Origin of the sequence: Streptomyces sp. PA03-3a, from assembly GCF_033792735.1 — a bacterium.
Taxonomy (GTDB): Bacteria; Actinomycetota; Actinomycetes; order Streptomycetales; family Streptomycetaceae; genus Actinacidiphila.
In genome coordinates, this window is record NZ_JARAVM010000008.1 from 170789 (window position 1) to 226047 (window position 55259).

67 protein-coding genes, 1 tRNA gene and 1 pseudogene (2 of these 69 running past the window's edge) are annotated in these 55259 nt (G+C 69.7%); 14 read left to right on the forward strand and 55 right to left on the reverse strand.

The features are described 5' to 3' along the window. The 8 genes from PV342_RS12385 to PV342_RS12420 all read left to right on the forward strand — a co-directional run. Positions 1-108, forward strand: partial view of a hypothetical protein gene (locus tag PV342_RS12385; protein WP_500316971.1) — the final stretch only. Its footprint begins 222 nt before the window's first position; the window shows 108 of its 330 coding nt (coding positions 223-330); its start codon lies off the left edge, out of view; the stop codon is at positions 106-108. A gap of 89 nt (positions 109-197) precedes the next feature. Continuing rightward, positions 198-1481, forward strand: coding sequence for a DNA sulfur modification protein DndB (locus PV342_RS12390; protein ID WP_500316973.1), 1284 nt, complete (start codon positions 198-200; stop codon positions 1479-1481). A 156-nt stretch (positions 1482-1637) separates the two neighbouring features. Beyond that, positions 1638-2273 carry a ribonuclease H family protein gene (locus PV342_RS12395; protein ID WP_500316975.1) on the forward strand — a complete coding sequence of 212 codons (636 nt, stop codon included), beginning with the start codon at positions 1638-1640 and terminating at the stop codon, positions 2271-2273. Positions 2274-2336: 63 nt separating this feature from the next. Continuing rightward, positions 2337-2909, forward strand: coding sequence for a hypothetical protein (locus tag PV342_RS12400; protein WP_500316977.1), 573 nt, complete (start codon positions 2337-2339; stop codon positions 2907-2909). A gap of 261 nt (positions 2910-3170) precedes the next feature. Continuing rightward, positions 3171-3605, forward strand: coding sequence for a hypothetical protein (locus tag PV342_RS12405; RefSeq protein ID WP_500316978.1), 435 nt, complete (start codon positions 3171-3173; stop codon positions 3603-3605). 564 nt (positions 3606-4169) lie between these two features. Next, a complete protein-coding gene (locus PV342_RS12410; RefSeq protein WP_500316980.1) occupies positions 4170-4505 on the forward strand; it encodes a hypothetical protein in 336 nt (111 codons plus the stop codon). A 1226-nt stretch (positions 4506-5731) separates the two neighbouring features. Continuing rightward, positions 5732-7045, forward strand: a complete 1314-nt coding sequence (locus PV342_RS12415) for a hypothetical protein (protein ID WP_500316982.1) — start codon at positions 5732-5734, stop codon at positions 7043-7045. 265 nt (positions 7046-7310) lie between these two features. Continuing rightward, a complete protein-coding gene (locus tag PV342_RS12420) occupies positions 7311-7724 on the forward strand; it encodes a hypothetical protein (protein ID WP_500316984.1) in 414 nt (137 codons plus the stop codon). A gap of 166 nt (positions 7725-7890) precedes the next feature. On the opposite strand, the gene PV342_RS12425 is transcribed toward PV342_RS12420, so the two are convergent. Beyond that, a complete protein-coding gene (locus tag PV342_RS12425) occupies positions 7891-8088 on the reverse strand; it encodes a hypothetical protein (RefSeq protein WP_500316986.1) in 198 nt (65 codons plus the stop codon). A gap of 208 nt (positions 8089-8296) precedes the next feature. Between PV342_RS12425 and PV342_RS12430 the strand changes: the two genes are divergently transcribed. Further along, positions 8297-9043 carry a DUF5677 domain-containing protein gene (locus PV342_RS12430; protein WP_500316987.1) on the forward strand — a complete coding sequence of 249 codons (747 nt, stop codon included), beginning with the start codon at positions 8297-8299 and terminating at the stop codon, positions 9041-9043. A 284-nt stretch (positions 9044-9327) separates the two neighbouring features. Further along, complete coding sequence (locus PV342_RS12435) at positions 9328-11370, forward strand: ATP-binding protein (protein ID WP_500316989.1); 2043 nt, start codon at positions 9328-9330, stop codon at positions 11368-11370. 335 nt (positions 11371-11705) lie between these two features. Here PV342_RS12435 and PV342_RS12440 read toward each other — a convergent pair whose 3' ends face one another. From PV342_RS12440 to PV342_RS12685, 50 genes are all read right to left on the reverse strand, one after another. Further along, positions 11706-12419, reverse strand: coding sequence for a hypothetical protein (locus PV342_RS12440; protein WP_500316990.1), 714 nt, complete (start codon positions 12417-12419; stop codon positions 11706-11708). An 84-nt stretch (positions 12420-12503) separates the two neighbouring features. Beyond that, positions 12504-12776, reverse strand: coding sequence for a hypothetical protein (locus tag PV342_RS12445; protein WP_500316992.1), 273 nt, complete (start codon positions 12774-12776; stop codon positions 12504-12506). A gap of 87 nt (positions 12777-12863) precedes the next feature. After that, positions 12864-13052 (reverse strand): DUF4314 domain-containing protein, encoded by a 189-nt coding sequence (locus PV342_RS12450; protein WP_500316994.1) that lies wholly within the window; start codon positions 13050-13052, stop codon positions 12864-12866. A gap of 91 nt (positions 13053-13143) precedes the next feature. Beyond that, the gene (locus tag PV342_RS12455) at positions 13144-13485 is read right to left on the reverse strand and encodes a hypothetical protein (protein WP_500316995.1); all 342 of its coding nucleotides are present in this window, start codon (positions 13483-13485) and stop codon (positions 13144-13146) included. Positions 13486-13592: 107 nt separating this feature from the next. Then, positions 13593-14660: an N-6 DNA methylase gene (locus PV342_RS12460; protein ID WP_500316997.1), complete on the reverse strand. Its 1068-nt coding sequence runs from the start codon at positions 14658-14660 to the stop codon at positions 13593-13595. 203 nt (positions 14661-14863) lie between these two features. Continuing rightward, positions 14864-15106 (reverse strand): hypothetical protein, encoded by a 243-nt coding sequence (locus PV342_RS12465; protein ID WP_500316999.1) that lies wholly within the window; start codon positions 15104-15106, stop codon positions 14864-14866. After that, entirely contained in the window at positions 15103-15987 is an 885-nt protein-coding gene (locus PV342_RS12470; protein WP_500317001.1) for a hypothetical protein, read from the reverse strand. The genes PV342_RS12465 and PV342_RS12470 overlap by 4 nt, the downstream gene beginning before the upstream one ends. Positions 15988-16057: 70 nt before the next feature. Further along, on the reverse strand, positions 16058-16645 hold the full coding sequence (locus PV342_RS12475; RefSeq protein WP_500317002.1) for a hypothetical protein: 588 nt from the start codon (positions 16643-16645) through the stop codon (positions 16058-16060). Positions 16646-16732: 87 nt separating this feature from the next. Beyond that, a complete protein-coding gene (locus tag PV342_RS12480) occupies positions 16733-17812 on the reverse strand; it encodes a PP2C family protein-serine/threonine phosphatase (protein WP_500317003.1) in 1080 nt (359 codons plus the stop codon). Positions 17813-17855: 43 nt separating this feature from the next. Continuing rightward, entirely contained in the window at positions 17856-18254 is a 399-nt protein-coding gene (locus PV342_RS12485) for a hypothetical protein (protein ID WP_500317005.1), read from the reverse strand. Between the two features lie 60 nt (positions 18255-18314). Continuing rightward, a complete protein-coding gene (locus tag PV342_RS12490) occupies positions 18315-18599 on the reverse strand; it encodes a hypothetical protein (RefSeq protein ID WP_500317007.1) in 285 nt (94 codons plus the stop codon). Positions 18600-18666: 67 nt separating this feature from the next. Further along, the gene (locus PV342_RS12495) at positions 18667-19023 is read right to left on the reverse strand and encodes a hypothetical protein (protein WP_500317008.1); all 357 of its coding nucleotides are present in this window, start codon (positions 19021-19023) and stop codon (positions 18667-18669) included. A gap of 482 nt (positions 19024-19505) precedes the next feature. Next, positions 19506-19967, reverse strand: a complete 462-nt coding sequence (locus PV342_RS12500; protein ID WP_500317010.1) for a hypothetical protein — start codon at positions 19965-19967, stop codon at positions 19506-19508. Positions 19968-20054: 87 nt separating this feature from the next. After that, positions 20055-20471 (reverse strand): hypothetical protein, encoded by a 417-nt coding sequence (locus tag PV342_RS12505; RefSeq protein WP_500317011.1) that lies wholly within the window; start codon positions 20469-20471, stop codon positions 20055-20057. Positions 20472-20496: 25 nt separating this feature from the next. Beyond that, positions 20497-20676, reverse strand: a complete 180-nt coding sequence (locus PV342_RS12510; protein ID WP_500317012.1) for a hypothetical protein — start codon at positions 20674-20676, stop codon at positions 20497-20499. 134 nt (positions 20677-20810) lie between these two features. Beyond that, positions 20811-21248, reverse strand: coding sequence for a hypothetical protein (locus tag PV342_RS12515; protein ID WP_500317013.1), 438 nt, complete (start codon positions 21246-21248; stop codon positions 20811-20813). Then, complete coding sequence (locus PV342_RS12520) at positions 21245-22795, reverse strand: DNA cytosine methyltransferase (RefSeq protein WP_500317014.1); 1551 nt, start codon at positions 22793-22795, stop codon at positions 21245-21247. The genes PV342_RS12515 and PV342_RS12520 overlap by 4 nt, the downstream gene beginning before the upstream one ends. A gap of 56 nt (positions 22796-22851) precedes the next feature. Continuing rightward, positions 22852-23031, reverse strand: a complete 180-nt coding sequence (locus PV342_RS12525; protein ID WP_500317016.1) for a hypothetical protein — start codon at positions 23029-23031, stop codon at positions 22852-22854. Next, entirely contained in the window at positions 23028-23699 is a 672-nt protein-coding gene (locus PV342_RS12530) for a hypothetical protein (protein ID WP_500317018.1), read from the reverse strand. The genes PV342_RS12525 and PV342_RS12530 overlap by 4 nt, the downstream gene beginning before the upstream one ends. A gap of 96 nt (positions 23700-23795) precedes the next feature. Beyond that, the gene (locus PV342_RS12535) at positions 23796-24386 is read right to left on the reverse strand and encodes a hypothetical protein (RefSeq protein WP_500317020.1); all 591 of its coding nucleotides are present in this window, start codon (positions 24384-24386) and stop codon (positions 23796-23798) included. 87 nt (positions 24387-24473) lie between these two features. After that, positions 24474-25796: a hypothetical protein gene (locus PV342_RS12540; protein WP_500317022.1), complete on the reverse strand. Its 1323-nt coding sequence runs from the start codon at positions 25794-25796 to the stop codon at positions 24474-24476. A 63-nt stretch (positions 25797-25859) separates the two neighbouring features. Continuing rightward, on the reverse strand, positions 25860-27005 hold the full coding sequence (locus PV342_RS12545; RefSeq protein ID WP_500317024.1) for a PD-(D/E)XK nuclease family protein: 1146 nt from the start codon (positions 27003-27005) through the stop codon (positions 25860-25862). A gap of 58 nt (positions 27006-27063) precedes the next feature. Next, the gene (locus PV342_RS12550; RefSeq protein ID WP_500317026.1) at positions 27064-28233 is read right to left on the reverse strand and encodes an AAA family ATPase; all 1170 of its coding nucleotides are present in this window, start codon (positions 28231-28233) and stop codon (positions 27064-27066) included. Between the two features lie 27 nt (positions 28234-28260). Next, a complete protein-coding gene (locus PV342_RS12555) occupies positions 28261-28488 on the reverse strand; it encodes a hypothetical protein (RefSeq protein ID WP_500317028.1) in 228 nt (75 codons plus the stop codon). A gap of 356 nt (positions 28489-28844) precedes the next feature. Beyond that, complete coding sequence (locus PV342_RS12560; RefSeq protein WP_500317030.1) at positions 28845-29402, reverse strand: hypothetical protein; 558 nt, start codon at positions 29400-29402, stop codon at positions 28845-28847. A 69-nt stretch (positions 29403-29471) separates the two neighbouring features. After that, complete coding sequence (locus tag PV342_RS12565) at positions 29472-30032, reverse strand: hypothetical protein (protein WP_500317032.1); 561 nt, start codon at positions 30030-30032, stop codon at positions 29472-29474. 136 nt (positions 30033-30168) lie between these two features. Continuing rightward, positions 30169-30405, reverse strand: coding sequence for a hypothetical protein (locus PV342_RS12570; RefSeq protein ID WP_500317034.1), 237 nt, complete (start codon positions 30403-30405; stop codon positions 30169-30171). After that, positions 30402-30626: an Acb2/Tad1 domain-containing protein gene (locus PV342_RS12575; RefSeq protein WP_450396750.1), complete on the reverse strand. Its 225-nt coding sequence runs from the start codon at positions 30624-30626 to the stop codon at positions 30402-30404. Before PV342_RS12575 ends, PV342_RS12570 begins: the two co-directional genes overlap by 4 nt. Before the next feature lie 5 nt (positions 30627-30631). Next, the gene (locus PV342_RS12580) at positions 30632-31504 is read right to left on the reverse strand and encodes a glycoside hydrolase family 25 protein (protein ID WP_500317036.1); all 873 of its coding nucleotides are present in this window, start codon (positions 31502-31504) and stop codon (positions 30632-30634) included. A 59-nt stretch (positions 31505-31563) separates the two neighbouring features. Beyond that, a complete protein-coding gene (locus PV342_RS12585; RefSeq protein WP_500317038.1) occupies positions 31564-31926 on the reverse strand; it encodes a hypothetical protein in 363 nt (120 codons plus the stop codon). A 102-nt stretch (positions 31927-32028) separates the two neighbouring features. After that, positions 32029-32637 carry a hypothetical protein gene (locus tag PV342_RS12590; protein ID WP_500317040.1) on the reverse strand — a complete coding sequence of 203 codons (609 nt, stop codon included), beginning with the start codon at positions 32635-32637 and terminating at the stop codon, positions 32029-32031. An 88-nt stretch (positions 32638-32725) separates the two neighbouring features. Beyond that, positions 32726-32932: a hypothetical protein gene (locus PV342_RS12595; RefSeq protein WP_500317042.1), complete on the reverse strand. Its 207-nt coding sequence runs from the start codon at positions 32930-32932 to the stop codon at positions 32726-32728. Beyond that, the gene (locus tag PV342_RS12600; RefSeq protein ID WP_500317044.1) at positions 32929-35265 is read right to left on the reverse strand and encodes a hypothetical protein; all 2337 of its coding nucleotides are present in this window, start codon (positions 35263-35265) and stop codon (positions 32929-32931) included. Before PV342_RS12600 ends, PV342_RS12595 begins: the two co-directional genes overlap by 4 nt. A 3-nt stretch (positions 35266-35268) precedes the next feature. Beyond that, on the reverse strand, positions 35269-36357 hold the full coding sequence (locus tag PV342_RS12605; protein WP_500317045.1) for a hypothetical protein: 1089 nt from the start codon (positions 36355-36357) through the stop codon (positions 35269-35271). Between the two features lies 1 nt (position 36358). Next, complete coding sequence (locus tag PV342_RS12610) at positions 36359-37300, reverse strand: hypothetical protein (RefSeq protein WP_500317046.1); 942 nt, start codon at positions 37298-37300, stop codon at positions 36359-36361. 10 nt (positions 37301-37310) lie between these two features. Next, positions 37311-38210, reverse strand: a complete 900-nt coding sequence (locus tag PV342_RS12615; RefSeq protein ID WP_500317048.1) for a phage distal tail protein — start codon at positions 38208-38210, stop codon at positions 37311-37313. Next, on the reverse strand, positions 38210-43021 hold the full coding sequence (locus PV342_RS12620; protein WP_500317049.1) for a phage tail tape measure protein: 4812 nt from the start codon (positions 43019-43021) through the stop codon (positions 38210-38212). Before PV342_RS12620 ends, PV342_RS12615 begins: the two co-directional genes overlap by 1 nt. Beyond that, the gene (locus PV342_RS12625) at positions 43022-43327 is read right to left on the reverse strand and encodes a hypothetical protein (protein WP_500317051.1); all 306 of its coding nucleotides are present in this window, start codon (positions 43325-43327) and stop codon (positions 43022-43024) included. It lies immediately after the preceding gene. 26 nt (positions 43328-43353) lie between these two features. After that, entirely contained in the window at positions 43354-43965 is a 612-nt protein-coding gene (locus PV342_RS12630; RefSeq protein WP_500317053.1) for a hypothetical protein, read from the reverse strand. Between the two features lie 17 nt (positions 43966-43982). After that, a complete protein-coding gene (locus PV342_RS12635) occupies positions 43983-44468 on the reverse strand; it encodes a phage tail tube protein (RefSeq protein WP_500317055.1) in 486 nt (161 codons plus the stop codon). Between the two features lie 145 nt (positions 44469-44613). Further along, positions 44614-45057 carry a hypothetical protein gene (locus tag PV342_RS12640; RefSeq protein WP_500317057.1) on the reverse strand — a complete coding sequence of 148 codons (444 nt, stop codon included), beginning with the start codon at positions 45055-45057 and terminating at the stop codon, positions 44614-44616. Positions 45058-45115: 58 nt separating this feature from the next. Further along, positions 45116-45541: an HK97 gp10 family phage protein gene (locus tag PV342_RS12645; RefSeq protein ID WP_500317058.1), complete on the reverse strand. Its 426-nt coding sequence runs from the start codon at positions 45539-45541 to the stop codon at positions 45116-45118. After that, positions 45525-45926, reverse strand: a complete 402-nt coding sequence (locus PV342_RS12650) for a hypothetical protein (RefSeq protein WP_500317059.1) — start codon at positions 45924-45926, stop codon at positions 45525-45527. Before PV342_RS12650 ends, PV342_RS12645 begins: the two co-directional genes overlap by 17 nt. A 99-nt stretch (positions 45927-46025) precedes the next feature. Next, a complete protein-coding gene (locus PV342_RS12655; protein WP_500317061.1) occupies positions 46026-46445 on the reverse strand; it encodes a DUF6093 family protein in 420 nt (139 codons plus the stop codon). 6 nt (positions 46446-46451) lie between these two features. After that, the gene (locus PV342_RS12660) at positions 46452-46874 is read right to left on the reverse strand and encodes a DUF6093 family protein (protein WP_500317063.1); all 423 of its coding nucleotides are present in this window, start codon (positions 46872-46874) and stop codon (positions 46452-46454) included. Positions 46875-46977: 103 nt separating this feature from the next. Beyond that, positions 46978-47793 (reverse strand): phosphotransferase family protein, encoded by an 816-nt coding sequence (locus PV342_RS12665; protein ID WP_500317065.1) that lies wholly within the window; start codon positions 47791-47793, stop codon positions 46978-46980. A gap of 79 nt (positions 47794-47872) precedes the next feature. Continuing rightward, the gene (locus tag PV342_RS12670; protein WP_500317067.1) at positions 47873-48067 is read right to left on the reverse strand and encodes a hypothetical protein; all 195 of its coding nucleotides are present in this window, start codon (positions 48065-48067) and stop codon (positions 47873-47875) included. A gap of 5 nt (positions 48068-48072) precedes the next feature. Next, the gene (locus PV342_RS12675; protein ID WP_500317069.1) at positions 48073-49176 is read right to left on the reverse strand and encodes a radical SAM protein; all 1104 of its coding nucleotides are present in this window, start codon (positions 49174-49176) and stop codon (positions 48073-48075) included. A 158-nt stretch (positions 49177-49334) separates the two neighbouring features. Further along, on the reverse strand, positions 49335-49697 hold the full coding sequence (locus tag PV342_RS12680) for a hypothetical protein (protein ID WP_500317070.1): 363 nt from the start codon (positions 49695-49697) through the stop codon (positions 49335-49337). Between the two features lie 87 nt (positions 49698-49784). Next, on the reverse strand, positions 49785-50198 hold the full coding sequence (locus tag PV342_RS12685) for an ATP-binding protein (protein ID WP_500317072.1): 414 nt from the start codon (positions 50196-50198) through the stop codon (positions 49785-49787). A gap of 234 nt (positions 50199-50432) precedes the next feature. Between PV342_RS12685 and PV342_RS12690 the strand changes: the two genes are divergently transcribed. Continuing rightward, positions 50433-51566, forward strand: a complete 1134-nt coding sequence (locus PV342_RS12690) for a helix-turn-helix domain-containing protein (RefSeq protein ID WP_500317074.1) — start codon at positions 50433-50435, stop codon at positions 51564-51566. 27 nt (positions 51567-51593) lie between these two features. Further along, positions 51594-52175, forward strand: coding sequence for an HD domain-containing protein (locus PV342_RS12695; RefSeq protein ID WP_500317075.1), 582 nt, complete (start codon positions 51594-51596; stop codon positions 52173-52175). A gap of 3 nt (positions 52176-52178) precedes the next feature. Here the strand turns inward: PV342_RS12695 and ku are convergent, their stop codons facing one another. Then, positions 52179-52937 (reverse strand): non-homologous end joining protein Ku, encoded by a 759-nt coding sequence (gene ku, locus PV342_RS12700; RefSeq protein ID WP_500317077.1) that lies wholly within the window; start codon positions 52935-52937, stop codon positions 52179-52181. 168 nt (positions 52938-53105) lie between these two features. Between ku and PV342_RS12705 the strand changes: the two genes are divergently transcribed. After that, positions 53106-53327, forward strand: coding sequence for a hypothetical protein (locus PV342_RS12705; protein ID WP_500317079.1), 222 nt, complete (start codon positions 53106-53108; stop codon positions 53325-53327). A gap of 503 nt (positions 53328-53830) precedes the next feature. Continuing rightward, positions 53831-54031 carry a hypothetical protein gene (locus PV342_RS12710; protein WP_500317080.1) on the forward strand — a complete coding sequence of 67 codons (201 nt, stop codon included), beginning with the start codon at positions 53831-53833 and terminating at the stop codon, positions 54029-54031. Between the two features lie 762 nt (positions 54032-54793). Here the strand turns inward: PV342_RS12710 and PV342_RS12715 are convergent. From PV342_RS12715 to PV342_RS12725, 3 genes and pseudogenes are all read right to left on the reverse strand, one after another. Beyond that, a tRNA-Met gene (locus tag PV342_RS12715) sits at positions 54794-54867 on the reverse strand. Between the two features lie 52 nt (positions 54868-54919). Further along, a pseudogene (locus PV342_RS12720) lies at positions 54920-55024 on the reverse strand (cold-shock protein); the annotation flags it as partial. Positions 55025-55123: 99 nt separating this feature from the next. Next, positions 55124-55259, reverse strand: the 3' end of a protein-coding gene (locus PV342_RS12725) for a DUF2267 domain-containing protein (RefSeq protein ID WP_500317081.1). It continues 260 nt past the right edge of the window; 136 of the gene's 396 nt are visible here — the last part of the coding sequence; its start codon lies beyond the right edge, outside the window; its stop codon occupies positions 55124-55126.

The window sequence follows — 55259 nt, forward strand, 5'->3', positions numbered from 1 at the left end:
CGCGCCCGCCTCACCTCAGGCCGCATCGCGCCCGACGAGCGCGCCGACCTGGAGCTGTTCCTCACTGTCTACGGCCAGGCCCACCCGGCGACCGATGCCGGCGTCTGACCCACTCGCTCCACCCCGTGGGCTTCACGCACTGCCCGCCCTCCCTCCCGCTGCCCCCGAGGGCTGCCTGCTCGGAAAGGAAGTCATCCGTGACCATCACCGTCGACTCGTCGCGCCTCTCCCTGGTGCGTGAGGAGTCCACTTACCTGGCGATCCGCACCAGCCAGGGCGGCCGGACCGTCTACACGACGCGCATCCCGCTCTCCGACCTCTCGGTCATCCTCACCATCCCCGACCCGGCCAAGCCGGACCCGGACAACCGCAAGGTGGACATCACCCACGCCAAGGGCTTCGGCCAGTACCTTGCCGACAACCCCGGCTGGGTGGCTCCCGCCCTCCTCATCCGCGACACCGGTGGCTGCCGCTTCGAGCCGATCAGCGAAGACGGCTCGGTCGGCTACCTGACCGTTCCGTGGTCCATCGGCGGCATCGGACGCCTGATCACGATCGACGGCCAGCACCGCATCCTCGGCGTCCACCTGGAGAAGAAGCGCATCACGGACGAGGTCTCACGCATCGACCGGGAGATCCACCGCGCCAACGAGGCCAAGAAGGCGAAGCTGGAGCAAGACCGCGAGGCTCTGATCGGCCGGATGCAGCGACTCAAGGACGAGTTCGTCGGCATCGACATCTACGTGGAGCCCGACGGCGTCAAGGGCCAGCAGATGTTCGTCGATGTCGCTGACAACGCCAAGGGCATCTCCGGTGCCGTCCGGGCCCGCTTCGACACCTCCCGCATCGCCAACCGCACGCTCAGCGACATCGTCACCCACCCCCTCTTCCTGGGCAAGATCGACATCGAGCGGGACCGGATGACCCTGACCAACCGCAACCTGATGGGCGCCAAGCACGTCGCCGACATCACGCGGGCCGTCATCGCCGGTCCCGGTGGCCGCGTCAGCAAGAAGGTCGAGTCGCTGACCGACAACGAGGTCATCGAGAGCGTCCGCGGCTTCCTGGACGTCATCTCCGTCGCCTTCTCCACGCTCGCGGAGATCACCGAGGAGGACGTGGACAACTACGACCCCTCGCTCTCCGAGAAGAAGAAGAACGAGCCGCCGGCGCCCCCCACCAAGGCCATGAAGCTGCGCGAGTCCTCGCTCCTGGGCTCGGTGGGCATGCTGCGCGTCCTGGGCGGCGTCTACCGCAACCTGCGGGAGTCCGGCGCCGAGGACGGTGACATCCAGGAGTTCTTCAAGCGGCTCGACCGGCACATGACCGCCCCGGTCACCGAGGACAGCATCTGGCGTACCACGGACGCGAACGAGGACTTCGAGCCGAACGCCTCCGCCCCGATCATGCGGCAGCAGAACGTCGTGCACCTGACCAAGGTGATCACGGACTGGTACAGGAAGGCCCCGGTCTCCATCTGACTCACCGAAAACGACGGAGCCCACCGCATCTGGCGAGCTTCAGGGGTCATCGCAACCCAGTGACAGTGACTGATCCACACGACCACGCTCGGCGGACGTCACGCACGCCCGCCCTCTCTCCCACTGCTCCGTTGCGAAGACAAGGAGGCAACTGTCATGGGTCGTCGTTCTCCCCTCGCCCACGCACCCCGCCCCGCCACGTCCACTCGCCGCCAGGTGTGCGTGAACGACAAGGTCAAGGCCATCGCGGGGCCGATCGTGCTCGCCACGGACGCCTCGGTCGGCCCCGACCAGGTGGCCTCCGGCTACCTCGCCACCACCGGCCACACCGGTCTGCGCGCCCACCTCTACCCGAAGTACCTCGTGCGCCCCCGCTCCCGCGTGGTCGTCACCGAACTGCGCGCCGTGTACTGGGGACTCAAGGCGGTCCTCCACACGCACCCCGGCCGGCCCATCGAGGTCCGCGTGGACAACCTGCAGGCGTTGCAGCACCTGCACAGCTGGCAGCAGGGCGGGACGGACATGCCCGAGGGCTACGACACCCACCTGCGCTCCCAGGGCCGCAAGCCCAGCCTGCTCAAGCTGCAGTTGCTCACCGAGTACACGCCGCACCTGACGTTCGTCCACGAGAAGGCCCACGTCGGACACCCCCTCAACGAGGCCGCCGACTCCCTCGCCAAGCTCGGCCTGCGCTGTGTACGCGGCGCCGTCCCGCCCACCGAGCTCCCGCGCCTGGTCCCGATGTGGGCCACCGGAGCTCTCGCCGACTACCGGCGCTCCCAGGCCGCCTGAGCACATTCCAGCCTCACAACTCACGCGCACCCGCAAGGTGCATCTACATCCCTTGGAGGGACCATGAGCCAGCAGCAGTACCCGCAGCAGCCCCAGCCCGGTTGGGGCGGCCCGCAGCAGCAGGGCTACGGCACTCTGCCGTTCCAGCCGCAGCCGCCGAAGAAGTCGAAGGCGGGGAAGATCGTCGGCTTCGGCTGCCTCGGCGTCGTCGCCCTCTTCGTTCTGATCGGCATCGCCGCCGCGGCCGGCGGCGGAAACGGCGACTCCACCGACACCAGCTCCAAGGACAAGGCCGTCACCGCCAGCCGCACGCCGGAGTCCCACAAGGCCAAGGCGAAGCCCCCGCAGAAGACGAAGACCCAGGCCGAACAGTTCAAGGCCTGCGTCGCCAAGACCGGTACGGCCACGGAGAAGAAGGCCGTCCAGCACGTGACGAAGGTGACCGGCGCGGACAAGCGGAACGACATCCTGGACTCGGCTGAGGTCTACACCGACTTCACTGGCGGGCTCATGAGCGACAACCAGGGTGACGCGAAGCTCATCGCCTCTGCGTTCACGTCCTGCTACGAGTCCAAGAACGGGCTCGTGACCGTCTACGGCCAGGATGGCGACGTCATGGCCAACGCCAACTACTGATCTCTTCAACCAAGGCCCCGCCGACCAAAGACGGGGGGCCTTGGCCGGTTCCGCCCGGACACGCCGAGGCCCCGCTGGCAGCTGTGCACGGCGCGGACTCGTCGGCCTTGGGCTCCAGCACCGTCTGAAATCCCTACCTTCCGCTTACGGAAGTAACGGTGGCGCGAGGGCAGCTCATTCATCACCGGCAGCGGACCGACAGCCGGCTGACTGGCGGTTCAAGCAGGTCAATACGCCCCGATTTCTACCTGAAGGACAACCGTGAACCGAGCCAAGGTCATCGCCATTGCCGCCTGCGGGTTGACCGCTCTGTCCGTCACGGCGGCCACGGTGGACCACGTCCGTACCCACTCTGCGCTCGCCGCCGCCCGCCGCCAGGCGGCTACTGCCGACCACCGCGCCCATCAGGCCGAGTCTCGCCCGCCCAAGGTCGTCACCCATACGGTCACCAAGACCGTGGACAAGCCTGTCTTTGGCCGCTCAACGCTCCTTGGCGCCTACGCGTCCGGCGTCATAGCGGGAGGCGTGTACGCCGACGACGGCAACGTCACCTACACCGCGAACGACAGCACATGCTCGCAGCAGTACACCCAGATTTCGCAGCAGCCCAACGGCGGCACCATCCACCGCGAGGCCTTCATGAAGGCTTGCCTGACGAATGTCAACGACACCGCGAAGGCCGATCCCGCGCCCTGACCGGAGGCGCTTGACGCCGATCTGCCAAGCAACGGACGAGGCACGCTGTGCCCAGCCCCTCTCGACGAGTCTGCCATTCCCTCGTCAGGAAGAGCGTCCCTTGCATGGGCGCCCCGGAGTACCGACTCCTCGGCACAGGTTACGCCGCAGTGGCGAAGCCGAGCCGTTGCACGGACGGGGTGGGCTTCGACGGACTGGCCACCGTCATCACAGCCGCGGAGATGACCGAAGCAGTGCTGCGCGAAACATCGGCAAGGGCACGTCCCACCGTGTTTCCCCCGCAGACCGCCGGCGAACCCGGGTCGGGCGCGGGCCGGTCTCGCTCGCGCCCCGCCTCCCCGGGGGTGCACGGATCGAGGAAGAGATACATCGGAAACCGCACCGCGTAAACAGCGCCGGCATACGCCGCGCACCCAGAGAGGACCGCGCGTGACCACTCGTAGGCTGTTCGTCACTATGGCTCTGATAGCCGTCCCCCTCGGCAGTGCCTGCACCGCCGCTCCGCAGGTCTCTGCCCCGTCACCCTCACCGTCCGCCCCGGCGGCAACGACCTCCTCGGAGCCCGTGTCGTCCCCGACCACGGAGGCGCCTGTGTACGCCGACCCGCAGCCCTCCGACTTCACGATGAAGATCAAGATCAAGCGGAAGCACTGCTTCGGTTCGGCCGGGTGCAACGTGGACGTCGAACCGGACCTGGCTTACGAGGGCATCTTGCCCATCGACCCGGACAAGACGTACGAGATCACCTACCAGGTCAATGGTGACGAGAGCGGGCCGGTCATCGAAACGATCAGTTTGACCGACGGAACGTCGATGGAGTACTACCCCTCGTCGCTGTCCACCGCGGGTTCCGGCGTCAAGATCACTGGCAAGGTCACGGACGTGGCGGTAACGAACTGACGGCCCGGCTGCACAGTCAGCACGAGGCGTTCACTTGGACGGTAGCGCGGCGCCCCTCGACTGGCGGTGCGCGGCGCCGGCCTGCTGAGGCAGGTGATCGCGTTGCCCTACCAGCCGAGGGACCCGATACCGATCCCCTGTTGTTGCAAGGGGCTCAGTGAGATCAGCGGAAACCAAGGGGGGCTTGTGAGCGGCGGAAGGCCCTTCCGCACATGTTTGAAGTGCCGCAGCTTCATCGAGGTCGACCAGGACGGCCGCGTGGTCGCCCATGACAGGCTGATAAGCCGTCTGCCCTGCCATGCCTCCGGTCAGCTCGCCGCACACGTATCGGTCGAGTGGGGGCCCGGACCTCGACGAAGCCAGAAGATTGCAGGCAAAAGAGACCGGCGTGATCGGCGAAAGCAGCCCGTATACCTCAAGCCCCCTGAGTGGATCCCGAACTATCAGGGTGAGCACCTGCCGACGATCGGCTTGCCCGCCAATGGATGGTTCGGTGTCTGGTTCCCGGATCACACGATGTGGGAGCACGAGCGGAACCTCAGGGACTGGCTCGGAAGCGATCGATCGTTCCGGTGGAACGGTCATGAGGGGTGTTGGACGGTTGCCAGCGCGCACTTCCCCCGCATGAGCCGGGAGCTGATCCGCAGGTACCCGAGCATCCTCATCGGCCGCGAGTACAACCCGCGTGAAAGGTGCAACTCATCCTGCCAGAACGCCCAAGGCCATCTGTGTACCTGCTCCTGCCGTGCCAAGTACCACGGCGGTGGGAAATGGCGAAGCGGGTGGAGGACCCTGGGCGAGTTCAGCGGTCAGCGCGCAGGAAGGCCTTGGCACTGGATGGCCGTCGCCGTTACGGGATAAGAGCGTGCGTCACTTTTCGCGGAGGGGGCCTGCGCGGGGGTTGAGCCCCCCGCGGCCCACTCGAGCCAGCGGAGCATAGGACGGCCGCTCGCCCTTGGGACCGCATCCCGTGCGGTTGCCGTCCTGACGCAGGGCCGCACGTCCACGCGTTGTTGGGCAGGCGGACGAGGGCCTGCGCGTCGGCTTCTGGGTTTCCCTCGCTTCGCGGCGCGCTTGATTTGGACGACCCAGATCGCCTGAGGGGCCCCTTCCGTTGCCCGATCGTCAGTTCACGGGCGGACGGTGCCCGTAGTTGAATACACAAGGTTCATGCTGTTTTTGTCGAACATCAGCCGCAGGCTGACGCTGGAAACGAGGGGGAGACGATGACTGACGACCGCGAGGCGATCGTTCCGGTCTGGACGCTGGCGACCGGTGATGTCCGGGTACCCGCACTGGCCGCAGACGGGCCGATGACCGGTGAGCGTCTGGCCGAACTGCGTGGTGTGCTGGCCGCGCTGGCCGACAAGCCGATCGCCACACTTGAGGTACATCCGCTGCCCGGCAAGCTCGACCGCAGCCGAGGCATACCGCTCGACGCGGCCAGTCCCTTGGCGCAGCACCTGTCGCAGCTCATCACGCAATCAGCGAAGAGTTCCTCTGCGGCGGCTACGGCGACCGCTGCCGGCGAAGGCCTGTATCGCATGGTGGTTCCGGCGAAGGTTGCCGCACAGTTCGGTCAGGGCATCGTTTTCTCGATGCCGTCGAAGGCGGCCGCCGGTGGCATCCATAGTGCGCTTATGAACTCAACGGGGATCGCCGCCAACGCGACCTTCGTGCCTGTGGGTAAAGCGGCAGCGGCGGGCGCAGTCGGTGGAGCCGGTGCGACAGCCGGCGTCGCGGCCGCTGGCAGCGCGGCACTGACCGTGGCCGCGCCGCTGGTGCTCATGGCCGTAGCGGTGGGGGTGAGCGCGCATGCCGACCACCAGCGCCAGCAGGCCATCGCACGCATCACGGAGCTGCTGGAGCAGCTGCAAGACCAGAAGCTCGATGACGAGCGCAGCGAACTCGACGGCTGCCGGGATGCCATCGACAAGGCCACCGCGATCCTGCTCGACCAGGGCAAGCTTGGTGTCTCGCTGGGACTGGACTCGGCAGTGCATGCCATCGGCAAGGCGCTGGCCGCCGCTGACCGGCGCCTCACCAAGTGGAAGCACACACTTGACGAACTGCCCAACGACAAGGCCGTCGAGATCGACACGCTGACCAAGGCGTTCCCCGGCGTCGACGACGACGGCGGCACATTCCACACCCACCTGCAACTCGCCGCCTTGGCCATTGCGCTCAAGCGTCGGGTCATCGTTCTGCAGGCCGTCGATCACGCCCAGAGCGACCCCGGCAACCTGTTCGAGAACTTCACCCGGGCACTCAAGGCCGACCAGCAGCGCCTCGACGAACTGGAGTCGAGCATCGCCGGTATCCTGGAACGCTTGTCCACGTTGGAGTTGACGCGCACGAACAGTTTCCGACCCGTGCTCACTACCGGTGAAGTCGATCGCCTGATGCGCACGGCAAGCCGGATCCGCAAGCTGGGCGACAGCGTCCTGGTCCCCAGCCGCACGACAGACGTGGCGATTGAGATTGCCCGCGACAAGGACGGCTCGGTGGTCGTGTTCCCTGCGCTGGCCGCGGTGTCGTAGGCGCGCACTCACTCGGGTGAGCGGTGTTGGGGTTGCCCGAACACCCGGGGGTCCCTGCGCCCTTCAGCAGCCCAGACAGCCCCGCAGGTACCTCCGGACCGGCCGCCGTGCCCGGCGCGCCGGCCTGGAGGTCCTTGAGGCAGTTACTGCGGGCCTGCGTTCTGGATTCTTGGGCGCCGGTCCGCGTCCAGGCACGGCTCCTCCTGCCCCGCTGTAGCATCGCCCCGTGCCTCGCCGTCTACCCGGGGCATGGGGGAGGGGAATCGTGGTCATGCTGCCAGATGTTGAGATTCGAGGCATTGTCGATCGCAACGGTGGGTTCGCCTACATGAGCGTCCGCCAGCTTCGCGACATCTCAGGCAAGCGCCGTACGGGGCGGCTGGTTGCCGAATTGATCTCCGACGACATCTCCGGCGCCGGCCTCAGCCACCTGCCGTTTAGGATCCCCAAAGACCAGAACCGGTCCGTCCTCGTGTGGTACAACGACCCGTCCGGGCAGGCCGACGCCCCGATCTCGACGGCTGCCCCGTATCTCGACGCGATCTTCAAGCTCGCCATGGGCGGACAGGGTGATGTCGACGAGGCCACAGTGCAACGCCTCGCGGATCACACCCGGCACCTCGTTGCGGCCACAATTGGGCGTGCGGACGCCCTGGTAGCCAGTGGTGAGCGCGGTTAGTCAGGCCGCCTGAACACGTCCATCGCGTCCCGCGCGAGGGACTGCTGCAGTCCCAGGTTCATCGAGTCAACGGCTTCCTCGCGATCCTTGGCCAGCCACCGGATTTTCGCCATGTGCTCGAGCCGTGTACGGCGGTTAGCTCACGAGGGTGCATGCTTGCGCCCCGCTAAATACTGGGGACTTCGATGCAGCGGGGACAGTGTTCGCCCTTGCCGAGCCGCTCCGCGTCGGTCTGGCTCACCGGCTGGGGTGGGTGGACGTTCCAGCCCATCGTCATCGCTGTCTTCTGCGCACCGGTGATGAGTTCGCAGTCCGGTCGCGTGTGGTGCCTGTCTCCCTGCTTGGTGACGTAGACGGTCGTCATTCCGCATCCCTCCCCCTGGCCACGAGCTGTGCTCAGCCATAGTAGTTGTCGGGGGTCGGCCGCAGCGGCGAGTATACGTTTGGCCGTATTTTGACCGATAGGATTGGGATCCCGCCGACGAGGTTCCCCGCAGCTGGCGCAGAGGTGGATGTGATCGGGGGTGAAAATCCCGAGCACAGATGGTGGTCGTAGCGACACCATTGAGCCCGTGAACGATGAGATAGTCGCTGATAACCAGCGGGCTTACAAGGGCCTTCAGGACCTTGCCGAGCTCACCCGGGATGTCGCTCGCTGGGCCCCGACCGAGGACGACAGACGCCCGTTCTTCGTGGCTTGGGGCCTGCTTGCTGCAGCGCAACGCCAAGCGCACGCCATCGTCCTCTTGCACCGCAAGGGCCTGGGACATGAAGCGGCGCCTAACCGCCGTGCACTGCTCGAGCACATGGCGAAGATCAGGTGGCTTGCCGAGGATCGCGAGGAAGCCGTTGACTCGATGAACCTGGCCCTCCAGCAGTCCCAGATGAAGCTTCGCGATGCGGCGGAGCTCGCCGGCATGACCTACGACCCGAAGCTTCCCGACCTCGTTCAGGCAATGATCATCGAGCCGAATTCCGCCAACCAGTTCAACAACAGCACCCCCCTCCTCAAGCGCCTCGGGGCTCCGCTGCTGGCGGCATGGATCGGAGAGACCCAGCTTGCGCACCCGACGCTCACGGCTGCGCAGTGCTTCTTCGACGACACCGCGTCCGATGTAGTGAAGCTGTACGACGAGCCGGTATACCGCGAGGGCGCACCCAGCCCGGCCGAGCGGTCGCCGTTCGTTGCATTCGTCGTGCTCTGGAGCGCGATGGTTGCTGTCAACCAACTGCTTCCCAATCAGCCATGGAGCGAGGAGCTTCAACGGATCGCTGCCGACGGTGGCATCGACGACTCCTGGAAGGCCACCACCGAGTAAGTCGGCGTAAGTCGGCGCTGCCGCGACCAGTTCCCGGGAGGTGGCCGCGGCTGGGCGTGGACCGGCTCCGGAGCTGTAAATCGCCGCGCAGCTGGTGCACCGGGCGCAAGCGTCGATCTTGCCTTGACGGCGGGACTGGGTGCGGGAACGAGCGGCCGTCGGCGGCGGGTGCGCCAGCGTTGGGACGACGAGGAGGCCACTCCGGGAGCATCTCCGTCGCCGAGCACGCTCCCCGCACCACGCCCACCGATATGGTTGGCGGCGTCGCAGCGAGGAGGAAAACCATGGCGCTGACCACGTCGCTGGCTGGCCGGGTCCGGAACACTAGCCTACCGAAGAGTCATGCTCTCTTGCCGCTCCTTGAGGCCGTCGTTAACGGCATTCAGGCGATCGACGCACGATTCGGCGACGACGTCGAGCGTGGCTGTCTGAGCGTCAGGATCCAGCGAAGCCCGCAGGAGGAACTCGATCTCGGTCCCGCCGGCCCTGGTCGCGTGGCGTTGAAGCCCATCATCGGCTTCCTCGTCGAGGACAACGGCGTGGGCTTCACCGCGGAGAACATGACCTCGTTCGAGACGCTGGACAGTGACCACAAGGCCGCCATCGGCTGCCGTGGCGTGGGACGACTGCTCTGGCTCAAGGCGTTCGACAGGGTCTCGGTCCGCAGCACCTATGAGGACGAAGCTGGTGGCCTCCACGGACGGCAGTTCCGGTTCTCCGTCGAGGGGGAGGTCGAACCGGGCGGAGAAGCGGATGGCCTAGGCGATGTCGGCACGATCGTGAGCCTCGACGGGTTCAAGAAGCCCTTCCAGCAGAGCGCGGCGAAGTCAGTCGAGGCCATCGCTCGCGAGATGTTCGAGCACTGCATTTGGTACTTCCTCCGCCCAGGCGGCGCGCCTGACGTTACGGTGACCGACGGCGACGAGACTGCCTCGCTCAATGACCTCATGGCCGACTTTGTGTTCTCCGAGATGCCGATGACTTCGATCGACGTCAAGGGTGAGAAGTTCGACATGGTCAACCTCTGTCTCAAGTCCTCGACGCGCAATCTCGCGCCGCGGCTGTACTGGTGCGCCGCGAGCCGCGTGGTCATGGAGGAGAACCTCACGAGCAAGGTGCCAGGGCTCTACGGGCGCCTCAAGGACGAAACATCTTCCCCGTTCACGTATGTCTGCTACCTGTCCTCCGACTTCCTCGACAAGCACGTCCGCGCGGACCGCACGGCCTTCGACATCGCCGAGCGCGTGCCGGGCGCGACGCTGACCGAAGACGTGTCGTTGGGCGACATCCGCGCGGGAGTGCTGGGTGAAGTCGAAAGGATTTTGGCCGTCCCGCTCAGCGCGGCGCGCGAGGAGGGCAAGGCTCGGGTCAACGATTTCGTGAGCAACCGTGCGCCGAGGTACCGGCCCGTTCTGTCGCGGCTAGAGTCGCTCGGTGTAACCGTGGATCCGTCCATCAAGGATCAGGACCTTGAGTTGTTGCTGCACGGCAATCTACAGAAGCTCGAAGCCGCCGCGATTGCCGAGGGTCAAGCCGTCTTCGCCGAAGCCGGTTCAACACAGCCGGAGGATTATGCCGAACGGCTCACCCGGTATCTCGACACGGTGACGGACATCAACCAGTCCGACCTAGCCGCGTACGTCTCGCGGCGGCGAGTGATCCTTGATGTCCTCGACAAACTGATCAGGTCCGACGACCAGGGTAACTACAGCAGGGAGGACGCCATCCACTCACTGCTCATCCCGATGCGGACCGACTCCAACAAGATCGGCACTGACGCCTCGAATCTTTGGATCATCGATGAGCGGCTTGCGTTCCACGAATACCTCGCTTCTGATAAGACGCTCAAGAGCATGCCCATAACCGGGTCCGAGTCGACCAGGGAGCCTGACGTGCTCGCGACTCGGCACGTCGACTACCCGATGCTGGCCGCGGAGGGTGAGAGGCTACCGCTGCCCTCTATCGTCGTAGTCGAGATCAAGAGGCCGATGCGTAACGACGCGTCGGAAGACAAGGACCCGATCCAGCAATGCCTTGACTACGTGAAACGGGTGCGAGAAGGCGGGGTGAGGACCGCGTTCGGGCGTCCGATCCCCCCGTCTAAAGAGCCGCCCGCGTTCTGCTACATCGTCGCTGACCTCACGCCGACGATGGTGAGCCGTTGCGAGTACGCGAACCTGCGGGCGACTCACGACGGAATGGGCTACTTCGGCTTCAATGAACCGAATAAGGCCTACATCGAGGTCATAAACTTCAACCGCCTCGTTAACGCGGCCACCGAGCGAAACCGAGCATTTTTCGACAAGTTGGGACTTCCGTCTAGTTGATCGGTGATGTCCCTGTTGTGGTCGCTTGGATGATGACCAAGCGTTGCTGGGTGGGGCCCCAGTTGTACTCGGTATAGGAGCGGTTGGGAGGGATTCCTGGCCGGGGTCGAGATCGATGACGAAGCCGTATTCGAGGGCTCCTGCGTCGCCGGGCCACATGCCGGTCCAGCGGGTGTGGCAGGGGGTACTGCTGTGGGGGCAGAGGTGGCCCGGGCGGACTCCGCAAGGGCAATTGGTGAGCTCGGGTTCGGGTTCGGGTTCCGCTGTCATGGGTCGGCGCGGTACGGACGGGGCCGCCCACCTGGTGCGGTGGGCGGCCCGGCGTGGGTGTGTGGTCAGGAGGTGGCCGGCGTGGTGGTGGTGCGCTTACGGGCCGGGCGTGCGGGCTTGGGCTCGGCGGCGGCCTTGGCTGCGGGAGCGGGCTTGGTGGTGGTCCGCTTGCGCGCGGGCTTGGGCTTGTCGGCGGCCGCGGGGTCGGGCTTGGTGGTGGTGCGCTTGCGGGTCCGCTTGGCGGCGAGCTCGTCGACGGGGGCCTGCGGCTCGGGCGCGGGCTGGGGCTCGGCCGACGGCTCGGGCGCGGACTGGGGCTCGTCCTGGTCGCCGACGTCGACGCCGGCGGCGGCTGCGGCCTGAACGGTCGCCTCGACGTCGATCACGTCGGCCTCGACGGGGATCTCCCAGGGCCGGTGCCCGACGTAAGAGGGCTTGGCGTCGAAGACGGGCAGCAGGTTGTCGCGGATGGCGTTGTAGAGGACGACGCCGGGGTCCTGGTCCTCGGTGAGGGAGCCGATGCCGACGCCGTGGTGGTAGCGGCGGCCCTGCGGCAGCGGGACGAGGTCGCCGCCCGGGGTGTGGTCGGCGGGCTGGGCGCCGCCGGTGGCCCACAGCTGGACCGTGCTGCCGCCGTGGATGAGACCCATCCCGATGTGGCGCTCCAGTGGGCCGTGGAGGTGGACGGTGCCGTCGTAGTCAGGGTCGGCGAGCTCCCAGCCGAGGAGGCGGGCGATGTCTTCGCCGGCGGTGTGGAGGGCTGAGGGTGCGAGCTGCATGGGGTATCTCCAAGCGGTCGGTGGTGCTGGGTGGTTGGGTGGTGCGGCCTCCGCCCGCTGGTGGCGGGCGGGGGAGCTGGTGGGTCAGGTCGTGAGGCCCGCCAGGAGAGAGCTCGCGGCTGCGGCGACCCGGGGGGCGCATCCCTCCTCGCTGGCCGCGTAGTTGTGGGCGGCGCGGAGGGCGGTGCGCGCGCTGGCGGTGTCGCCGTGGGCGAGGTATTCGGCGGCGGAGTCGAACTGCACCGCGGCGACCCGGAGGGCGGCTTCCTGGTCGTCGCACGGGGAGCGATTGGCAAGGGTCCGGGTGCGCATGGCCCAGGTGCCGGCGCCGGCGGTGAACAGGTCGAGCTGGTCCATCTGTTGCTCCTTGGCGGGTGTGGGTGTGGCGGCGCCCCGCCGCCCGGGCCGTGGTTGGCCGGGCGGCGGGGCGCTGGGGGCGGGGGGTCAGGCGATGCGGCGGACCTCGTCGCCGTCGTCGAGGAGCATCGACAGGCGGGAGCCGCTGTCCCAGTCGACGTTGAGCTGCTGCAGGGCGTGGTTGCAGGATCGGACGGTGCCCTCGTCGCCGGGGCGGAGCTCGGTGTGGGAGTCGGTGGTGCGGACGAGCGCGATCCGCTGGCCGGGCTGGAACATGGACTGCCTCCTCGTACGAGCGGCAACGGTGGATTGATGTGGCACATTTGAAGGCGGACGGCGGAACTGCGTTCCGCCGTCCGCGCTCAGATCAGACCGTGCGAACGGTGACTTCGCCGGTACCGGTGGTGTTCAGCGTCGTCTCGCTCAGCTTGGCGCCGTGGGCCCAGACCTCGACGATCGCCGTATCGTCCGCGTCGCGCGACCGCAGCTCCCAGCCGCACCGGCAGTTCTCGGAGCACTCCGTCCGCCGATCGCCCCTGACGTGCGGTTGGAAGTCGGAGGTGACGGTGACCTCGCCGGCGGCGTTCAGCGTGGTCTGGCTGAGGTTGGCGCCGAAGGTCCACAGCTCGGCGATCGCCGTGCCGCCCTCGTGCCGCACCCTCAGCTCCCAGCCGTCGCGGTGGATCGAGTGCGTCTGCTGCTCGCTCATGTTCAGTTCTCCTTGCGGTGTAGGCCCGGGCTCTCCCCCGGACTCGCCCTCTTATTCTAGCGGCTCTCAGCGGGGGGTCAAGAATTTTTTTCGGGCTAATCACCAGGTCAGACTGCCTTTGAACCGATCAGCGGGTCGGCGAGGCTGATCGCCTCCCGGAAGGCCTCGGCCACCGCGAACCGGCTGAGAATCTCGTCGCGCTCCTCGTACAGGTGCACCCGCTCCCGAGCGGCCCGGTTCGCCAGGTCGCCGTCGGCGAGGGTGTCACCGCAGGCGATGACGACACGCGGGCCCAGGCCCCACACGATGGCGTTGACGGCTGCGCCAGCCGCCGCGAGCGGGTCGAGCTCGTTCAGCCACCACTCGTAGTCGGCCGGGTCGCACTGTAGGTGGCGCAGATGCTGGGAGAGGGCACGGAACATGCCGCCCGTTCCGCCGGCGGGCTCGTGGAACTTCTGGCCCTTCGGCGGCGCCACCGGGCAGTTCATCGCGGCCATCATGTCGCACAGCTCGGGCGGGGTGTGGTACTCGCCCATGCCCTGGCGGGCGCCGTGCGAGCGCAGCGAGGTGATCGTCCACGACATCACGTCGGTGTCCGAGCGGTTGTACGGGTCGGGGTCGCCGGTGAGCTGCAGGATGCCGTACTTGAGGGCCGTGTCGGTCACCCGGCGTACCGCGTGCGCCTTCTCCTCTACGCCGTCCTCGGTGAGCCAGGCCATCAGCGGGGCCATGCGCGCTCCCAGCTCGGGCCGATGGGCCCAGGCTTGCACGTAGATCTCGCGGTAGCCCTGCAGGAGCTGCCAGTCGGAGCAGTTGCTGATGATGCGAACGATGTCCTCGCTGTGGCCCTTGAGGGGGAACAGGGCGAGGCCGCCGATGATGCTGACGGGGATGTCGATGCGGTAGCCGCCCCAGTTGGAGGCGTGCCAGGTGTCGGCGACGGCCTCGCCGAGGCGCTGGCCGGCGTTGCGCGGGTTGCCGATCAGCAGCGGCGCGATGCGGCGCGGCGCGGGGATGGGAGTCTGGACGGACGGCAGTTCGGGGCGGGGGTCGGCGAACAGGCCCTCGGGCGCGTCGGCGGCCGGCGTGGCCGGGCGGGGTGCGGGCGCGGGACGGGCGGCGAAGGTCGCCGGGATCTCTTCGGCGAACAGGCTGTCGGGCTCCTCGTCGGCCACGACGACCGGGCGGGGCTCGGGCGCCGGGCGAGGCGCCGGCGCGGCGGCCGGGCGGGGGGCTGGGCGGGCGGGAGAGGTCGCCGGGTCTGGCCGGCGAACAGGTCGAGCTGGTCCATCGCTTGCTCCTTCGGAGTGTGGGCATAGGGGCGCCCCGCCACCCGGGCCGTGGTCGGCCGGGGTGGCGGGGCGCTGGGTGGGCGGTGCTACGTGGTGCGGTGGAGGCCGGGAGCGTGCAGGGGGCACTGGCACGGCGCCCAGTGCCAGGCCGACCCCAGCGGGGCCAGGTTCTGCGCACTGGTGATCTCCCGGACCGGCGTCTCGTCAAAGACACGGCCGTCGACGCCGCGGCGGTAGGTGCGCAGCGTCATCAGGACCTTCGGCGGGAGCACGGTCTCGGCCGGCTGGTCGACGGCGGGGCCGGGCGGGTCCGGCGCGGTGGTCGTCACTGGCCTTCCGCCGCGTCCGTGAGCGGGGCGGAGGCTTCCTGCGGGCGGGGCAGGCCGCAGCCCTCGCAGTGGGTGATGTGCCAGTCCATGCCGACGCCGCAGGCGCACCACCAGGAGGCGAAGTGCCAGCCCCACGCGCCGCCGCCGATGCTGTACAGGCCCTCGGCGTTGGGCTCGATGATCGAGGCGCCGGTGTTCTCCTCGTCGTGCCACTGCCAGCTGACGTGGACGACGACTGCGCGGGGCTCGCCCGCGCGGGTGCCGCCGTCGAGGACGTAGATGCAGTCGACGCTGTCGTGCCCGCGCTCGTCGGCCGCCTGCTGCGTCTGGGCGGCGACCCGGCGGGCGGTGTCGAGGGTGAAGTAGGGCTTCAGGAAACCGTTCCACCGGTTCGCGGGGTCGAGGACGGCGTCGAAGGGGCCGAGCGAGTCGTCGATGCAGACCCGGGTGGTGAATCTGCGGTCGACGGCGGGCCGCTCCTGCCGGTCGGCCCAGGTGATGCGCCGCTTGAGAACCCAGTTGGTGCCGTCGGCGTTGGGCTCGTAGATGGCGAGGAGGTCGGTGTGGAGCACGTAGGCGTACTCGTACCGCCCGTCCGCGGTGCCCTCCTCGGTGAGCAGCCCCATGTAGAGGCGGTCGCTGTGGTCGCCGCTGTGGCAGTAGCACTCGCCGGGGTTCCCTCTGCGGGGCAGGCTGACCCAGCCGTTGGGGTGCTCGTCGAGCAGGGCGCGGGCCGCGGCCTCGACGTCGCCGCGGTGGACGTCGGAGACCAGGTAGCCGAGGGTGAAGATGCGGGCGCTGGGGAAGCCGTCGCACTGGACGTGGCGGCCGGCGAAGCCGCCGTCCGCGGTGGGGCGGGCAAGGATGGACTTGGTGGCCATGGATTCCTCCGGGCGTGGAAGGGGCCGGGCGCCCGCGGTGCGGGGCCCGGCCCGGTGATCGGGGGTGGGGTCAGAGGTCGGAGCTGGCGGCGGCGAGGGAGTTGACGAGCAGCGCCACGGCTTCCTCGGTCCGGCCGGCGACCGTCAGGGCGGCGTAGCGGTAGAGGACCGTCGCGGCGGTGGTGGGGACCTGGTCGGCGTACTGCTCGAAGGTCAGCTCGCGCTGCCGCCACGGCCGGTGGCGGAACCCGGCGCGCAGCGCGGCCGTGGCGATGGCGTCGGCGCGCCGGACTGCCCGGCTGGCCATCTCCAGGTCCTGCGCGGCGTGGCGGAGGGTCTGCCCGGCGACCGCGACCAGCCGGCCGCCGTGCGGGGCGGGGCGGCGCTGGGAGGGGCAGACCTGTCGGGCGCGGATGCTGCGGATGCGGTCCACGTCGTGGAGCTGCCGGGCGGTGCGCTTGGCCTCCTGGCTGGTGGCGGCGTCTACCTCGTACGCGGACAGGCAGCTGATGAACAGTTCGACGCGCAGTTCGTCGCGGGCGCCCGGGTCCTGGGGGACGGGCTCGGCGGCGACGATGCGCATCGCGTACGGCTCGTCGTTGAAGGCGACGATCCATCGGCGGCGTGGTGGGCCGAGGTTGGTCATGCTGGTCTCCAAGAGGTCGATGGTCAGACGATCGTTGTGGCATATCCGTGCGCCGGTGGCGGGGTCGCCCGCCGTCGGCGCCCGGGTCAGGGCGCTGGGTTAGCGGAGGGTGACCACGAGGGCGGTTGCGTTGTCGCACTTCTCGCCGTGGCGCTGGCCCGCGGCCAGGGCCTCGGTCACCAGCGAGGCCGCGCTGTCCTTCGCGTCCAGCGCGAGCTCGGCGACTGCCTCCAGCAGACCCGGCTCGTGGGTCTCCAGGGGGTGGTACACCCCGTCGGAGCAGAGGATGAGCTGCCTGACCAGATCCGCGTGCACCTGCAGGTGGCCGATGGCGCCGTACTCCAGGTTGGCCGTCACCGAGTTGTGGTCCCACTTCCTGGGGGTGCGGCTGGCGTCCAGGAGTTCCTGCGCGTAGTTGTGGTCCTTCGTCAGCTGGTGAAGAACGCCCGTGCGGGAGAAGCGGTAGGCGCGGGCGTCGCCGGACCAGGCCAGCTGCAGCACGGGGTCGTCGTGGTGGTGAACGGCGTCGACCGCGACCGCGCCGGGGTCCATGTAGTGCCAGCGCCGCGACCGCTGCTGTGCTTCGATCCGGGCGCGGATGTGGGCGATCGCGTCGGCCGGGTCGCCCGAGCGGGCGGCTTCGCGGGCCAGGGCGGGCGCCCACGTGCGGACGTGGTCGCGTACGTCGTCCTCGTCGCCGATGCCGTCCAGGACGACGTACGCCCACCGTCCACTGTCGCGGTCGCGGTGCACGGCGTGCGCGTCGCACTGCAGGTCGCGGGTTCCGATGGCCTGGGCGGCGGACACCTGGGGGCTGGCGACGACAGCCATCGCGCACTGCAGGCGCGCCCAGTGCGCGACCAGCTCGGCGCTCGCCTGCGGCAGTGGCTGCAGCAGGCCGTCACGGCCCGGCGCGCCGGTGACGATGACGGGGCCGCGCAGGTCCGGGCCGGGCGCGCCGGCCAAGTCGTTCCAGGTGCTGAGGGCGACATGGTTGCGGGGGCTGCGGCGGGCGTCGGCGTTGGCGTGGACGGTCAGGTGGAGGCCGAGCCGCCAGGTGGCGACCGGGCCGTCGAGTTCGCCGGCGATCGCCTTGCTCTGGCGGTCGGCGTCGCCTGCCAGGGGGAAGTCTTCGATGTGGCCGGCGGGTTGGACGTACAGGGCCGGGTTCGTCTCCATGGAACTCTCCTCGTTGTCGGGGGCTACGGGGTCGGGCAGTGGGTCAGGCAGTGGCGGGGGCGTAGCGGGCCTTGAGGGCGGCGATGACCTGCGGCAGCACCTGATGCAGTTCCTCGGGCACGTCGGTGTGCTGGCCGGCGCCGTCCAGGGCGCCGAGCAGGACGGCCGTCCCATAGAGGCTGTACGAGAGCTGCTTGAGGCGGATCGCGTTGACCAGCGAGGCCGCGTAGGGGTTCTCCGGCTTGGTGAGGGCGCCGTTGGAGTCGAGGGCCACCGACAGGCGGCGGCTGCCGTCGGCGCGGGCGTAGTGGGCGACCTCGACCCAGCCGCCGACGTGCACGCGGAGTTCCGGCGCCAGGCCGGCGCCGAGGGGCAGATGGATGTCGGTGAGGGTGCCGTCGGCGTCGAGGCGGACGGCGCGGATGGTCCGGTCGGTGCTCATGTCTCTCCTCATGGGTGCGGGCCGGGGGCCGCCGCGGTGGCGGCCCCCGGCGGGGAAGGGTCAGTCGAACCAGACGGCCAGGAACGCTTCGAGCGGCTCCAGGTAGTTGGTGAGCTGCTGTGAGCGGGTCTGGGTGAAGCTGGCCTGGTCGATCGGGCCGTGCTGGGGATCGACGGCCACGAGCGTGATGCGCAGCTCGCTGGGCGCGGCCGGGGCGACGATGACCTTCAGGACTCGGGGGTCGTCGTCGAAGCGGACGTAGAGGTTGTCGCCGACGCGCGAGACGCCCTGCTTGAATCGCTCGCCGAGGTTGCCGGTCAGCGACTCGATGAAGTCGTGGAGCAAGGGTTCCTCCGGGGTGAGGGTTGTGGCACATGCCGGGGGCCGCCGTGGTGGCGACCCCCGGCGCGGGTCAGCGGTGGCGGATGACGATGGCCAGCTCGGCGAGCATCTGCCGCGCGACGCGCAGCTCGTGCTCGGCGGTCAGCTCGTTGTCCTCGGCGCGGACGGCCAGGTCGACGAAGCACTTGAGCAGCGTCTCGGGCATGCGGCGGATCCAGATGGCGTAGTCCTCGCCGTACGCCATGCCCTGCCAGGTCTCGTGAAGGGCCGCGGTGACCGCGGTCGCGGCCTGCGCGGCGGGGTGGGTGCCGAAGCCGAACCGCTCCATGAGCAGGCGCACCAGGTGCGGGGCGTCCAGGACATCAGCGAGGCGGTGGGTGAAGTCGCCGGCGCCGAGGGCGTACGGCCCGGCGAGACGGTCGGTCACGTCAGTGACGGATGCGAACAAGGCTCACTCCAAGAGGTCTTGCCGGTCGGGTGAATGTTGTGGCACATACAGGGGGAGCGGCGCGGCCGCCGCTCCCCCGCGGGGCCTTGCGGCGCGGTCAGGCGCCGGCCGCCGCTCCCCCGCGGGGCCTTGCGGCGCGGTCAGGCGCCGGCCGCCGCGCGGATTCCGTCGGCGGCCCGCTCCGCCAGCCAGCGGCCGAACGTCGAGTCCTCGAACTCGCCGTCGACCGGTTCGGCCGTGCGAGCTTCGGCGTCCTTCACGGTGCACCTCCCTGTCGGTATGTCGGGGGGCCCTCCCCCCCGCCGATCCCTCTTATTCTACCCGCCTATCTCGCCACGTCAAGAATTTTTTCTGACATATCCGCAGGTCAGAGGCTTACGGGCTCGGGTCGAGACGGGGCTTGGAAGGGCCGCGCCCGCGGGGGTGGGGGACACCCCGCAGGCGCGGCCCGGCTTGGAGGGTCAGCGGGGGTGGGTGGGGGCTGCCTCCCGGCTGGCGGCGGGCTCCTCCCGCTCGATGCGCGCCAGGTTGGCGACGTCACCGAGCAAGGCGATCAGCGAGTGGGTGTAGTCGTCGGCGCTGGACTTGGCGGCCGCCACGTACAGGGCCTCGCAGGTCTTCAAGTCCCCGTTGGCGAAGGAGGAGATGAACTGCAGAGAGAAGGTGCGCGCCGGGTCGCGGGGGGCGCCGTCGGCCGGGTCCGGGGCGATCAGCGCCCACAGCAGCTCGGGGCCCGGGTGCCCGTACACGCGGATCAGGCTCTGGCGGCCTGCCTCGGCCAGCGCGCAGCACACGCCGTACATCTGGGTTCCGGTGCTGTGCGCGGCGATCTCGGCCATGCGTACCGAGGCGTCGCTGAAGCCCAGGTCTACGGCATACCGGATTGCTTGCATGACGAGTTCGGCGCGGCGGGAGGTGTCCACTGGTGCTCTGCTCCTTGAAGTGGTGGTGCTGGAAGGCCGCGCCCACGGGGTCGGTCACCGCGGGCGCGGCCCGGATCAGGGGTGGGGTCAGGCGGAGGCGGGCTGCGGCGCGGGCGGCAGCAGCCCGAGGCTGGCGGCCCACGCACGGACTCCGGCCGCCCACGCCATCGCGTGCGGGGCGAGGCGCTTGTTCCGCTCGTCGAGTGAGGAGAGGTTGGCCAGCGACAGGACGTGGCGTCCGGTCAGCACGCAGGCCAGGCGCAGGACCTGCCACTCCGCCAGGGTGCCGATCAGCGGGCCGTCGCCGGCGGACAGGCAGGCGGCGGCTACCTGCCGCCAGGCAATGCGGGACTGGCCGTCGGCGTCGGCGATGACCAGCTGGGTGCGCTCCAGCTCGGGCAGCCAGTGGCCGTGCGAGCCCAGCAGCCACACGGCTGCTTCCTCCTGCCACGATCCGGCGGCGCGCTCGCCAAGGCGGGTGGCGAGGGTGGTGACGTGGTCCATGGATGTCTCCAAGAGGTGTGGTGGGTCAGGTGCGGGGCTTGGGGAGGTGGCCGACGTGCCAGCCGCGGCAGTCGCGGTTGCGGCACCGGTAGGTCGCCAGGCGCACCGCACCCCGGTCGACGAGCCGCTGCAGGTGGTCCTCGGCCTGCTCCCTGGTGTCGTGGCGGCGCTTGCCGGTGCAGGCGCGGCCCCTGGTGCGGATCACCGCACGCCCACCGGGGCGGTCTCGGCGTGCAGCGGCTGCAGGACCTGCCGCAGCGGGCGCGGGGTCGTCGGGTCGGGCATGGTCCCTCCAGGGGCAGGGTGGGGCCCGCCCCCTGGTGGGGGCGGGCGGGTCGGTCACGTGGTGGTGGCGAAGTCGATCTGCAGTTGCTTGGGCTCCTTGACCTTCCGCTCGTTGCGGCGCGCGGTCATCTCTCGTGCCGCCTGGCGGCAGGACGGACAGGGGCGTTCGCCGTGGCGCTTGTGGTCCCCGGCTCCGGCCTCGGTGCCGCACGACGCGCGCAGCTTCGGCTCGGCCATTTCCTCCACGTCGACGTCGTCGAGGGCGGTGATGACCACGCCGTTGCACCACAGGCGTCCGCCGGCGATGCCGTCGAACTTGGCTTGGGCGGGCTTGATCAGGGCGATGCATTCGGCGCGGAACGGGCACGGCCCGCAGATGGGAAGCTGCGGCTCGCACAGCTCCATCAGGTCGTCCCCGTGGGCCCACTCGTCCTCGTTGACGGTGAAGCCGTCCATGCCGCGGCACGGCGCGATGTCGGTCCAGTCGGTCACAGGCAGGCCTTGATGGCTTCGCCGATGTGCCGGGCGACGTTGACGCTGACCGCGTTCCCGGCCTGCATCGTCTGCTCGGCCTGGTTGCCGACGACGATGTACCGGTCGTGGAACCGCTGGGCTCCCAGCTGCTCGCGGGGCTTGAGCATCCGGAAGTAGCAGTCCTCCACCGCTGGCGCGCTGTGAAGGAGGGCGGCCGAGTCGCGGGTCGACAACGTGTGAACGGGCTCGCCGGCCGTCTTGACGGCGGCCTTGCGGTACGGGATGACCAGCGTGTTGCGCAGCTCGGGCGGCACCGGCGCGCCGGGGACGACCAGGCCGTGATGGTTGCCCTGCGCGGTGACCGCGGTGACCGGATCGGTCGCCAGAGCCGGGTGGGCGTTCTGCCGGTAGGTGATCACGAACGGCTCGGGGTCGACCGTGACCAGGGCCTCGCCCTCCCGGGTCAGGCGGGTGCGCATCGGGTCGGCGACGTCGCTGCAGGCGGTGTTCCAACTGCCGCCCGTCGGCACGAGCAGCGCGTCGCCCTGCTTGATCGTGCGGGTGGAGAACGGCCGCTCGGCCACGGCGTAGGCCCGGTCGGTGCCGTCCTTGCCGTGGTTGAGGGTGATCGAGCTGGGTGTGTGAGGGAACTTGGTCAGGCCCGCCTGGATGCGGTCCATCGTGGTGTCCGCCAGGGGCTTCCTGCGGTCGCCGATGCGCTGCCCGAGGTCGTCCCAGTTGATGACGGAGGCGGCCGGCCGGACGTACGGCTCGACCTCAGCGTGACGGCACCGCGTGTTGGGGCACCGGTAGTTGTAGTCGCGCAGGTACTTCCCGATGCGGACCCCGTGGGCGAACCACGCCTTCTTGGCGCGGATGTCTTTGCCGCACTCGAAGCAGTGGGCACGCGGGCGGGGCTCCAGGTCCGGCTTGGGCATGCCCTTGAGGCGGAAGCAGATGTAGATCCGGTCGCGCCACTGCGGGGCCCGCAGGTTGTCGTCGTCGCCGACGTGCGCGGAGGTGGCGCACATGATCTGGGGCTGCTCGTAGCCGAGCTCCGTCATGGCCTTGACCCAGGTCTTGAACAGGACCCAGCACTGGGCGAACTCGACGACGTTCTCGATCACCACGTACGGGAACCGCTTGGCCTCGCAGGCGCGCACCACGCACCAGGCGGTGGCCCGGGTCCGCTCGAACGCGTCGGGTGTCAGGGCCTGCCACGACTCGGCGTCGTCCTCGTCGCCGAGCTGCTCCAGGACCTGGAACAGGTCCATCTGGTCGGTGGGGTGAACGCGGCCGCCGGCCGGGGACACCTCGGTGCAGATGATCGATGCCCACAGCAGCAGGGCGCGGGGAAGGAACCTCATCGGGTAGCCCGTGACGTCTGCGGTCAGGTGCTCGATGGTCGGGTGGTTCGCGGCGTGGCTGTCCATCGCGGTCTGCCAGTGGTTCATGGCCAACTTGCCCTTCCATCCGGCCTCGACGAGGCCGGAGGAGGATCCGCCGGCGCCGGCGAGGAGGTCGTTGAACGTCAGGTCGACGTCGCGGGGGAGGGTGCTCAACACGGTGTTCTCCAAGAGGTCGGGCGGCCCCGCGCCGTGGTGGCGCGGGGCCGCGGGGGTCAGGCGCGGGCGGGGCAGGAGCCGGTCAGCCGGGCGACGAGCAGCGGCAGCGCCTCGACGTCGCCGATCTGGCGGGCGTAGGCGAGGGCCTTGCTGACCTCGTCGCGCTCTTCGGGGGTGGTGGGGTGCGCGATGACGCAGAAGCAGGCGGCGGCCGCCGGGGCCGGGGTGTCGGTCACAGGAGGGGCTGGCGGCTGACGAAGACCGTCTGCAGCACGCCGCGGCGCACCCAGACCGTCAGGGGCCACTCGGTGCCGCCCTGCTCGTGGACCATCTGCCAGCCGTTGTCCTGGAGGAGATGGGTCTGCCAGCCGTACTCCTTGACGGCCTGCTCGCGGCTGTCGAAGGGGCCGGTGAGGACCCGGCCGCTGCCGACGTGCTGGCCGTTGACGCCGACGAAGCTGACGGCGAACCGCTGCGCGTTCACCAGCAGCAGCTCGCCGAGCGCGGCCCCTGCTCTGTGGAGGTCCGCGTCGGGCAGTGCCTTCAGGTACAGGGCGATGGCGGCGAGCATCGTGACGACTTCGGCGCCGTGCTGGCTGTGCTCGCCCTCTGCGGTGGAGTCGTAGAGCAGGCCGTCGTGGTTCGGGTTGTCCTCGTGACCGCGCACGATCCGCCAGCCGTTGACGTCGGCGAGGCGGGTGGGCAGCTCGTGCTCGTCGGCGATGGACAGGTGCGAGCCGTCGGGCAGGTTGACGTAGAGGACGTGCTGGTTGCCGCCGGTCTCGATGTCGCAGACGAGCCCGGACGCGCGCAGCGGCAGGGTGACCGTCTCGTACTGCCGCCACAGCGCCTGCCATTCCGGCTGGCCGGTGCGCCCGTGGTCGGGAGGGGGTGCAAGGTTCATCATGATCTCCAAGAGGTGAGTCGTACCGTACAGAGTTGTGGCACATTTCGGAACCGGGGGGCCGGGGTTTCATTCCGCCCCCCGGTTCGGCCGGCGTCAGCCCGCGTGAGCGGGCTGCGGGGTCTCCGGGGCCTCGGTCATGGCGTGACCGGGGGTGCCGCACCCCAGGTGGCACGGCAGGCCGTTGGCGTGGTGCACCCAGCAACTGCAGTGCTTGCAGTCGATGGTCAGCCCGGCCGCCTTGATCACGCCCCGCAGGTACGCCGTTTCGGCCGCGTCGCGGGCGGCGCGCTCCCGTTCGGCCTTCTCCACCTGCAGCGTGAGCAGGTGGGCGTGCCGGTCGAGGCGGTCGGCCAGTCGGCGGGCCTCCTCGGCGATCCGGCGCGCCTGGTGGGCGGCGTGGCGGTCGCTTGCGCGGTCCAGCCAGAACTGGGCGCCGCCGGCGCGGGCGAGGAGCTGGTCGGCGAGCTGGTCGCGGACGTGCTCGGCGCTGCCGAGTCCGTCCAGGTGCGCCTCGGCGCGGGCCTGGTCGTCCTGGTCGGCGATGTCGGCAAGCAGGGAGTCGACGGCCTTCGGTTCCTCACGCCAGGCGTGGGCCAGGCCTATCAGGACGGGGATGGCCTGCGCGGCGGAGTCCAGGACCAGGCGGTCCTTGTCCTCGCTGCGCGGGGTGGGCAGGTGGCCCATGCGGTTCCTCCAAGAGGCGTGTGTCGATCCAAGGGTGTGGCACACCTTGGCCCGGGCGGCAGGGTTTCCGCCGCCCGGGCCGGGGGGTCAGGCCGTGTGAACGTTGGCGGCGAGGGGGAAGCCGAGCGCGACGGCGACCTGCCGGGCGCGCTCGATGCTGGCCGCGTACCGGCCGTCCGCGTAGCGGGGGATGTCTTCGATCGCCGTGCCGTCGCCGTGGAACTCGCCGTGCGCCTCGGTGACGGCGACCGGCCAGGCGGCGTCGAGGAAGCCGACGACCTTCGCGGACTCGACGACCAGGACGTCACCGTCGCGGATGCCGTCGCGGCACTGGGTCGCGTCGTACGCGTCGCGGGTGTCGCCGTCGAAGTAGTGGACGGCCGGACCGGCGGCGGGAGCGGTCGAGACGTTCAGCTGCTCGCTCATATGGTTCTCCTCATGCTGTCGTGGGGTGGGCCCGTTCCGCCCTCCCCCTACTGCTCTTATTCTACCTGCCCACGCGTGGGGGTCAAGATTTTTTCCAGGGGGATCGCCTTCGCGGACCCTCTCGCGGCCTTGGCGGGCCAGCTGGCGGGCCAGCGTCCGGGCGGCCTCCACATCCCCCGGTCGCTCGTGCGCGGTCTGCCGTGCCGCGTCCAGGTCCGCCTGGAAGCCGCGCAGCCAGTCCTGCTGGGCCATCCGATCCGTCTCCGCCCGCTCGCGCTCGCCGGCGGCCCGCGCGGCGCGCGGGTTGGTCCCGCAGCCGCGGCAACTGGCAGCCGGGACGGCGTGCTTGGGGCAGCCGCGAGACACCCCTGCGGCGTCAGCCGCGGGGGTAGGGGGGGAAGGAAGGACAGAGGAAGAACTAGGAAAAGAAGGGGTTCCACCGGTGGAACCCAGTGGGTTCCCCCCGTGGAACCCTGAAGGTTCCACCGGTGGAACCCTGCCCGGCTCCTCGCCAGGGTTCCACCCGTGGAACCCTGCCTCCCTCACGCCCGCACCGGCCGCCAGCGCCCGCACGTCGATGTCCTCATGCGTCATCGCGGGCTTCGACGGAGCCACGCGAGTGACGCCCGAGCGGGCCTTACGCGGGTTCTTCGGCGCGGCATCGAGCGCCGCGAAGCGGGCGTCCAGGTCGTCGTTGGAGGGGATCGGGGGGACGCCCAGGGGGAAGACCCTGTAGGTGGCACGGCGGCCCGCCTTGCCGACCTCCAGGCGCTCTATGAGGCCCTTGGCGACCAGCTCCGTGACGATGGTCATGGTGCGCTTCTCCCCCACGCCGGTCCACGCGCGCAGCCGGCGGTGGCCCGGCCGGGAGACGCGCGTTTCGTCGTCGGCCGAGTCGCAGATCTTCATCAGGGCCAGCTTCTGGCCCTGGTTCACCACGTCCTCGGGCAGGTACGCGGCCACGACCATCAGGTGAATGGACAACGGAAGTTCCCTCCACGGGCGCCGCCGCCCACCCCGGCGAGGGGGCGGGCGGCGACAGTCCGATCAGGCCTTGAAAGGCCGCACGATGATGGTCCTGGGCGTGGTCTGGGCGCTGCGCTTCTCCGGGACGGCCAGGCCCGCGGCCTTGAGGTTGTCCACCATGCGCTTCTCGTCGGGGACCATCGGCACCGTGAGGCCCGCCTCCTCGTGCACGTCGACCATCGCCTGCAGGTCGACGTCCCACTTGGCGTTGTTGCCGCCCCACGCGAGCTCGTTGGCGCCGTAGACGCCCGCCGGCGAGGTGTCGATCTTGGCGCGAGCGAGCTTTTTGATCTTCTTGCCCTCGGTCTCCAGCTCGTGCCCGCGCACGTAGTCGGCGAGGGCCTGGGTGCGATCGGCGTCGTCGTGGATGAGCACGGTCTGCACGGGCGTTCCGGGCGGGTTGGGCAGGCCCCAGCAGGCGGTGACGAACGGGCAGTAGTCGCACATGGCGTCCACGCCCGGCCCGTCGAAGTCGCGGCGGGCCTCCTCCGGGCTGTTGAGCTCCCGTACCCGCTGCACCCACCAGCGGGCGCGGGTGGCCTCCATCGGGTCGAACGCGAACTCCTCGATGTGCTCCTCGCCGTTGTCACGGTTGACGAAGCGGAAGCGGATCCGGGCGACCTCCAGCGGGCCGAGCTTGGCCAGGTACCGCTGCCCGCGCACGTCCTCGAAGCCGACGGTGCGCAGCAGGTCGGCGTACAGGTACACCTGGCGCAGCTCGGCGGCGGTGGGCCCGTAGCGACGCACCTTGTCCCACAGGAACGTGGTCTTGGTCTTGACGTCCTCCACGGTCACCCCGTCGGCGGCCACCACCTTGGGGCGGTGGCGGGCGGGGACTCGGGCGGCGGTCGCCGCGTCGAGCTGCACGGCGTCGATGTGGCCCCGGATGGTGTCGTCGGCGACGGCGCGCTCCACCAGCCAGCCGTACTCGGTGCGGGCCGCGCCCAGCAGGCCCTCGTGGATGTAGGTCCCCAGGATCGCGGCCCGCTTGTCGGACTGGTCGGTCGGGGCGGTCCCGAACAGGATGTAGGCGGCGCGGCGCTCGCACACCGTGTCGGAGGCACCGAGCTGCTGCTGCAGGGAGCGCGGCCGTCTGGCGTCGACATCGTGCGCGGCCGTCCACAGGGACGGTGTGGACTCCGTGAACTCCACAGGCTGTGCGGTCATCAGGTACTCCAAGGTCGTGGTGCGGGCCGGGCCGCTGCGCCCGGCCCGCGGGGGAAGGTCAGCTCCGGGCGGCGGCCGGCTTGGCGGTGCGCTTGGCGGCGGCGCGTTTGGCGGGGGCCTTGCGGACGGGGCGACGGTCCGGCTCGGGATCGTCGTCGGGCTCCTCGTCCTCCTCGGCCCGGCGCTCGACGGCGGCCCGCAGCCGGTCGGCGTCGCTGGCGGGGCCCTGGCCCATCTCGGTGGGCGGGTTCTCGAGCTCGGCGACCTTCCGCTCGATCGCGGCGCGGATCGAGACGACCTCGTTGCGGGTCAGGCCGGCGTCGTCGGCGGCCGCCTCCCACCACAGCTCGCGCAGCTTCTCGACGTCGCGCAGGTCCTCCACGTCGTTGTCGTTCAGCCACGCCTGCACCCGGTCGCCGACCAAGGCGGGCATCTGGCGGGGCTGGGAGTCCACCGAGCAGCCGAGACGGTTGAAGACCAGGTCCTCGATGGAGAAGTCCGGCAGGTCCAGCGGCTTGCGGTCCTCGACGCGCAGCTGCAGCGAGCGGGCCTTGATGACCTGCGGGACGCGGCCGCGGCGCATCCGTACCCACACCGAGCAGTCGAACGCCAGGTCCTTCTGCGCCTGGACCTTCCACTCGCGCAGCACGCGGCCGCGGTTGTCCTTGACGGGGTTGCCGCCCTCGTCGATGGCGGTGATCTGCTTGCCGCGGGCAGTGATGATGGCGATGCCCGGGAAGGTCTGCAGGAGGTGGATGACCTCCATCCACCGCTCGGTGGCGTCGTTCCACAGGTTCATGCCGACGTCGATCGCTGAGTCCGGGTCCTCCTGCAGGCGCTGGGCGTTGGTCTTGCCTCGCCGGGCCCGCTCGCTGGTCCAGGTCTTGAGCATCCGCCACAGCGAGGTGCCCGAGTCGACGGACAGCACCACGGGCGGTTCGCCGGCGGCCGCGGCCCGCCGCGCCTCCAGGTACACGGCCCGGATCTGCTCCAGGATGTCGCGGTAGGTGCCGTCGTGGTCGATGATCTCGTAGTCGGCGCCGGGGATCGCCGCGTACTCGTCGGCGCTGCCCTCCGCCAGGTCGACCCAGTACATCTGGCCGATGAGCTTCGAGGCGGAGAACTCGGCGGCACTGTAGGTCTTCCCCGAGCCCTCCTCACCTTCGATGAGGATGAGTGGCCACGGCACGATGCCCGTTGGCTTGCGGGTCTTCAGCTTGATGCCCATCAGGGCTGCTCCAAGAGGTCGGTGGTCTCATTCGGCGCGCAGGGCCCGGGTCTCGAACAGGGCCGCCCACTCGGGGTGCCGTTCGATGACGAGCCGCACGTAGCGCGACCGGAAGTTGTTGTTGAGCCGGAAGACATCGCCTCGGGTGGCCTCGCCGTAGCGCCAGCGCAGGAGCTCGAAGAGCATCCCGATGCCGACGCGGCGGAACCCCTTGGCGACGCAGTCGCCGGCCAGCGCCTCCAGCTGCTGCAGCACCCACGGGGGTTGAGGTCGTTGAACGCCTCGAACCGCTCCTGGATGGACTGGCCGGGTTCGACGGCGGGCTGCTGGACCGGCTGGATGTCGTCCAGGCCGGGCAGTTGCTGCTGATGAACGGGCACAGGACCCCCGAAGTGCGGAAACCATCCGAATGGTGTGGCACATCTTTCACGAAGGGTCCGACATGATCAACCAGCGCACTGCACCGAAAGCCTGGCCCGGCGGTTGGCGACCGGGCCGCGACCGGGACATCGCGCATCGTTCCTCCAAAGACAAAGGGCAGCGGCGCCGCCCGGCGCCGCTGCTCTTATTTTAGCCTCTTTGGGGGTTGGCGTCGAGTGACTTTCCGCAGGTCAGACGGCCTTCGCGGCGAGCCCGCGCGGAACGATCGACGAGCCGGGACCGGTGTACCGGCCCTGCCGCAGCGCCGCCTCGACCTGCGGCACGATCGCCCACATCACGGAACGGGACTTCGCCCGCAGGTCGGGGGCGGCCTCAATGAGCGTGTCCAGGAGCCACAGCGGCGACCCCGACAGCTGGTAGTCCGCCGGCGCGAACCGGCCCTGCCGCACCACCGCCGACAGGTTCTGCTGGCTGGACAGCCCGAACAGCGCCGTCGTCTCCTGCAGACCCAGCAGCGGCGGCACTTCCTGCACGCTGCTCGCCCACACGCCGGGCTCCTGCGCGGCCACCAGCTGGTGTAGGACCCGCCGGTCCAGCTCCTTGGGCCGGGGCTGCGCCTGCCCGTACCCCTGCGCGAACGACAGCAGCCAGTACGGCGACCCGGACACGATCACCGCGTGCTCGTAGCCGAGCACGCCGCGCCCCACCCACTGCGTGACCTGCGTGGCCTTCACCCCGTACAGCGCGGCGAACTCCTGCCGGCCAGCCAGGAACGGCTTCGTGGGCATCGCCGACCCCCTCCTCTCCCTCACGTATGCCTCTAGATTACAACCAGTGTGGGCGGGGGCCGCTGGGCGCTAACTGTCCAGCTGGGGCGACGTAGCCGGGCTCGGCAGCCTCGTCCGGGGCGTGGCGAGAACGACGCCGGACTCGTCCGAGATGCGCTGCTCGATGTCCTGGGTCCACTCGTAGAGGGTGCCGTGGCCGTCGCGGAACCATCGAACGCCGGCGACGTCCGTGAAGAAGATCGGCACAGGGTCGGGCTGCAAGAACTCGCCACCCATCCCGTGCCCGCCCAGCAAGCTGGTTTTGGACTGGGGGGCGACCATCCCGACCGCGATGTTGCCGCGCGGCTCTCCGTATGTCTCCGACATGTAGAGAGCTACTTCGAAGACCGGGCTGTCGCTGTTGTTCTGCACGAAGTACGTGAGGTCCTGGCGCGGGTAAGGCATCGTGGGAACCATTACCTCCACCAGTTCGCCCCATGCGGAGACCATCCCCGCTTGCTTGCGGCGGTCTTCCACTTGGCGCTCGGCGTTCGCCTTGCGATCGTTGCGCAGCACCAAGCCGCCGACCACGAGGGCCCCTGCGGTGGCGACGGCGCTGATCGACGAGGCCCACACATTGATCACTTCCATTGTGCTCACAACCTGAAGCGTAGGCGGCTGATTTAGACCCTGAGGGTGGTTTCACCGACTGCTACGCTTGGGGCTCCAAGAGGTCGAGACCCCCACCGCACGCGGTGGGGGTCTTGGTCTTTCTGCGCCGGCCGGGCTACGCGGCGAGGTCGTACTGCGGCGGCCGGGCGTAGCCCAGCAGCCACCCGAACTTCGGCGACACGTACTGCTCGGCGAGGCGGAACACCGCGTAGTAGCAGAACGCGGCCAGCGGGGTCAGTACCCCGGACACGGCCTGCGCGTCCAGGTCGAGGCCGTACCGGGCGGCCAGCGCCACGAGCCAGGCAACGAGCGCCGGGACGCCGGTGCGGATGAGGGACACGAACAGGTTCACGGGGACTCCTTGGGTTGGCGGGCGATCGCGGCGTTCGCCCAGAACATGACCTCTTCGAGGCGGTACAGGGCCGCCTGCTTCTCCGCGCCGGCGGGAAGCTCGTTGTGCAGCATCAGCGCCAGCTCCAGGCACCCGGACCGGACGTCCTCGTGGGCCTGGCGGCGCTTGTCGGTGACGGCCGGGTGGAAGGTGAACCGGCGGATGACGTCGGCGGCGTCCACGGCTGTCACTTCCGGCCGTAGGCGAGGCTGTGCAGGTAGGCCCAGCCCTTCGGCCCGATCGCCGAGTCGTTCGGCTTGCCCTTGGCGCGGAACTGCGGGTGTGCGGCGAAGAACTTCCGCACGCCGCCCTCGGTGCGCGTCCCGTAGTGGTCGGACAGGTCCGCGTCGGAGATGGTCAGGAACTTCGCTGCGCGCAGGGCTCTCTGCAGGGGCTTCGCCGACGGCCGGGACTTGCCCGGCGCCAGGCCCGTGGGGAACGCCGGCGGCACGTACGGCTTGGACGCGGGCGGCTTCGGTGTCGCAGGCGGCCGGGGCGTCGCGGGCACGCCCGCCCACTTCTTCCAGTCGGCGACCGTGTTGAAGTGGCAGACGTTGACGTCGGTGTGATTCTTGATCCCGTACTGGTGGATCACCCACGAGTGCTGGATCCGCGGGTGGCCGGCCGGGGCGTTGGGGTCGGCGATCCACAGGCCGTCGCCGCACTCCCCGGTGTTGTCGCGGTTCTTCCAGTCGTCGAGGTTGCAGTAGAGGATCACCCGGAGGCGCGGCCGCAGCTTCTTCACCGCGGCGATGAAGGCGTCCTTGTCCGCGCACGACGGGCGGGTCCCCGAGGTGGTGGTCTCCCAGTCGCAGGCGAGGACGTCGCCGTCCTTGGGGTTGGCGCAGTGGATGAAGTACTCGGCCTGGGCCTGGATGTTGCCCGGCCACAGGAAGTGGTACCAGCCGATCGGCTTACCCTTGGCGCGCGCCGCCTTGGCCTGCTGCACGCGCTCGGGGTTGGCGTAGGTGCGGCCCTCGGACGCCTTGATGATGACGACGTCCACCCCGTCGAGGTTCGGGTGGGGCTGCAGTGAGCTGATGTCGATCGCTTTGATCACGTCATTGCCCGGTGCTTCTCCCCCGCGCCGGACGGATGGTGCTGCGGTGGCGCAGGCCGCTACGGGCCTGTGCCGATCCTGCTGGTGACCCACAGCTGCACCAGGCCCAGCAGGAACGGGGCGACGAACACGGCCACCAGCCACTTGCGGGTATTGGCGGCCTGCTGCTGGTCGGCCTCGCGCTGCCGGATCGCGGACAACAGACCCTCTTCGAGAGCCTGGATCCGCTGGATCACCAGCCGCTGGTCGGCCTGGTAGACGTCCTTGGTGACCATCTGCTCGAAGCGCAGGCCCTGCGCCGCGAGGTCGCCGCGCAGGTCGTCACGGAGCTGCTTGATGCCGTCGCTCTGGTCTTCGCGTAGCTGCTGCAGTGCGCGATGCAGCTCCCACAAGGTGGGCTCGGCGCTCGGCGGCTGGGTCACCGCGCACTCCTCATCGTGGCGTGCCCCGCGCCGCACTCGATCTTACGGGCACCGGGCGACGCCGCATCGGTCAGCCACAGCCAAGGCTGAAGCTAACCGGTTCTAGCCGACGTCTAGGATTTCACCGAGCGCCGCCCGCGCGGTCTCAACGAACAGAGCCACGGCCTCTTTATACTCCTCGTCGCCCTCTGTGAATGCGGCTAGTAGTTCCGCCTGCTCTTCTTCGTTCAGATTGCCCGAAAATTGTCCCTCTACAAACGTGGCAACCTGTGCGTACTCGAGCTCCATAATCGCTAAGCAGCGGGCGGCGACAGCGGAGACTGGCTCAGGGCCCTCCAGTTGTACTGTGTGACTAGTTTGGCTGACCGCGCTGCGGGCCTGTCGAGCTGTGAATCTCTTCTCCTGAGCGTCCGACCTGCTAGGGGGCGCCGATTGCATCACGTGGTAATACTGCCAGTTTGCCTCACGCGCCTGAGCCATGGCCGTCAATAGGGACTGATAAGCGGCCAGTCGCTGCTCGCGCAACCACTTCTTGTGCTCGGCGTGAAGTTCGCGTATATGGCTCCGTTCCTGAAAGGAATTCTGCTGCACCTGCTGTCGCTCAAGAGCTCTGTCTTTGCGTTTATCGGAACGAGCACTAATGGCACCGGTCAGTCCGACGCCTAGCAGAGCTGCAGCAGCAGTGATGATGGGAGTCAGCAGGTCACCCATGAATGGGTTCCCCTCTCTCGTGGCCCGCCGAGCTGGGTGCACCCTACTTTGCGACGGCCCGCCCAGCGACCAGCTCTAGGCAATGACGTCAAGAAAGCTCGGGCTGCGGGTCCATGAGTTCCGCCGACAGGATCTGCATGCTGTGCTGGCACAGGCCGCACTGGATGCCTGGCGTCCCGGCGTTGGAGTACAGCTCGTGCACCTCCATGGGCGTGCCGTAGTTGGGGCAGGTCTCGGTGGTGCACGTCACCGAGGCGTCGTAGAACATGCTTGGCTCGAAGGCGAGGTCACTCATGATCCGATCACCATCCAGTAGACCGTCGTCGAGCTGGTGTTGCTGCGGGTGAGCCACACCGTTAGCCCGGTGCTGCTCGCACTGGTGGCGCCGACGCCGAGCATGGTCGTGCCGGGCACTGAAGTGTTGGCGGTCACGTACGCACGGAACGTGCTCCCGCGTACGTTGAGCCCTGACACCATCACGCTGGTCGGCGTGTTGGCGGCGCTGGGAACGATGTTGACGCTGCCGAAGGCCATGTTCCCGGCGGTGAAGACGCCGGCGACCTGGGCGCCGGTGTCGACGACCAGGCCGCCGCTCTCGGAGAAGTCCAGGTTCTTCGTGGAGGCGTCGATGTGGAATCCGGATCCGCGCACTTCCACGTTGGTGAAACCGCCTCCGCCGCCGAACCCGTTGGAGGCGTACGTCACGGCCCGCGAGGTGTCGTTGGTGTCCCGCGCTGCTTCCCAGAAGCTGTAGGCGGTGCCGTCCAGGTTGTCGCTGGCCTCGACCCGGACTAGTCCGCCGGCTATGCCTTGCACGGGCGAACGCATCGACAGCGCGGCGTTGCCGCGGGAGATGTACGGCGCTTCGATGACGGTCTGCGGCTGGAGGTTGCCGCCGCCGAGGTCGAGGACAGCGGAGCTGATCTGCCCAGGGGTGAGCTCGCTGGCGTGGCCGCTGTAGATGAGCAGGGCCCCGGTCGACCCGGGCCCGCCAGCCGGGTCCATCACCAGTCGGGCGCCGGAAGCTGCGGTGCGAACGACGCCACCGGTGATCGTCTGTCCATCGATGGCCCCGGCGATGATGTTCGCGGCCTTGATGGCTCCCGACTCGACGACCTCGATCGCCATCATGTCGATCTCGGCGGTGCCCGATCCGCCGTTGTGGTTCACGAAGAAGATCGGCGTGATGTAGCGGGCGCTGGCGTGGAGCTGGCCAGGCGCGTTGGGGTTCGGCTTGGCCCCGCCGACAGGGCTGGACGATGTGCCCTTGAGGTAGCCGGTGTACGTCACCCACCCCCCGCCGACTGTCAGGTCGGCGCCGTTCACGGCGACGTAGAACTGACTGTTGAAGCTGTTTGCGCCCACGAGGTTGACGGGGGTGACGCCGTCGGCAGCAAGGCCCGCCACGCCGGCGAACAGCTTCTGGTTGGTGCCGGGCGTGCTGTTGGCGACGGTCTGCCGGGCGCGGATGCTGACCCGGTATGTAACGGACGGGTCGAAGGGGATCTTCACGTCGGAGCGGGTGGCCCCGGAGATGAAGCCGACGCACCGCATCACGCTGCCGCCGGACTGCGCGTCGGGGACCGACACCGTGGTGACGGTGCCGCCACCCGGCGCAGTCCAGCGGGGCGCGGAGTCTCCGAAGTCGTACCACTTCTGCCCGACCTGCCCCTGCAGGCCGACCGACAGCCGGTCCACGGTGATGGTCCCGGCGGTGATCGACGAGGCGTTGAGGTTGGTGATGGCCGCCTTGGAGGCGTCCAGCGTGCCCGTGGTGATCTTGGAGGCATCGATGGACGAGATGACTCCGGACGCCGCGGTGATGGTGCCTACAGCCAGCCGGTCCGCGGTAATGGTGTTCACCGCGAGCCGGTCGCCGGTCAGGCTGAGGGCTCTGATCTGGGCGGCGGTGATGCTGGCGGCGACCAACGCCTCGGCGGCGACGGTGCCAACCGCCAGGCGGTCGCCGTTGATGGATCCGGCGACCAGTTTGGGGGTGGTGATCGAGTCGTCGGCGATCTCGACCTTGCCGACCGCCCCGGCCGCGATCTTCGCTCGGGTGACGGCGTCGTCGGCGAGCCCCAGTTCGCCGACGATGCCGTCCAGGACGGACTGTGCGACGACCGGCAGCGGTCCGGCCGGTCCCGCGACTGCAGACGGGTCGGAGACCGCGCCCGAGGTGGACACGCACACCAGCCGCGCCCAGACCGGCACCGCGGCGGGAACGGTCATGGATGCGCCGGCGGGCGAGTAGAACGCGGAGAAGAGCGTGCCGCCGTCGGGGAAGTCCTCCGTGGCCGAGAAGTACACGGCGACGCCGGCGAAATCGGCCGGGGCCTGGCTGCCATCGGCGAAGGATCCATCCCAGGTGACGGCAACGCCGCCGAGAACCGACGTGATTTGCGGAGCCGACGGGGCGGGCGGCGGCGGCCCGTTCACTGCCTTGATGGCAAGCGTGCCGTCCGACTGCAGGCCGATGCTGCCGCGCAGGTCTCCGCCATCGTCGTAGACGGTGATGGCGCCGTTCTCGATCGAGGAGTTCGCCAGACGGCTGCTGCGGGAAAGGTCCCGCACCAGCCGCTCCAGGTCGGCGAGCCGGCTCGCCAGAACGGCGAGGGTGTCAGCCAAGGTTCAGCCTCCGTATGTGAAGGAGTCGGCGCGCGCCAGGCGTACCGTCATCCGTTCCTGCTGGTCCCCCTGCGCCGGCGTGAGCGTCCATCCGGTCACTCGCGCCCATCCGTCGTAGTCGGTCCACTGGTCGTGGATCTGCACCCACACGTCGTCGCCTACCTGGAACGACCCGAAGCGGGCGGCGGGGTGGTCGATGAGGTCGACCTGCTGGATATCGCCCCGGATCTGGCGGGCGATCCGCTCGGTGCGGGCCTTCGCCGCGAGCTGGTCGCTGCCCTTCACCGCGGGCAGGTCCATGACCTGCTCCAGGCGCAGCCTGCCGTCGCGGACCGCGTCGATCGCGCGGAGCCGGGCCCGGCCCTCCCCGGAGCCGAGCGCCACGACAACCTGCGCGTAGGTGTCGCCGTCGTAGATGACCGGCTCGGGGTCAGCGATGTTCACCCCAGTGGTGAACGACACGTCCGCGCGGCGGGTGCCAAGGCGCGGCCAGCCGATGCGGAACCGGCGCTGCGGCACGTCACCGGCCCAGTCGACCTGTTCTGTCCACTCCGGGCCGCCGTCGACGCCGGCCGCGTCGACGACCATGTCCGCCAGGGTGCGGGTCTCCCACCAGCCCGAGGCGTACGGCTCTGCGGGGGTGCCGATCTTCGCGTTGGAGGTGGTGCCGTCGACGAGGACCTGCAGGTTCCCGTCGGCCTGCTCCTGGCAGTACGCCCACACGTCCCGCATCACCTTGCACGGGTCGCCGTTGGTGTACGGGCCGCGGCCGTTGAGGTTGCCGTGGACGTCGTGGCGGCGCGCCAGGTAGGAGGCGAACCCGGCGGCCTCGATCGGGTACCGGCCGGCCTCCGGCTCCGCGCGCCAGATCAGGCCGCCCCACATGAGCTTGGAGTCCCGCTCGGCGAAGATCAGCGTGTTGCCGGGGTCGACCATCGTGCCCAGCACGTGCGCCAGGTGCGGCTGCAGCGTCGCTGTCATGCCGCCCGGCCCGGACAGCTCCGGGCCGTAGGCGACATCCGACAGCGGCAGGTCCCACGCCAGGACCTGGCCCGTCAGCGCGCTGCACGTCAGGTAGCGGTAGGAGTGCACGTCAGAACACGCCCTCCTCGAACTCCACGTCCGCGATCGCGGTCGTGGCCGTGTCCGCCTGCAGGGTTCCCGCTTCCGCGTTGTCCAGGGCGACCAGGGCCTGCAGCAGCTGCGTGTTACCGCGCATCTCCGCGGGCACCGCGACAGTGTCGGCGGAGATCAGGTCCGCGCGCTGGGAACGGTCGCCGGTGGTGAACGGGCCGGTGTCGTAGTTGACGCCCTGGCCCTGGACGCTGCCGAGCTTGAACGCGGCCTGCCCCCACACGCTGCCGGTGAGGACCTGCACAGCCGAGACGGTGAAGATGACCCGGGCCCGCACCGCCCACACCGGCACGGCGATGTTCCAGCGGGCCGCCGGCGGCCACGCCACGTACGTGCCGTCCTTGTTCCCGGAGAAGTTCTGGTCACCGGTGGGCGAGGCCGTGTAGATCTGCCGGTCCCGGCGCGGGTTGGCGATGCCCCGCAGGTCGGTGATCATCGCGTCGGTGATGGTGGCCGTGTTCGGCGGGATGGCGATGCGGGCCAGCGGGATCGCGCTCATCCCGGCCGGCGGCTGCGTCGCGGTGCTGCTGACGTTGGACACGACGTGGAAGTAGCCGATGTCGTCGACGGCCGGGTTCAGATTGCCCTCGTACTCCGGGTCCAGGACGCGCAGTACCACCATGTCGAAGCGGCCGGTCGCCCCGGTCGGGGCGATGGGCACCGTGGCGGAGCCCACGTTGTACTGCGTGTAGGAGCCCTGCCCCGGCGCCGCGCCCCGGACCACTCCGGAGCCGTCGGCAACCTGCACTCCCGCGCTGGGCGTGCTCAGCTGGGAGACCTTGAGGTCGTTGTACTCGGTCACGCCCTGCGACCCTCGGGACAGGTCGCGGATCATCATGCGCATGGAGCGGGCGGGGTGGGTGCCGCCGTTGACCATCATCGGGGGCTGGATCAGCGTCATTGGAGTGTCCTCACAGGGCGGTGTAGGCGTCGCGCCACGACAGGGTCAGGCGGCAGGTGTTCGAGTAGTCGGAGGCGGTCCAGCGGATCTCGCTCTTCTTGGGCGGGATCTGGAACAGGTCCATGCGGCTGCCTGCGGTCAGGGCCGTGGCCGCGTTACCGGACCCGTTGCGCAGCACCCAGCGCGTGCCGGGCCGGGTGTCGATGTCGATCCACTCGCCGACGCCGAGGCTGGTCTGCAGCTCCAGGTACCGGCCGGTCTCCACCACCCACACCTTCGGGTTGGTGACGGGCCCTTCAATGCGCACCGTGGGCCACGCCGCCTGGTCGCCGTTGTTGACCACCCAGCCGGGCCGCTCGTCGGGGTTGGACACGCCCGTGGTGATCGGGGCGGTGACCGGAGCGGTGAAGCCCTCGTCGTCGTTGGAGATGTCCAGCGGAAGCACCAGCGACTGCGAGTCGTCGGCGTGCCAGCGCGGGTCCAACGCGGCGAAGTCCAAGGTGAGCGGGATCCACCCGTAGACGGCCTGCGACATGGTCAGGGCCTCCACGCGCCGCCACCGGCCGTGCAGGCGCTTGGCGTCCCGCCCGGGCCACTTCGCGCGCAGCACCGCCAGAGCGCCAGCCGTCTTGCGGACGGCGTCGGCATCGGTGACCTGCTGCAGGCGCGCCAGCAGGTCCAGCGCGGCCGCCGGGTCGTCGGGGGTGCGGATACCGGCCTCGATCGTCACCGCCCGCGTCCCGTACAGATCCACGCCCGGGAAGCCACCGTCCTCGGTGGGGTTGTCCACGTCGGCCGTGCGTAGCTCTGGAGCTGCGAGGCCGGTGACCTCGCCGACGGGCAACTGCGTGCCCGAGCCGATCACCAGGCCCCCGCCGACGTCGAACTGGTAGTCCTCAAGGGTGGTCATCAGATCTTGCCTCCTCGCTGCGCGGCACGAAGGCGCCGCATCACCTCCGCGCCCATCTCCTGCGCCACGCCGCGTCCACCCGCGCCGCCGGTGACGGTCACCGGCATCTGGCCGATCAGCGGCGCCGCCTCCTTCACGACCACGACCTGCACTCCGCCGGCGGGACGAGCGTCGACCGGCACCGGGCCGGTCACCCCGCGCGCGGTGAGCGTGTAGCCGAACCGCTGGGCGACGTCCTCGAGTACAGCCGTCGCCGACGGCCGCTTCGCCTGGCCGAGGGGGATGTAGGCCTCTCCTCCGGTGGAGGGCTCCGCGAACCGCACCAGGCCGTTGCTGGTCGCGTACAGGCCGGGCGTCAGGACCCCGCCGGCTTCGTACGCCAGGCCCTTGTTGGCCCGTCCCAGGTCCGCGACGAACCTCGTGGCCCGCGTGCCGAGGGCCTTCTTCAGCCGGGACAGGCCCGCGTTGGCGACCTCGATGATCCGGTCCTCGCCGAGCTCGGTGGCGTCGGCGACCTGGTGGATGCCGGTCGTGCTCGTCTTGACCGCCGCGATGATCGTCAGCAGGTCCGCCAGGTCCTGGTCGGACAGCGTGGCCGACGCCGACTTCGCCGCCGCGTTCGCCTTCGTCGCGGCGCCCTTGCTCTTCACGGCCTGCGCCGCGAGGTCCTGCGCGGCCTGGTCGCCCTGGGCCGCGAGCCGGCCTGCCAGGTCTCCGAAGCCGCGGGCCGCCAGCGTCGCCAGGTTCTGCTGGAACGCGGCCGTCTGCTTGGCGGCGGAGCCGAGCTGGCTGGTGTACTCCGACAGCGATGCCCGCGCGGTCGCGGCCAGCTTCTCCAGGTCCTTGGTCATGCTCTTGACGTACTTCGAGCTGCCCGTGGCCATCTTGTGGGTCAGGGCGATGCCGTCGGCGCCCATTGCCTCCAGGGCATCGGCGACGTCCTGACCGGCCCGGCGGGCCACCGTCGCCAGGTCCCGGCGCCACCGCTGCGCCTCCGCGACGGACCTGTGCAGGTTCTTGGCGAACTTGCCCAGGTCCAGGGCGGTGCCCTTCTTGTTCATGGAGTCGGAGGCGATACCCGACAGGGAGTACAGGCCATCGGAGCCACCGGCCGGCTCGTACGACCAGTTCGAAAGGCCGCCCTCAGCGTGGTACGTGACGCTCGCGCCGAACCGGTGCGCCACCTCGTCGAGGATCTGCTTGGAGCGGTGCCGCTTGGACGGGGCCAGCGGAATGTACGCCTCTCCCGGGTAGGTTTCGGGCTCGGCCCACACCCGCCACGACCCCGCGGGCGCAATCTGGGCCACATGGTTCTCTCGGCGCACGCCGCCGTCGGCGTAGAACGACAGCAGACCGCCGTCGGCCTGCACCTGCGGCTTGTTGCCCCACGGCACGCCCGACCCGGGCGCGATGCGCGGGATCACCGTCACCGACACCGGCGATGGCGGGTTGATGCTGACGGAGATCTCCTTGGTGCCGGGGATCTGCCGCACGCTCACGCCGATCGCGTCGAGCTGCGCCTGCACGGCCGCCATGTCCCCGGACAGCAGCGCCGTCGTCAGGGCCTGCGCCGCGGCGGTGCCCTTGGTCTTGGCGACCTGCTGAATGGCGTCCAGCATGGCCGTCCACGTGGTCTTGGCCTGCCCGCCGGCCGTCTCGAAGGCGGCCACGATGCCCTGCAGGTCCGCCTCGCTGATCGGCACGTCTGCGCCCCAGATCGCCTTCAGCTGGTCCATGACGGTGGTCACGTCGCCGGACAGCATCGCCTGCTGCAGCGCGGTCGCCACCTGCGCGCCCTGCTCGTTTGCGACCCGCGCGAGCAGGTCCATGCCGCGCTGCAGCTCCTTCTTGGCGGACGCGCTGCCCTTCTTCACCGCGCGAGACATGTCCGAGACGGCCATCTCCTGCATGACCCGGCCGAACTTGACCGCGTCGTTGGTCTGCGCGGCGTCCGCCCACTCGCGCGCGATCTTCTTGCCGTAGCGGGCGGCGATCGCCGGGAGCTGCTCCAGGCCGGCCCGGAAGGCGTCCTGGGAACGGGCCGACGACTCGCCGATGATCTCCTGCAGTTCGTCGGCGACCTTCGTCTTGCCCTTGCCGAGCTGCGTGACCAGCTCGTCGAGGATCGGGGCGGAGCTCACACCGAGGTTGGCGAAGTGGTCGGTCAGGTCGGTGTACCCGGCCATGGCCAGCGCCGTCAGGTTCTTCTGGAAGTTCCGCTGCGACTTCAGCTGCGACTGCAGCTGGTCCATGTAGTCCTTGAGCGTCGCCTTGGCGTTCTTGTTGGACTTGGCGACCCTGTCCTGTGCGTCGGCCCACGCCTTGGCCGGGTTGACGATGTCGCCCAGGGCCTGCGCCATGGCCTTCATCTCGTCGGTGTACTTCGGCATGCCGTCGTCGCCAGGCGGCACGAGGAAGTCCAGCGTCCACGCCGCGCCGGCGCCGGTCTTGGCCTTCATCACCTTGGCGTTGACGATTTGCATGGCCGCGGCGAGCTCGGCTTCCTTCTTCACCGCCTTCGACCAGACATCGTGCTGCTTGTCCAGGACCTCCATCGCGTCCTTGGCCTGAGGCGTCAGTGACGCACTGACCAGGCCGGACTGGTCGACCACGGCGAAGGAGTTGTTCCGCCACAGCTGGCTCTTGAGGTCCGCGAGCTTCTGCCCGCCGGAGGAGATGGCGTCGACCGCGTTCGTCATGTCGATGCCGACCTGCTTCAGCTTGGCCGCGTCCTCGGAGTTCGTCAGCGACTCGGCCAGCGCCCGCAGGCCCGCGCCCCCTTCGCCCTGCTCGCGCTCGGCGCGCAGCGCCTGCACCAGGTCGTCGGTGGCCTGCTTGGCCTTCTGCTTGGACGCCGAGTACGCCGCGTACGCCAGGACGCCGACCGCCAAGAGCGCGGTGAGCCCCGACACGGCCAGGGCCGCCCCCTTCAGGGCCGCCGGCATGGCCGAGCCGCCTGCCGTCGCGGCCGCCTGCGCGGCCCGGAACTCGCGCCACTGGGTGGTCAGCTTGGTGACCGCGGCCAGTGCCAGCGCGCCCGTCGCGGTCACCGCGAGCAGGCCCGCGCCGAGGCTCTTGAGGGGCCCCGGGGCGTCGGCGATGGCGCCGGCGAACACCGACAGGGCGTTGCCGAGGGACTGCATCACCGGCAGCAGCGCCCGGCCCAGGTCGATGCCGATCGCCCTGCTGCGGTTGACGAACATCTCCCACTGCCCGGCAGTGGTGTTCATCTGCAGCTGGAACGCCTTCTGGGTGGCCCCGGCGCGCTCCACCTGGTTCGCGATGCCCTGGTAGGTGTCGGCGTAGTTCTGGCCGTCGCTGGCGGCCAGCGACAGCACCGCACGCACGGCCCGCACGTCAACGAACAGCTTCGTCATCGCCTCCGACGAGCCGCCCGTGGCCTTCACCAGCTTGTTAACGACCACGTACAGGCCGTCCTGCTGCAGCGCGGACGCTGCCGACTCGTACCCGAGCTTCTTCATCTCGTTGCTCAGGTCGCGGGTGGGCGCCATCATCCGCGTCATCATCTGGTTCAGCGCGGTCGCGGACTCCGCCGCCGGGATGCCGGACAGGGTGACCGCGGCGAGAGCAGCCGACAGGTCATCGAACTCGATGCCTGCGGCGGCCGCCATCGGCACCACGTCACCAAGGTTCTGCGCCAGCTCTTCAAAGGAGATGACGCCCTTGTTGACGGTCTGGAACATGATGTCCATGACGTCGGTGGCGTCGGCAGAGGTGAGCCCGTACGCCTTGAGCACGCCCAGCAGGGCCCGCGCCGACGTCTCTGTGGTCGTCAGGCCCGCGCTGGCGCCCTGCGCGGCCGCGCGGAGCACGGTCATCGCCTCGGAGCCGTCGAAGCCGGTCGACACGATCTGGTACAGGCCCTCGGCGAGCTGGTTCGCGGACTGCGTCAGGTCCGTGGACAGGGCGACGATCTGGTCGGTGAAGCCGCCGACCGTGGTGGCGGTGATCTGCTGGGAGATCGTCATGACGTTCGCCATGCGCTTCTCCAGCTCGACCGCCTGCAGCACGCCGGCGCCGAGGACCGCCGACAGGACCACGCCGGTTCGCAGGTAGCCGTCGATGCGGGCCTGCGAGGCGGCCCGGGTCTCGGCAGCGGCCGCCGCCTCGGCGTGCCGCACCGCCGCGCTGTTGGCAGCGGCCCGCTGAGCGGCGGCGCCCTCCGCCTGGGACTGGGCGGCGACCGCCTGCAGGGCCCGGGCGTCGGCAATCTCCCGCGCCCGTACCGAACGGGTCGCCACGCCCTGAGCGCGAGCAGACGTGGCGGCAGCCGCGGCCGCCCGCTCTTCCTGCAGTGCCTGAGCTTGCGCGGCCCGGGTCGCCGCCGTGGCGGCAGCGGTCGCGGTGGCCTGTGCGGCTGCGGCGCCGCGGCCGGCGGCGGCCGCGGCGCGGGTGGCCATGTTCTGCGCGACGGCCTGAGCGCGTAGCGCCCGTTCCCCGGCCATGACCGCGGCCGCCCGCTCGGTCTCCGCGCGGGCGGCCAGGTTCGCGGCCAGGGCCTGCGCGCGGCCGCTGCGCTCGGAGGCCGCTCCGGCGGCCGTCTGCGCGGCCCGGGTGCGCTCCACCGCCGCCCGCACCCGGGTCTGGCCGATGACCGCGTCAGCGGACGCGGATGCCTGCAGACGGGCCAGGCGCTCCGTCGCCGTCCCGCTCTCCATCAGCGTCCGGTTGACCTGCTGCAGCTGCCCGTCGAACTGGCGGAGCTGCGTGGCGCCGTTGCGCAGACCCCCGGTCAGTCCGCCCGTCGTCGCCTGCAGGTTGACGTACAGGTTGTAGCCAGTGGCGGCCACCTACTGCTCCCATCTGGGCTTGAGCCCGATCTTGACCCCGCGCCCATCCGGTCCCTCGGGAACCTGCTCCCGCTCCATCTCCACCAGCTCGCACCCCGGGCAGGTGTGCGAGTCGGCCACGTACGCGAACAGGTCCCCGCCCTGCTCCGGCCGCCACTCGTCCAGGCGGGTCCCGCAGCCCGTGCACGCCGCCCGGGAGTAGGCCAGCCACGACAGCGCCTTGGCCCGGTCCAAGGCCGTCCAGCGGCCGTCACCGGCCCCCGTGAACTGCGAGTGCGGGATGCCGTACGTGTGGCACAGCTCCATCTCCGCCCGGAATCCGGGGTCGGAGATCAGCCTTTTCCCAGGTCCGCTCGGATCGTCTGGTTGATGACCAGGGCGGCCGTGAACAGGGCCTTCGCCTCGGCGTCCGGCCAGCTGTCCAGCAGTTCGTGCGCGTCGGCCTCGCTCATGCCGTCGACTTCCGCGCCGTCGACGTCACGCTCGACGTGGCAGGCGGAGATCAGCGCCGCAGGGAAGGTGTCGACGTTGTACTCCATGCCCTTGTCGGCCTGCGCCTCGCTGGGCGCGTGGTCGCGCAGCAGCTGCTCCCACGCCGGCCGGGGCAACGCCCGGAAGGTCAGGGTCAGCGTCGCCTCGGCGAGGGTGTCCTGCGCCGCGGTCAGGACTGCGTCGGCGGCGAGGACCTGCGGGTTGGACGCCACCCACGCCTCGCGCTGGTCCTCGCGGATGCCCTGGTCGGCACACTCGGCCAGCGCCCCGGCACGGGCCTTGGCCAGGGACACGGCCGCCTCGGTGACGGCGGCCTTGGCGACCTGGTCGTCGCAGATCGACATCGTCCGCTCGGGCAGCTTGCGGGCCCGCAGCCGGACCATCTTCGCGGCCCAGTGGGCGTCCTTGGCGACGGCGGCCGCCGGCGGCTCGGTGGTGGTGCTCGTGGTCATGCGGATCCCCCCGTGGATCAGGTCGCGGCCGGGACGGCGGCGTCGAGCGTCGGCTCGTCGGACACCGCGAAGGTCACGGTGAACTTGGCCGGGTCGGAGCCGGCGGAGTAGGCCGGGGCGCGCGAGGCGACGCGGACCGGGAAGGCGTCCAGCGACTTCGACGCCGGGACGTCGCCCTTGCGGAGGATGACGACGAAGCCCTCCGCACCCTTCGTGAGCAGGGTCTCGATCTCGTCGCCGGCCTTGTCCTCGTAGAAGGTCAGGGTCGAGGCGTCGGCCTTGTCCTCGCCGGGGATCGACGTGGTCAGCGTCGAGCCCAGGTCCGGGGTGTCGATCGGGCTGTTGCCGAGCGACCAGCCCGCGATGTCGGAGATGGCACCGGACAGGTCGGTGCCGGCGGCCAGCTCCTGGCGGGTCGGGACGTTGGACGCTGCGGCGATCTCCGACAGGAAGAAGATCTTCGTGACGCCACGGCGCATGAACCGCTGCTGGGTCGTACCCAAGGGGATTCTCGCTCTCCGGGGACCCTGGCCACCGGATGCACGGAGGCCCGTCCCCAACAGGTCGCAAATGCGAACCAGGGGGTCAGCCCGTGCCATGTGGCCGGACGTCCGCGAGTGGGCCTCCGCGGTGAGGTGCGATCAGACGTCAGCTGTTCGGCGTGGAAACCGTCAGGACGAATCGCTGCACGTAAGTGTAGGTGGAGCTCACGACACTGGTCCCGTCCTCGCGGTCCAGCTCCCGGCCGATGACCGTTGCACCCACCACGTTGATCGGGTTGAGGTAGTGCCCGCTGCCCGGCTGCCGGGCCAGGAACGCCTGGCGCACCTTGTCGGCGTGCAGCGACGCCTGCTCGGCCGTGGTGCCGACCGAGGACACCTGGATCAGCACGCGGGCGTCCGCGTCGGCGTCGCCGAACGAAGGCCCGATCCCGGAGACCTGCCCCAGCTCGTACAGCACGCTGTACGGGATGGTGTTGCCCGTGGGCTGCGACGCCGCGGTGGGCGCCGTCCCGTAGCTGCAGGAGCGGGCGGTCGCAGTCTGCAGCATCGCCTGCACGGCAAGCGCCACTTGGCGCCCCGACACACTCATCTCTCATCCTCCTCACGGCCCGCCACCCTGGAAGCAGTGACAGGCGCCTCGATAGGTTTCACCGCTGCCGCCCGTCCGCGAGCTGCCCCATGGCCTCAATGAACAGGGGGCGCAACGCCTCCACGGCCGGGCCGACGTGGGGGAACGGGGGCTGGTCGTAGATGCGGCCCAGGCTGTCCGGGCCGATGAACCCGTATTCCAGGCGGCGCGCCTGCGGCTTGTTGGTGCCGACGACACCGGTCACCATGTCGCCGCCGATGAACACCTCGTGCGTCCACGACCGCCGGTAGTCACCGGTGATGACGTTCGGGCCCGGCCGGCCGCTCGCGTTCGCCTTGATCCGGGTTTCCAGCAGCATCGAGTAGTGCCGCACCACCGACACCGTCTGCGGCAGCACCGCGGCGGCGCGGTCCTGCAGGGCGGCAGCGATCTGCGCGGCGTTGCTGTAGGCGCCCCCACCGGTAGGGCTAGTGGGGGACGGCATCGGCCACCTCGTCCTGCGGCTGCCACCCGCCCGACGCCCACTCCCGCAGGAGCCGCAGCATCCCCCGGGTCAGTTCGTGGGGGCCGCCGTCCATCAGGTCGTGCCGGGACAGCACGTGCCGCTCCAGCTCGCCCGCATCGATCGCCGACAGGAACTCTGCGGCGGCCGGGCCCGGGTCCGGTGGCACGCCGACCACGACGCGGGCCAGGCCGTCGAACTCGTCCTTGACCACAGGCGACAGGAACAGCACCAGCTCCGCCGCACGCCCGGCCCGCTGCTGGAGCGAGTAGCCGGACACCTTCTTGGAGATGTCGTAGCCATCGAGGGCGACCGTGCCGGTGGCGTGGTTGGCGGTAATCCGCACCGTGTGCAGCTGATCATCCATGCCGATCAGCCTACGGAGCGGCCAGGACACCCCTGGGGCCCGCAGAAACGGCGCTCCCACCGCACAGCTGAACCTGCGGCAGGAACGGCGCAGCCCAGGTCAGATCGCGGACGGGGCGAACGTGATCCGCTCCGTGAGCCTGGTGGCGCGGCAGATCTCCACCGTGGACGCCTCGGTGGCGTCCTCGGCCAGCCACGTGCGTCCCGTCCGGCCGTCCGCGCCGGTACCAGTGATGACCTGTACCAGGTCGCCGGGCATGGCGACGGGCGCTGCTACCGGGGTCACCAGCCGGTACCAGGCCGCGCCCTGCGCCAGCCAGTCGAAGCCGAGGACTTGGGCGACCAGCAGCTGCCCGTGCGAGGACAGCACCGCACCCGGCCCCTCGTACACCACGACCGTCGGCGTCTCACCCGGTTCGCCCGTCACCGGGTCGAGGACCGGCTGACCGGCCGTGCGGGACACCTTCACGGTGTCCGTCAGCAACGCCTCAAGGTCGTTGCGGGCCTGCCCGATATCCACCACTGCTCATCCTCCCGTCGTCTGCGTGGACTCATCCATCCACGTGGTGCGCACCACTGCGAGCGTGCTGGCCTCGGAGATGTCCAGCGCCCGCCATACCCGGTCGAGCAGTCCCTGATCCTGGGTCGCCACCGTGACCCGCACGCTGTCCTCGCGGGCCGCCAGCGGGGCGTCCAGAGGCGTCAGCAGCTTGTACCGGTCGCGGGGGTCGTCCGGGACGGGCTGGCCCGCCAGGGGTAGCACGTAGCCCGGCCCGCCGACGGAGAAGACCGCACCCAGGCCCTCGTACTTGATGACGGGCGGGCCCGGTATGTACACGCCCGAGTCCGGGTCCAGCACGTCCGGGCCTGGCGTGAAGATCTGCACCGTGTCCACCATGATCCGCTCCAGGATCGGCGCGAGGGCGGCCAGCGAGAGGGGACTGCTCATGCGTTCGAGCCTAGGCGGGCCCGAGGACAGCACGCCTGGCAGCAAGAAGCCCCGCCTCCCGGACGGGGGTACCGGGAGGCGGGACGGTCAGGGGCCGGTCAGATCAGTCCAGGTCCGACCAGTAGTCGCGCCAATACCCAGCTTGGCGGGCCATATGCGTCTTCCAAGCGGCAGGGTGCTGGTCCGCGATGCTCGCCCATAGCCGCGCGTGGGCGGCCGAGAACAGCACCACTTCCTCGTGGTCGGCGCCTCGCCACGCGGGCAGGACCCTGCACACCTCGTCGGCCGCCGCCGCTGTGTGGCCGGCCTCCATCAGCCGCAGGATCAGGATGACCGGGTCGACCCAGGCCGGGCCGACCGTGGGCCAGGCCCAGTCGATCAGCCAGTCCCGCTCTTCGCCGAGCAGCACATTGTGCGACGCGAAGTCGGTGTGCAGCAGCGTCCGGCCGGTGCTCCAGCGTTCGGCCGCGCCCGGGTCGGCGTACTCCGACATGCGTTGCCCCATGTTGCGGACGACCGCCGCTGGCGGGGTGTCGATCTGTGCCAGCTCGGAGGCCAGTTGCAGCACGCGCGGCAGGTCCGGCGAGCCCGGCTTGTAGTCGGCGTGACGGCCCTCGGCGTACTCGTACCCGAGCAGGTCCCACCCGGCCTCCTGGACCTGCCACAGGAGCGCGGGGGCCAGGCGGGGCGCCACATACGCGTTGATCGCGGCCTCTCGCTGCTGCGAGCGGTGCTGGGAGTGATCGGCCAGCATCCCCTTGACGAACAGGCGCTGCTCGGCCGTGAACACGACCGAGGCGATCTGCGAGTTCAACCCGCCGGAGACGGTGTCGGACTTCAGGACCGGCCCGGTGTGGGCCTCCACCGCCTCGCGGACCTCCTCGGGCAGGTGGTCCCAGTCGATGCGCGACATGGACATGTGTGGCGCCGTTCCTACTCGGACGAAACGGGCGGGGCCGCCCCGGTGGAAGCTACCACCGGGACGGCCCCCCGGATTGCTAGTAGGCGTTGTCGTCGCCCGCGGTGCAGCTGCAGCTGGCGGCGTCCAGGACCTTGTCCAGGTCGCCGATGAAGATCAGCTCGTCGTCACCGATCGGGCCCGGCAGCGACGCCCCCAGGGGCGGGGTGCTGGTTCCCTGCAGGGCCGCCCCGCGGGGCGGACCCATCGTGATCTCAACGGCTACAGCGGTCATCTCTCTCACCTTCCTGCGTGCTGGCAGTAGCTGGACAGTGGTGCCTTGGCCTCCTGGTAGAGCTTGGCCAGGGGCCTACAGGTCCGGCAGGAGCCGGACAGTGCGCAGCCGGAGCAACCTCCGGTGCGCAGCTGGAGGGAGTCCGCGATGCCTCCGAGGCGTCGCAGACCCTCCACTCCTTCGGCCATGAGGTCGATCTGCGGGTCACGCCCGATCTTGCAGATCGACGCCTTGCCGAATGGGTCGGAGTGGAAGAACGTGTGGCCCGCGTTGCAGCCCCGGAAGACCTCGCGGGCCCGCTGGTAGCGGATCGACTGCGTGGCCAGGCCCGCGCCGTCGCCGCCGATGGTCGGCGACATGTTGGGGAAGACGTGGTGCGGGCCGTACCGCTCGGCCAGCGCCTCCATCTCGGCCACCTCGTGCTCGTTGTCCTTGGCCACGACGACGTTCATGCGCAGCGGCAGCCCCGCCTCGCGGGCGGCGTCGAGCCCGCGCATGAACAGCTTGAAGGCGCCGCGGCGGCGGGTGGTGGCGTCGTAGGTCTCCTCGGTCGCCCCGTACACGCTGACCGTGACCCGGTACGGGGGGCGCCCCCGGAACAGGTCCTGGATCGCAGGCGAGTGCAGGCGGGAGCCATTCGTGGAGACCTGCAGCATCATGCCGAGGTCGTGCGCGTAGGCGTACACCTGCGGGAAGCGCCGGTCGATCAGCGCCTCCCCGCCTGTGATCTGCAGGTACAGCACGCCGGCGTCGGCCATGATGTCGAGCAGCTGCTTCTGCTGCTCCCAGCCCAGGCCCTCGAACTTCTTCTCGCCGAGGTAGCAGAACTCGCAGTCGAAGTTGCAGCCCAGATTGATCTCGTACGACGCGCGGACGTACCCGTACGTGGACGGCTCGCGGACCAGGATCGACTGGCCGAGCGTGCGGCCGGCCAGGTTCACGCCCCATGCCTTCCGGGCCGCGTCAGTGGCCCACTCCGGGATGGCGCTGCCCCGGCCGGCGTCGGCCAGCTCCTTGAAACGGGCTGCGCCCACGCGGAGCCCGCTGTACTGGCCGGGCCGCAGTAACAGGTGGCCGTCCATGAATGGACTGGCGATCAGGTCATGCATGTTTCCTCCTCTCCAGGTGGACCCGTCCGGCCGCCAGCGGGGAGGCGAGGCGGCCGGACGAGACGTGGACGGGAGGGGGGGCTCTCCCCCTTCCCGCGTTCTCTTATTGTACCTGCATTGACTGTTGAATGCCAGCAAATTGCCAACAAAATTGCAGGTCAGAGCCCTGATGGCCCTATCGGGGCCGGATGGTCCACACCGCGCTCGCCCTGCAGGATCGAACTGACCGGCACGCTGCTCGCCGGGTCCGACAACGCGGCCACCGCGTCCTCCAGACGCTGCGCGTCCACGCCCAGGTGCCGCACAGCCGCCTCGGCGATCATGTCGGCCAGCTGCATCCGCAGCCGGGCCTCGTGCCGGTGCAGCGTGATCTCGTACGCCGCCTGCTCCGCGTTGGGGATCACCGAGCTGGTCACGCGCTGCCTCGGCGGGACGCCGACCGTCACCATCACCACGAGCTGCCCGCCGTCCGGGTCGAACGCCACACGGAACGGGACCTGGTCGCCAGGCTCAGCGGTCACTGCAGGGGCCACCTTCGGTATCGGCGGACGAACGGGAATGGAACCGGCCCGGCAGCACGACGGGGCACGCGCTGCCGGGCCGGGGCTTCACGCAGCGGACCGCCTGGCGACGGTCGCCCACACGGTCTTGCCGACCGGATCACGGTCCCGGGCGCCGAAGTCGGCGGCGGCCGCGCGCACCAGCATCAGCCCGCGCCCGCTCTCGGCGTGGCTCGGCGCGATCCCCGGGCGGGGATACAGGCGGCTGGGATTGGACACCTCCAGCAGCAGCTCCGCCGCGTCGTCCGTGATTTGGACGTGCACCAGATGCCGGGTGTCGCAGTACCGGATCGCGTTGGTGACCAGCTCGCTGGTGATCAGCACCGCGGTATCGACGGCCTCCTCGGGAACATCCCAGCCGGCCAGAACCCGGCTCACCTGTCTGCGGGCGATGTACACCGTCTTCGGGAACGGTGTGAACCACATCTGCCACGTCTGCGTCGTCGCGTCGACTCTCGTCATCACGGGCACTGCTCCCCCTACATGGGGGCACTGCCCCCGTCGAGGCTTCCAAGAGGTCCGGCCGCACGGCATATGCCGAGATCACCGAACCTGTTCGGCTACACCGAACCCGGGGATTACTCTCGGCCACAGGCCATGCGCGCCTGGTCCTGAAACGGTATGGGCCAGCAGGTGCCTGCAGAACTGACTGCGGGTACGAGTAGCGGCAACGGCAACGGCCGCAAGGGGACGAACATGCCAGCTCACGCGCCCAGGCGAACCAGCGCAACGCTGACCGGCAGTCAGGCACGTCTCCGCGAGGGCGTGGTCGCCGGTCATCTGCTGAAACTCACGCGCGAGCGAACCGGCCGCACCCAGACCCAGCTCGCCGAAGACCTACGCGTCGACGCCACCACCGTGCAGGGCTGGGAGTCCGGACGCCGGCCGCTGACGTCCACCCAGACCGGCAAGCTCCGGGAAGTCCGGCGCACCCTGCTGCGGCTCGGTGCCGACCCGGCCCTGTTAGTGCTCCTGGACCAGGCGCTGGACTCTGACGCGGTCCTCTCCCACGCGCTGGCGGGGCCACCGGCCAGCACCCTGCACGACCATCCGCTGTCCGGATGGGTCCTCACCCGAGACACCATCCACATGCTCGCGTGGGCACTGACCGGTTCAACGCCCACCGCCGTCCCCCACGTCCCCGCCCCTGCCCGCCGCCGGGGCCCAGTCGCCGACTCGCCGCTGCTCGCCCACGCCGAACGCCGCATCTTCTTCGAGCACATGCGTCGAGCTGCCGAGCTCGCCCACCACGCTGGCGATGAAGGAGGGCTGCTGCGCCGCCAAGCCCTATACCTGTGCTCGTATGACCGTTCGGCCGACACCGGGGCGTGGCTGGCCGACATGCAGCGGCGCCTGCCCAAGCCCAAGCGCGGGCAGTGGACGCCGTACTGGGCCGACCAGCGGTCCGTCGCCGCGTCCCTGACCCGCCACGGCGACATAGACCCCATCCACGCGTTCATCGCCGACGGCATGGGCGACCTCGGCGAGCAGGCCAACCTCAACTACTGGGCGTACTGGCTCGGTCTGGACCCGGTGCCGCAAGCCGACGACACGTTCATGGTCACCCGGCCCGCAGGCTCCTGGGACGGGCAGGTGCTGCTGCGAGCACTGACAGGCCGCCTCGACCCCGCCTTGGGGTGCATCGACCTCAACGTGCACTCGGTGTGGGCACTGCTGGGCGCCCGGCGCGGCCTGCTCTCCACCGACCCACACCTGAACGCTGACCTCCACCAGCGCGTCGTCACGCTCCTGGACAGCAGCGTCGTCTCCCGGCAATCCCGCTCCGAGCTGGAATCGATCCACTACGGTCTGAGGCTGCACCGTGTGTGATCACTTGGACGTCGGAAAGGACACGGCATGACCGACCAGCACACCCCTGGGGACGCGGGAACTGCAGGCTTCCTGCTGGAGATGGGCATGCTCAAGCGCGCCAAGCGCAGCGGCTGGTGGATCGCCGGCATCAAGGACCCGGAGACGATCGCCGAGCACTCCTGGCGCACCTCCGTCATCGGCGCCGTGCTCGCCATGATGGAAGGCGCCGACCCGGCGAAGGTTGCACTCCTGGCGACGTTCCACGACACCCAGGAGACCCGCATCGGGGACATCCCGTGGATCGGTCGCCGCTACATCCAGGCAGCCTCCAACGAGACCGTCACCGCCGACCAGGTCGCCGACGCCCACCCGGCCGTTGCCGACGGCATCAAGGCCATCGTCGCCGAATACGAGAACAGCGACAGCCTGGAAGTCCTCGTCGCGCACGACGCCGACAAGCTCGACTGCATGCTCCAAGGTCTGGAGTACCTGCAGCAGGGCTACACCGCCGCCCAGGAATGGGTCGACTCGACCAAGACCAAGCTCAAGACACCCTCGGCTCAAGCCCTCGCCGAAGCCGCCGAAACCATGTCCCTCGCCGAGTGGCAGCGCACCTACCTGCGCTGAGAACTACCGTTCGCCGGCGGCGCGGATACTCTCCTCCAGCGCCGCCATCAAGTCCACCGCGGGCACAGGCTCCTCCGGCTCCTCCAGCCCCGCCCCGGTCACCTTCGCGACTACCAGCTGCTCCAGCGCCGCAGCGTACTCATCGTGCAGGTCGGTGATCTCGACGCCAGCGAGCTGATCCATCAGCATCTCGGCCAGCTCCAGCTCCCGCTCGGTCACCGGTGCGGGGCTGGACAGGTCGCCGGGCTCGCGGATCTCCTCCGGCCACAGCAGCGTGTGGAGCACGAGCATCCCGTGCCGCGGCCTCAGCACTGCCAGCCGCTCCCGGGTGCGCAAGGTCACCTTGGCGACCGCCACGGTGCCGTGCCGGGCCAGGGCTTCCACCAGCAGCGCGTACGGCCGCTGCCCCTGCTCGCCAGCCGCTCCGACCCAGTACGGCTTGGAGTACAGCACGGGGTCGACGTCGTGCTCGTCGACGAAGCCGAGAACGTCAACCGTGCGCTTCGTCGGGAGGGGAAGCGCCGCCAGGTCCTCGTCGAGGAGGACCACCGTGCGGCCGTCGGGCCGCTCCCAGCCGCGCGCGATCTCTGACTGCGGCACTTCCCGGTCCTCCCGCTCACACACCTTCCGGTGCCGGATGCGGGCGCCGTCGCTCGCGTGGACCTGGTGGAACCCGGCGCCGTGCTCCTCGGTCGCCGAGTAGAGGTGGACCGGGATCGTCACGAGCCCGAAGCTGATGAAGCCGGTCCACGTCGCGCGCATACCGACAGCGTGCGACCCGGGGCAGTTCGCCGCGCGGGCTGCCGCTCCGGGCCGGTGACGTCGACTTTGCGCCGAATGCGGCTTAGAGGAAAAGGTCGATCTTCGCTCGGGTTAGGCTCTTGAACGGATTCGTCCGGTACGCCGACCAGTAACTCAGGAGCACTGACCATGCCCGAGACCCGGCTGAGGTGCCGCAATGTCTCCTCGGCTGCCGCTGTCGTGGCCGCCGGCGTCGAGCCCAGCGACCGGCAGCACACCGTCCGGCAGGATGGCCGTCACGTCGTCATCGGCTACGCGGACACGCACTGGCCCTTCGACGTGGCCGAGTGGGCCGCTCTTGAAGGGCACGCCAGCGACAAGGCTGCGGCCCGCGTGATGGCCCGGCTGTAGAACTGTGGAGACCCCCACCGCACACCACTGGCAGTGAGGGCCCCCTCATTACCTGAACGGCCCCGCAGGGTGGGAGAGGCGAAGCCGCAGTTCCAGGGTGCGCGCAGATGGACCGGGCCGTACGCCGGATGCCATGCCTTTGCGGCCTGTGACGTGCAGCGTAGCGTTCAAGTACGCGCTTGGCTGGTCGCTAGTGATGCCGCACCTGGCTGAGCGGGGCAGCGGTGGCGACGGCTCCGCCGAAGACCTCCACTCCCCGCTAGGCGGCGGGGCCGACGACGGCCTGGTTCGCTGCCGCATGCGCATCGTCGCGCCGCCGGAGTTGGACGCGACACGCGGGCGCAGGGGTTTCGGCAACCTGTGCGAGGTAAGGCGACCTGCCGGAGCCGCCCGTTTCGCCCCCCGAGCGGGCGGCTCCCCGAGAGGGCTCCCCCTTCTCGGCGGTCAGCACCCTTGCGAGCCGGGGCCTGCTCCACTCAGGCCCCGGTCGGCGAGGAGGTCACATGGACAAGAAGACCCGCATGTATCGCCCCGGAGAGAAAGTCCCGGTCAGCGGCATCTACGAATGCACGTGCGGCGAGGGCCACCGCTTCACCATCACGAGTACCGACGTGCAGGGCCACGCCTTCCCGCCGGTCCCGGAAAGCTGCTCCGGAATCGGCTGGAACCTCCTCACGCCCGCCCACGCGGAGCGAAGCCCCTAGGCCCCCAGCAGCCCGCCCGGTTACGTGGTGAGTGCCGGGCGGGCGCCCTACGCGGCCCTGCCGAATTACCTGTCGCGACGGGACCGATCACGCCTCAGGTCGCGGGAGGGTGAGCGACTGGCTCTTTGCCGACGCAGTCGTCGCCGTACACCGGCCGCCGACGGTTTCCGTGGCGCGCCGGGCGCCCTGCTCGTACCGGTGCGGCAGTTGGCGGGCGACGAACGACTCCGCCAAGCGCGCGGTGACGTGCCGGGCCCGGCCCTACTCGACCAGCGCGGCAAGGATTGGTCCTCCAACTCCTGGGAGCGGAGCGGGCCTCCGCCTCCAGTTTTCAGGTCCGTTTCCCTATTGAGGCCGTTTCCCAGCTCTACCAAGAGGCTGATCAGCGGCAGCCAGATCACCGCGCAGGGTCGGTGGATGCTGCTTCACCGTTCAGCGTCGGGTCAATCACCGCCGCGTTGATGTCCATCGCTGGGGCAAGATCGGCTCAAGGTGCACGTTATATCCACGACACCCCAGGGCGCAGGCGGCAACCGTCTGAGCGTGACGCGGCTGCGCCTGCTGCTCCTTGAGGAGGCTGAAGCAGCCATCGTGGGCGGGCGAGCGTATCCGCCGCTGGTCTCCGCGATCTGGGGATAGGAGGCATGAAGCCGCTTAAAAATGCCGACGCTATGGTGACAGGTTCTCACCCACAGCCGCCGCAGCGAAGCACAGCTTGAGGCACGAGAAAGGGCCCGGTCGATAGATCGGGCCCTTTGGTAGTAGCGGGGACAGGATTTGAACCTGCGACCTCTGGGTTATGAGCCCAGCGAGCTACCGAGCTGCTCCACCCCGCGTCGGCGATGCCACTCTACACGTGACGCCGACAGGGGGTGCAGGTCGCGGCTATCAGCCGCGGACGATGTTCTCGGCCTGGGGACCCTTCTGGCCATGGGACACCTCAAAAGTGACGTGCTCTCCTTCGGTCGCTTTGCGCTGCCCATAGTCTGCAACCGGCCCCTGGCGCTCTTTCACCAATACGCAACGAGCTCCGACCGAGTCGGTTGCGCGTCGAAGGGGTGAACTGCCGGCCGGGGCCGAGGGCGGTCACAGTCACGCGGCCGGCGTCAATTCGGCCCGGCCGAAGAGCAAGGCGTACCCGGTTGCCAGTTGTGCGAGAACCCGGTTGATGAGGTCGTCCCCGGCCAGGCGACCGAGAATCGCGAAAACGGTCCCGGCGTCCCAACGT

What these genes read in the sequence shown, in the direction of transcription:
- PV342_RS12395 (WP_500316975.1), top strand. Translation starts at nt 1,638, where the DNA reads ATGGGTCGTCGTTCTCCCCTCGCCCACGCACCCCGCCCCGCCACGTCC.
- PV342_RS12400 (WP_500316977.1), top strand. Translation starts at nt 2,337, where the DNA reads ATGAGCCAGCAGCAGTACCCGCAGCAGCCCCAGCCCGGTTGGGGCGGC.
- PV342_RS12415 (WP_500316982.1), top strand. Translation starts at nt 5,732, where the DNA reads ATGACTGACGACCGCGAGGCGATCGTTCCGGTCTGGACGCTGGCGACC.
- PV342_RS12425 (WP_500316986.1), bottom strand. Translation starts at nt 8,088, where the DNA reads ATGACGACCGTCTACGTCACCAAGCAGGGAGACAGGCACCACACGCGA.
- PV342_RS12435 (WP_500316989.1), top strand. Translation starts at nt 9,328, where the DNA reads ATGGCGCTGACCACGTCGCTGGCTGGCCGGGTCCGGAACACTAGCCTA.
- PV342_RS12440 (WP_500316990.1), bottom strand. Translation starts at nt 12,419, where the DNA reads ATGCAGCTCGCACCCTCAGCCCTCCACACCGCCGGCGAAGACATCGCC.
- PV342_RS12445 (WP_500316992.1), bottom strand. Translation starts at nt 12,776, where the DNA reads ATGGACCAGCTCGACCTGTTCACCGCCGGCGCCGGCACCTGGGCCATG.
- PV342_RS12450 (WP_500316994.1), bottom strand. Translation starts at nt 13,052, where the DNA reads ATGTTCCAGCCCGGCCAGCGGATCGCGCTCGTCCGCACCACCGACTCC.
- PV342_RS12455 (WP_500316995.1), bottom strand. Translation starts at nt 13,485, where the DNA reads ATGAGCGAGCAGCAGACGCACTCGATCCACCGCGACGGCTGGGAGCTG.
- PV342_RS12470 (WP_500317001.1), bottom strand. Translation starts at nt 15,987, where the DNA reads ATGGCCACCAAGTCCATCCTTGCCCGCCCCACCGCGGACGGCGGCTTC.
- PV342_RS12480 (WP_500317003.1), bottom strand. Translation starts at nt 17,812, where the DNA reads ATGGAGACGAACCCGGCCCTGTACGTCCAACCCGCCGGCCACATCGAA.
- PV342_RS12485 (WP_500317005.1), bottom strand. Translation starts at nt 18,254, where the DNA reads ATGAGCACCGACCGGACCATCCGCGCCGTCCGCCTCGACGCCGACGGC.
- PV342_RS12505 (WP_500317011.1), bottom strand. Translation starts at nt 20,471, where the DNA reads ATGGACCACGTCACCACCCTCGCCACCCGCCTTGGCGAGCGCGCCGCC.
- PV342_RS12530 (WP_500317018.1), bottom strand. Translation starts at nt 23,699, where the DNA reads ATGAACCTTGCACCCCCTCCCGACCACGGGCGCACCGGCCAGCCGGAA.
- PV342_RS12535 (WP_500317020.1), bottom strand. Translation starts at nt 24,386, where the DNA reads ATGGGCCACCTGCCCACCCCGCGCAGCGAGGACAAGGACCGCCTGGTC.
- PV342_RS12545 (WP_500317024.1), bottom strand. Translation starts at nt 27,005, where the DNA reads ATGACCGCACAGCCTGTGGAGTTCACGGAGTCCACACCGTCCCTGTGG.
- PV342_RS12550 (WP_500317026.1), bottom strand. Translation starts at nt 28,233, where the DNA reads ATGGGCATCAAGCTGAAGACCCGCAAGCCAACGGGCATCGTGCCGTGG.
- PV342_RS12560 (WP_500317030.1), bottom strand. Translation starts at nt 29,402, where the DNA reads ATGCCCACGAAGCCGTTCCTGGCTGGCCGGCAGGAGTTCGCCGCGCTG.
- PV342_RS12565 (WP_500317032.1), bottom strand. Translation starts at nt 30,032, where the DNA reads ATGGAAGTGATCAATGTGTGGGCCTCGTCGATCAGCGCCGTCGCCACC.
- PV342_RS12590 (WP_500317040.1), bottom strand. Translation starts at nt 32,637, where the DNA reads ATGGGTGACCTGCTGACTCCCATCATCACTGCTGCTGCAGCTCTGCTA.
- PV342_RS12595 (WP_500317042.1), bottom strand. Translation starts at nt 32,932, where the DNA reads ATGAGTGACCTCGCCTTCGAGCCAAGCATGTTCTACGACGCCTCGGTG.
- PV342_RS12610 (WP_500317046.1), bottom strand. Translation starts at nt 37,300, where the DNA reads ATGACGCTGATCCAGCCCCCGATGATGGTCAACGGCGGCACCCACCCC.
- PV342_RS12615 (WP_500317048.1), bottom strand. Translation starts at nt 38,210, where the DNA reads ATGACCACCCTTGAGGACTACCAGTTCGACGTCGGCGGGGGCCTGGTG.
- PV342_RS12625 (WP_500317051.1), bottom strand. Translation starts at nt 43,327, where the DNA reads ATGGAGCTGTGCCACACGTACGGCATCCCGCACTCGCAGTTCACGGGG.
- PV342_RS12630 (WP_500317053.1), bottom strand. Translation starts at nt 43,965, where the DNA reads ATGACCACGAGCACCACCACCGAGCCGCCGGCGGCCGCCGTCGCCAAG.
- PV342_RS12640 (WP_500317057.1), bottom strand. Translation starts at nt 45,057, where the DNA reads ATGAGTGTGTCGGGGCGCCAAGTGGCGCTTGCCGTGCAGGCGATGCTG.
- PV342_RS12645 (WP_500317058.1), bottom strand. Translation starts at nt 45,541, where the DNA reads ATGCCGTCCCCCACTAGCCCTACCGGTGGGGGCGCCTACAGCAACGCC.
- PV342_RS12650 (WP_500317059.1), bottom strand. Translation starts at nt 45,926, where the DNA reads ATGGATGATCAGCTGCACACGGTGCGGATTACCGCCAACCACGCCACC.
- PV342_RS12660 (WP_500317063.1), bottom strand. Translation starts at nt 46,874, where the DNA reads ATGAGCAGTCCCCTCTCGCTGGCCGCCCTCGCGCCGATCCTGGAGCGG.
- PV342_RS12665 (WP_500317065.1), bottom strand. Translation starts at nt 47,793, where the DNA reads ATGTCCATGTCGCGCATCGACTGGGACCACCTGCCCGAGGAGGTCCGC.
- PV342_RS12670 (WP_500317067.1), bottom strand. Translation starts at nt 48,067, where the DNA reads ATGACCGCTGTAGCCGTTGAGATCACGATGGGTCCGCCCCGCGGGGCG.
- PV342_RS12675 (WP_500317069.1), bottom strand. Translation starts at nt 49,176, where the DNA reads ATGCATGACCTGATCGCCAGTCCATTCATGGACGGCCACCTGTTACTG.
- PV342_RS12685 (WP_500317072.1), bottom strand. Translation starts at nt 50,198, where the DNA reads ATGACGAGAGTCGACGCGACGACGCAGACGTGGCAGATGTGGTTCACA.
- PV342_RS12690 (WP_500317074.1), top strand. Translation starts at nt 50,433, where the DNA reads ATGCCAGCTCACGCGCCCAGGCGAACCAGCGCAACGCTGACCGGCAGT.
- PV342_RS12695 (WP_500317075.1), top strand. Translation starts at nt 51,594, where the DNA reads ATGACCGACCAGCACACCCCTGGGGACGCGGGAACTGCAGGCTTCCTG.
- ku (WP_500317077.1), bottom strand. Translation starts at nt 52,937, where the DNA reads ATGCGCGCGACGTGGACCGGCTTCATCAGCTTCGGGCTCGTGACGATC.
- PV342_RS12705 (WP_500317079.1), top strand. Translation starts at nt 53,106, where the DNA reads ATGCCCGAGACCCGGCTGAGGTGCCGCAATGTCTCCTCGGCTGCCGCT.
- PV342_RS12710 (WP_500317080.1), top strand. Translation starts at nt 53,831, where the DNA reads ATGGACAAGAAGACCCGCATGTATCGCCCCGGAGAGAAAGTCCCGGTC.